This window comes from Chamaesiphon sp., from assembly GCF_041738855.1.
GTDB lineage: Bacteria > Cyanobacteriota > Cyanobacteriia > Cyanobacteriales > Chamaesiphonaceae > Chamaesiphon.
In genome coordinates, this window is record NZ_JBGSPA010000141.1 from 1 (window position 1) to 52596 (window position 52596).

The following is a 52596-nucleotide window of genomic DNA, read 5'->3' on the forward strand; positions in this document are numbered from 1 at the left end:
GACAGCACAGCGATTAAAATCGCCGCTAGTGCTGCAAAGTCCGCCTGTCTTGATGCGCTAAACCCTCGGCAAAGCCGAGGAGCGCGCATCGCTACGCGGACTGAGATCTAGAGTGTCTTAACCGATGTGGCGACTGCTATACTAAGATTTTATTGGTAGCCTTTTGACCGAAATTGGTGCTGACAATTGTGGGTATAATTGATGAATTTTGAGGAGGGTTTCGAGGGCGCAGGCTTTTTCGCCAATCGCGATCGAGGCTGATTGACGAGTCAACAATTCGATGACTAGTTTCGCCGCAGCTTCGCTTTTAATTACTTCGCTATTTAGGAAAGCAAACAGCCGTTGTTTGGCAACGCGGGCGCGGTTGACTTGGGCGAGGACGCGGGTAAAATAGGGCATCAACTCCTGCAAGCGATCGAGATTGCCCGCTGCATAGTCTTCGAGATATTGACTGGCAAATAGCTGCATATCAGTAGTGGGATGTTCGCTAAACTTGAGCAGATATTCCACACCATCACGCTCTTGAAAACAGTTTCCGACTAAATCGCGTCCAAATTTACGCACGTCTTCGCGATTGCTGTCACAAATACTAATTAGCACTAAAGGTGTCAGCTCGGTAGGTATCAGCAGTTCGCCAAATAGTTTGAAACCAAATTGGCGCGAGTCTGCCCATTTAGATGCCATCACGACAGTAGCAGCGACTAAGTCATCGGATTGTTGGCGCAAGCGGGGCAAGATTCGCTCCAACATTTGCCAACCAGCGACGCGAATCGTGAGAACTTCATGATGGGTGAGTTCGCCAATCTGTGCGGTAGTCAATGTATCCGCCCAGCGGTGACTATTTGCTTGCAGGATTATACCTGCAAGATCTTGGCTAGCGGTAGCCGTTGAGATGAGGAGTGTCCGAGTAATTTCGAGACTGGTAAATTCCATCCAATTAGGGACATCATTTTGGAGGAGCTGTGAGACAAAAGCATGCAGTCCCTCATGTGCTTCAGGTGCTAATAAGATCGAGATCGATCGATCGACTAATCTGCTCGTAAACATCGGATATGCACTGGTAAGTCGAGCAACTGTCGATCGAATTGCCGATCGCATTTCTGGCGATTCATGAGTTACTAATATCAGAATTAGTTCGAGGCGATCGATTAAGATCTCATCTGGTAATTGTCCGAATAGTTGTACTCCAATCGTCCGTACCGAGTCTACCGGAGATTCCAAGAGTGCGTCGATTAAACCAGGGGGAAGATCGATGGTTGCGGTTTGATGATTGAGTAAAATTTGCGCGCCACAAGTTTGTAAAGCTGGCAGGAGATGACGCAACAGGTCGAGAACGATTTCTAATCCGATCGATCTCAATGCTACTCCAAAACAGGTAATCAGTGTTTGAGTGGCATTTTCAGCAATGGTGGCGCAAGTGGAGTCAAAACATAATAACTCAGCAATAACACGCCCGACAATCGCTCGGGCGGTATCGATGGGCAAAATAGTCTCACTCACAAGTTGACGAATAAATAACTGAGTATCTACTTCAGGACTGACAACTAAGCCCGCAATTAAACGATCGTCTGCACTAAATCGATCGATCTGAGTGCGAATCCAATTGTGTGCTTCACTTCTAGCTGGCGCATACGCACAATTGGCGATCGCTAAGATCAGATCGGTTTGCGGATTGTCAGGCTGATAACGCGATCGAGCCAATCCAAATCCAAATTGAGCGGTAATTTCATAAGGTGTTGCTAATAGTTGAATTAGCTTATCGATCGAGATTGCTTGACAAAATTCGCTACATGTCTCGATCGCCTTTACTGCAAATTCATGTACGGGTTGACATTGACTTTCTACCAATAATTTCAATAGATACTCAGGCTGCTGTACCCACAAATGCGGAAAAGCTTCTTCTCGTACCGTTGGAGCCGGATCGCCCAAGTTATAGCCAGATTTACATCGCCACGTATCAGTCCCTGATTTCAATTCATATCGAGGGCTATTGGTATACAGCAGATGATTGAATGCTAGATAACTAGCATATTTATCCCAACTCACCCGCCTCCGCTCGGAACGTTGCCAGTTATTGTCGTATTGATAATATACTGATTCCCGCACGGGTACCATGTCAGCATCGCGATATTGCAACAGCACATCTACAGCTATTTTCACATACTCCGATCGAGCTGACTCTCCCAATGTTCTGAGCGATCGCCAGACTCTCCGCCGCAGATAGTCACGAGTCTTGCTACTATAAGCCAATCGGCAATCCGATCGAGCCATTTCTGTCTGAAACTCGCTAGTTTGTGAAGCTGCATAGATACCTGTCTGGCGATTGTACCCCCAGTTTTGGATAGTTAGATATTCCTGAGTATTCGGAATATTAATAATACCAAAATTACCATTGTAAAATGGCGCAGTGCGATCGAATCGATAGGCTAAAATCCCCAATACTTCCCCATCGTATCGGTATTCAGCGATCTTGAAAATATGTCGCAATCGTTGAAAATAATTTGGCGCAAGGGGTGTCGTTCGCACGATCTCCAGAATTACTGGACGAGTATATTCATTATCAATTTGATACAACAAATCTAGTACCTCAAATTGTAGAGGTGTCGCAGTGGCTAGATAAGTTTGCAAAGTCTGAGTTATTAACGCTGTCGCCGCTTCTTGCTCGATCGACTCCCGCAGTTGTCCGGGTAATTTGGTGATAAGTTCGTTACGGAGTGGCTGGGCTGCTGTCACGCTCAGTTTAGCGATCGCTTCAAGCGCAATCCGGCGAATGTGAGCTGGTGTTGCTACTTTGCGCTGGATCGTTTTCAACATCGCGATCGCACAATCATTCCCACAATGTCCCAGTGCCCAAACGATACTATAATTTCGCAGGGGATTGTCGCCCCACAACTGGATCAGCAATGGTGCGGCAGCGGCTAATTGCAGCTCTCCCGCCCGCCAAATCACCCGATCCAATTGCCACTGTTTAGCTGTTACTACCGCATTTCGATGCTGTACTGCCGCTGTCAGTCTGGCTAAAATCGCCTGGTTGCGAACCTCCAAATCTTCACTCCTCACAGGCACTGAAATCGGAGCTGAAACTGGCTCAGTCGCGGCTGTACCTGCTACTTGATAACCTTTGGTCAATTTCGATCGCACCAAGCGATCGAATGCCTTCTGCGCCGCTGCTAGGGGCACTGCTGCGACTGTCTCCGTGCCCTCGCGGAGATTTCCACCCCGTCTACCATAGCGATAATTGACCAGATAGCGATCGAGTGCTATTTGGCACAGATCGACTTCATACACCTTATCCGAATTACCTGCTTGATAAACTAGGGTCTGGCGTTGAATTAGCTGCATAAGCGACAGGGAGCAAAGTCTCGATACTACTGTACTATATAAGCTGTAATTTGTCACCAAAATCTATAGTTGCTGCAATAGCGATCCTAAGCAATTGCGAAACTAGAGATCTAGTCCGCGTAGGCGGACTTCGCATCATGAGCGAAGACTTCAATCGTTGTAACTAATGGCAACCGCAGAGGTGGTTGCCATTAGTTACAACCGAACTCTAGCAGACGGATATTACGTCACTTGAATAATGAGAAGCCCATTAATATTTCGTTACAATAAACGTAATCGAGAAAATAACTAGTCGTAGACTAAGAGTTAGAGGTCGCTGTGATGAATGGTAGTATCCGAGTTGGTTCTTTATTTGGCATCCCGTTTTATATCAATCCCACTTGGTTCCTGGTATTGGGCTTGGTGACATGGAGTTACGGGGAAGGTCTGGCAGTGCAGTTCCCAGATTTGCCAGGTGCTAGTCCCTTCATATTGGGTTTGATTACTGCTTTGCTATTATTTAGTTCGGTACTCGCACATGAGTTGGGACACAGCTTTGTGGCGATTAAACAGGGCATCAAAGTCGATTCGATTACGCTGTTCATCTTCGGCGGATTGGCAAGCCTAGAAAAAGAATCTGACAGCCCCGCATCAGCCTTCTGGGTAGCGATCGCTGGTCCCGCAGTTAGTTTAGTATTGTTTGGTATCATCACGACCCTTGGCTTTGCCGGACATCTGACTGGCCCCGTCGCCGCCATTACCGCAGTCCTCGCCGCCATCAACTTATCGCTGGGCTTGTTTAACCTGATTCCTGGCTTGCCCCTCGATGGTGGTAATATCCTCAAAGCGATCGTCTGGAAGGTAACTGGCAATCAATACAAAGGTGTCAAAATCGCTAGCATCGTCGGTCAAGGTTTTGGCTGGGTGGCGATCGCTTCTGGTCTGATTCCAGTAGTATTGTACGGTAGCTTTGACAATATCTGGAACCTACTCATCGGTTCGTTCTTATTGCAAAATGCTGGTAAATCCGCTCAGTACGCCCGCGTCCAAGAACGCCTCACGGGGATGACTGTCGCCGATGCGGTAACGCCCAATAGTCCGATAATTCAGGACAATATCACCCTCCGCGAATTTGTAGACCAACGCACACTTACTGGTAGCAACTGGCAAAAATTCCTCATTACTAATGAAGCTGGGCATCTAGTCGGCGAACTCGCACTAGACGCACTCAAAGATGTCCGATCCGATCGCTGGGCACATACACTAGTGAGCGAAATCATGCAAGCGATCGAGCCATCGACTATTATCATCAGCGATCGACCACTCTTGCAAGCGATCGAGCAACTAGAATCCAAGAAAGTTACCACCCTCAGCGTCACCAACAGCGATGGTATCCTCCTCGGACTCCTAGAGAAAGCCGCTGTCATCAACCTGATCCACCGTCCACAAGCAAATCCTGCATAGATCTAGTCTCCAAGATTTGCTAGCTAATAGCATCACTTAGAGGGTACCCCGATTGAGTCGGGGTACCCTCTAAAGTAGCTGGGAAATATTTGTGAGCGAGAAACTGCGTACGCCTGAGCTAGTGGTCAGTTCCCACCTTACCCTCTACCCTCTCTACACAATCGACTTCCGACTTTTACACGAGGTTTAAGTCTAGCCATCATGGTAATCTAAATGAATTGCGATCGACTGCAAGTAACATTTAGCTACCTCTAAATTCATCCCATGCGACCAAAGTTTGTCCCGGTAATTCTGGCTGGCGGTAAAGGCGAACGGTTTTGGCCCCTCAGCCGCAAACATCGCCCCAAGCAGTTTCTCTGTCTCGACGGGAGTGGCGAAAGCCTGATCCAAGCTACTGCCAACCGACTGGTGCCGATCGTCGGTGGGTGGGAAGATATTTGGGTAATCACCTCCAAACTGCTCGAATCAGGCGTGAGTGAGCAATTGCCCAGCCTTCCAGCCGCGAATATATTGGCGGAACCTGAGGGGCGAGATACAGCGGCGGCGGTGGCTTGGGCGAGTTTGGAAGTAGCCAAGCGGTATGGTGATGATGTAGTTATTGGTTTTTTCCCCGCCGATGCGTGGATTGGTGATGCGGGAGCGTTTGCGAAGACGATCGGATCGGCGATAGCATTGGCTGACGATCGAGGCGCGATCGTCACACTGGGGATTACGCCTACTTTCCCCTCGATTGGCTACGGTTATATCCAGCAGGGCGCAGCTAGCGGCGAGTATGGGTTTTTAAAAACATATCAGGTCGATCGATTCACCGAGAAACCAGATTTAGCCACGGCCAAGAACTTTATCGCTAGTGGTGATTATACCTGGAATAGTGGGATCTTTATCTTCACTGCCAAAACCGCGATCGATGAGCTGAAGCTGTATGCACCCGAACTGATGCAATTATTGATCGCAAAAGGTGTCGATATTTATCCAACTTTACCAAAGATCAGTATCGATTATGCCTTGATGGAAAAAACTCAATTAACCCATGTCATTCCGGCTGATTTTGGGTGGGATGACTTGGGCGATTGGAACGCGATCGAGCGGCTGCTCAAAGGTGATAACATTAATGTCGAATTAGCCAATCATGTCTGTATCGATACTACCGGATCGGTACTATATGCTAGCAATCCCGATGAAGTAGTAGTGACGATCGGTTTAGAAGATGTGGTCGTCGTCCGCGATGGCGATGTCACGCTAATTGTCTCCAAAGAGCGCACTCAAGAGATCAAACAGGTGCTGGGTAAGATCAAAGCAGATCGAGAACTCGATCGATTACTCTAAGTCGAGCGCGAACATTGAATTGCCAGTAGGTGTAGCTACAAATATTTGGGCGATCGACCTTAATAATCCAGGAAAAGCTGGGTACCTTAATAATGTGGGAAGAAAAATCGGACATCATGCAATCGAGCATGATGTCTTACTTTGTCTATTGAGCAATGTCTGGTACTTAATACCGCCTTACTGAATCGCTGCATCAGAATTAGCTTGAATGGATCGACAGATCGATTGACTCTTGACTAAGGTACTTGTCGATCGCGGTAGTTAAATATCTATTCTAAAGTGACTATCTGCGATCGTACTCTCGCATTCTGAACTATTACAACTAGACAATAATCAAAGCCCAGGATAAAAATCTATCGATCGAGTTAATGTTGTGACGAATCGATCGTCAAAACTGAGTTGAATGTATCCATTCGATCGCCAAATTAGCCAAAGAATTAAAACTGACTTCTTCAGGTAAGACTCAATCACCATCGGGGTTGTTAGCGATAGATCGGCTCTTCTTTAGAATCGATCGCATACATCATCCATAAGGTAGAGATAATCAAACTAATACTATGTTAACACAATCTCGAACCAATGATTTTAGAGATGGGTTGACAGCCATGCTTAGCGATATTGAGCGATATTTTCCACAGATCCACTAAAGCTTGTTGAATAAACATGAAAAATCCGTTAGGTTATGGATGGCACAACAATAAAGAAATCTTATGGGCGACATCAACGCAACTTTTACATCGACAGACCGTGCCTTCCACATTGAGGGATACGAAAAAATTGACTTTAGCCTGCTGTACGTAAATGGTGCATTTCAGATTGAGAATACCGAGATTGCGGATAGTTACCGCCAATTTGGTCGGTGTTTAATGATTGTCGATCGCAATGTATTCGGTCTATATGGCGACCGAATGCAGGATTATTTCAAGCATTACGATCTTGACTTGACAGTATTTCCAGTCTCGATTAAGGAACCTGATAAGACACTAGCGACTTTTGAAAGTATCATTGATGCTTTTGTTGATTTCGGACTCGTACGCAAAGAGCCTGTGTTGGTAGTTGGTGGCGGACTGACCACAGACGTAGCTGGCTTTGCTTGCTCATCCTACCGCCGTAAAACTAACTACATCCGCGTACCTACATCCCTGATTGGGCTGATCGATGCCAGTGTCGCGATCAAAGTTGCGGTCAACCACGGTAAGTTAAAGAACCGTCTTGGTGCCTACCACGCTTCACAGAAGGTAATTCTCGACTTCTCATTCCTGAAAACTCTACCAACCGACCAAGTTCGCAATGGCATGGCTGAGTTGATCAAGATCGCGGTCGTCGGCAATACCGAAATTTTTGAATTGTTGGAAAACTATGGTGAAGCACTCCTACATAGCCATTTTGGTTATTTGGACGGCACCGCCGAGCTGCAAGCAGTAGCACACCGCCTCACCTATAATGCGATTCAGTCGATGTTGAAGCTGGAAGTACCCAACCTGCACGAGCTAGATTTGGATCGGGTGATTGCTTACGGTCACACTTGGAGTCCTACCCTAGAACTGACGCCAGAGATTCCGATGTTCCACGGTCATAGTGTGGCGATCGATATGGCATTCTCAGCGACTATTGCCCAGCAACGCGGCTATATTTCAGTCATCGAGCGCGATCGGATTTTGGGCTTGATGAGTCGGTTGGGACTAGCGATCGATAGCCCCTATCTGACCCCAGAACTGCTGTGGAAAGCGACAACTTCGATCGCCCGTACTCGTGACGGTCTCCAGCGTGCAGCCGCTCCTTGCCCGATTGGTGAGTGCCGTTTCATGAACGACCTGACCCGGACAGAGCTAGATGCTGCTCTCGCAGTACATCGGGAAGTTTGTCAAGCATACCCACGTCAAGGTGAAGGCGTTGATATGTACGTCGTCCTAGACAAAGTTGGCACTCCGTCCGCAGCAGGAGTATAGAGATGAGACCAGTAACTCCAGTCGGCATCTTGGCAGCCAAGCTCGAAAGTCTCGTGCGTCAAGTCGAGCAGCTCAAACAGCTCGATCCAGCCTTTACCGCCGAATTACATCAAGCCTACGCGCTGGCAAATGGTCTCGATCCTTATCTCGACCTGTGTACTACGCCAGAGTCCCCAGCTTTGGCAGCACTAGTTGAGCGTACCAATGCTGAGGATTGGCAACAACGATTTACGGCAGGTGAGACGGTCAAACCGTTGGAACAGGAAATGGTTTCTGGTCATGTCGAAGGTCAGTTTCTCAAGTTTCTGATCCATTTGACGCGAGCGCGCCGCGTGTTGGAGATCGGGATGTTTACTGGTTACTCAGCATTGGCGATGGCTGAAGCACTACCAGCCGATGGGGAAGTGGTGGCTTGTGAGGTTGATGCTTATGCGGCGGAGTTTGCCCAAAAGTGTTTTAATGAATCAACATCCGGTCACAAGATCGTGGTGAAAGTTGCACCTGCGATCGAGACATTGAAGCAGTTGGCGGCGGATGGGGAGGTGTTCGACCTGGTATTTATCGATGCTGATAAGGCTGGATATATCGACTATCTGGATCTACTGCTCACTACTGGGTTATTGGCGACCCATGGGTCGATCTATGCGGATAATACATTGATGCAGGGTCAGCCGTATGTATCGGGGATGACAACACCGAATGGTGAAGCGATCGCTAAATTTAATCAGGCGGTGGCGGATGACCCACGGGTGGAGCAGGTGCTAATACCACTCAGAGACGGGATTACTTTGATTCGGCGGGTTTAATCATCCCAAGCTTGCGCGGGACAGATAATGAGGCTAGATCCCCGACTTCTTGAAGAAGTCGGGGATCTGATACTGCAATATAGCAACCGCCAAGGCAGTTAGGACAGCACAGCGATTAAAATCGCCGCTAGTGCTGCAAAGTCCGCCTGTCTTGATGCGCTAAACCCTCGGGGAACCCTACGTATCGCGCATCGCTACGCGGACTGAGATCTAGAGTGTCTTAACCGATGTGGCGACTGCTATATCTAAAAATTATGACAAAAATAGGTGCAGTTGCAGAGATGAAGGTCGATCGCGAAATTAGTGTCGATAGGAATACATTACTGACGAGAGTGAAAACGATCGCTACTCTGTTGTTACTGTTATTGGTATTCCCGCTGAATTTAACATTAACGGCGATCGCGTTGCTCAGAGCGGCGATCTTTAGACCCATACAGCCAAGATCGATCGCGGCTCATCCCCAGACGATTTTGATTAGTGGGGGGAAGATGACCAAAGCTTTACAATTGGCGCGATCGTTTTATCATGCGGGACATCGGGTAATTTTGGTGGAAACTGAGAAATATTGGTTGACTGGGCATCGTTATTCCTGGGCAGTCGATCGCTTTTATACTGTCCCAAATCCGCAGACACCTGAGTACTCTCAAGCACTTTTAGATATTGTCAAACAAGAAGGTGTTGATGTCTACGTGCCCGTCTGTAGTCCAGTAGCTAGCTATTATGACGCCGCAGTCCAAACGGTACTTTCCCCCTACTGTACAGTCATGCACGTCGATGTAGACATGCTGCAACGATTGGATGATAAGTATGAGTTTGCTACAGATGCCCAAGCGTTGGGATTGCGGGTACCTAAGTCTTACAAAATCACCGATCCTCAGCAAGTGATTGATTTTGATTTCGCTAACGAACGGCGGAAATACATTATCAAAAGTATTCCGTATGACTCGGTACGGCGGTTGGATCTGACACGGTTGCCTTGTGAGACTCCAGCGGCGACGGCGGCATTTGTCAAGTCTTTGCCGATCTCGGAGAGTAAACCGTGGGTGATGCAGGAGTTTATTCCTGGGCAAGAGTTCTGCACTCACAGCACGGTGCGCGATGGACATCTTCAGTTGCACTGCTGCTGCGAATCATCGGCTTTTCAGGTAAATTATCAGCATGTAGATCGATCGGATATCGAAGCGTGGATTCGGACTTTTGCTAGTAGTTTGAAACTTACCGGACAGGTTTCACTGGATTTTATGCAGGCGAATGATGATGGACAAGTATATGCGATCGAGTGCAATCCCCGCACCCATTCTGCCATCACAATGTTCTACAATCATCCTGATGTCGCCCAGGCTTATTTACAACTAGAGGCACTGAGCGAAACAGTTCAACCATTAGCATCTAGCCGCCCGACTTACTGGATTTATCATGAAATTTGGCGATTGGTGACACATTTATATTCGCCACAACTGACTAGGGAACGATTACAAATTATTACTCAAGGTAAGGATGCCATCTTCGACTGGGACGATCCACTACCTTTTTTGATGGTGCATCATTGGCAGATCCCATTATTATTATGGGGAAATTTACGCAATCCGAAAGAATGGATTCGGATCGACTTTAATATTGGCAAACTTGTAGAAATAGGCGGAGATTAAATTAATCGATCGTTGACAGTTGATCCTCATTACTTAGTTAGCATTTTAATTATTGACTTTGCATAGTAAGTAATGAAGAGCTAAAATATTCTTAACCAAGTAGCTAAAGTATCAAGTAATAATTCATGCGGCGTACTGGATTCGCATTGATGTCAACATCGGCAAATTGGTCGAACTCGGCGGTGAATAATGACAGGAAGTCAGGAACGCTCCCTGTCTTGTCGCGCTTTTTAGCGGAGGGAACCTCCGCAGCGCGCGCCGCTAAATCACCCATTTCGGGGAATTTTGAGCAGATTTAATCTTTCTGAAACCTCAAACCTATGACTACAACACCTTTAACGATCGATCCCCTCAACACCGCAGCCAAACGCAAAATCTTTGGGATGATTCAGGCATTTTGGCAAAGTCAATGTCTCTATGTAGCCACACGATTGGGCATCTTTAATTTGCTGCACGACGAAGGCGCACAATCGGCAGACACGCTGGCTGAAAAGACAAAAACGAAGGTCGATCGCCTCTACGTCATTCTCCGCGCGCTGGCTCATTTGGACGTGCTAGCAGAACGCCCCGATCGGATCTTTGCCGCGACCGAAACCTCTGCTTTATTAGTAACAAATCACGGACCCTCGATCGGGCATTTTGCCATGCACATTACCGAGCCTGCCCAGTGGGACGCTTGGAACCAGCTCGAAGCCGCTTTACACACGGGGGACGTTGCCTTTGAACGGGCAAACGGCAAATCGGTCTATGACTTTTGCCAAGACGAGCCTTGGAGCGGTGATGTGTTTATGAATGCGATGAGCTTTTTGACCGACCATGCGATCGATGCACTTCTGGATGTGTATGACTTCGATCGCTTCCCGACGATTATGGATGTCGGCGGCGGACAGGGCGGATCGATCGGCAACATTGTCAAACGCTTCGGCTGCAAAGGGATATTGTTTGATGTGCCCTACGTGACGGCAACGGCTCCGGCTTATCTCGCCAAGTTGGGCGTGAGTGAAGGCTCGATCGAGGTGATTTCCGGCGATGTATTCGAGGCGGTGCCGACTGGGGCAGACGCGATCGTGATGAAATATTTCATCTCCGCTTGGAACGATGATGATGCTCGAATCATTCTCAAAAACTGCCGTGCTGCCCTGCCACCCCACGGCAAAATCATTCTCCTGCAAGCATTTGTGCCCGATCTCGACGATCCTAAAACTGCTCCAGATGGCATCATGCCAGGACTGTTTGCAGTGCAAATCATGGTTTCGGTGCCCGGAGGAGCATGGCGAACTCGTCAACAGTTTAAAACGCTGTTTGAAGAATGCGGCTTTAAGTTAGAAAAAACCGTCGATACTGGCACAAATCTATCCGCTATGGAGTTTGGACTGGCTTAAACAGTTGACAGTTGCGGATGCAATCACGCGGAGGATACCTGGCGCATGTGTTGCACCAGCGGCTCGCGATACGTAGGCTCTGCCGAGGGTTTGCGGATGCAATCACGCGGAGGTTCCTCCGCATGTGTTGCACCAAGCAGCGAGACAAGACAAGCAGACAGTTGACAGCGATTTTGGTCAAGACAGCGAATCTGCGGCGCATCGACATGGAGGTGTATCCTTCACTGGGCGGGTGACAAAGGCGAGACAGGTTGTGTACGTCAAGACAAGAAAGCGAAGTTGTTATTGGAGAGATTTAGACTCCCTAGATAACAAGTATATGCCTACAGGTAGGAGGCTCTAAACCCCTGCTTTTTGGTAATGCCAGGGCAAATTGCAATATCTATTTTCTCTGACGCTAACATCAGATGCAACTACCACCACTTCAACGTCGAATTCTCAGCCAGCTCGAACGTCTGCCCACGGGAGTTTCCGAACTCGTCACCGCCAGCTTGCTCGAACGCAGTCAAATTCGGTTGGGCGATGCCGTGACGGGCGTTTTACGCTCCTTGCGTCCCCGTCGGCCGATGGACTGGGACCCGTGGATCGTCAAAACGGACGACCTTTACCGTCTCTATTACCTACGCGGACTAGAGGGACAAACCCCCTGGTGGACGGTTAGCCAGCTCTGCGGCGCAGTCTCGGACGATCTCAAACACTGGCACGACTTAGGAACGCTGCTCAAGCCCGAACCCGATCGAGCTTGGGAATCCGGTCGGATCTGTGCCGGATGCACCTATGCAGAAGACGGCATCCTCTACCTATTTTACTCAGCAGGCGGTAAGCAAATGCCCGACTTGCGAAATGAAGCGATCGCGCTGGCTACTTCCACTGATGGCATTCATTGGCAGCGTCAACTTCACCATTTTCCACTTATTCCCGATTCGCAAGATCCTTGGTATGGTCACTGCAACTTGACGCAGCATCTTCACTGGCGCGATCCCTATCTTTTCAAAGACCCGCAGGATGGACGATACTACATGTTCATCTGTGCGAGTGCCAAGACTCCAGGCAACTTTCAGGGGTGTGTCGGGTTAGCGGTGAGTGACACGATCGCCGGATGCTATCAAATCTTGCCGCCTGTGGTTGCTCCCACTTCAGCAACTGCCGCTGACTGGCCGTTTTACCACATAGAACGTCCGCAAGTTTTTTACAAAGATGGACGCTATCACCTGTTCTTTTCCTGCTTTCGGATCTACCTCAATCCCAATTGGCTCGATCGAGTCAACAACCGCCGCATCACCAACTCGACGCTCTACTGGTATGTCTCAGACTCAGTGACAGGCCCTTATCGTCCTCGATTTGATGATGAATCGATCGTGCCTGGTAGCGATCGGATTGGCATGTATGGTATGAACTTCCTGCCTATGGACGATCGCCTCGACGAGTTTATCGTCTATGGGTGGTATCACCGTCTGCACACATTAGGCGTGTCACCCGCACTGCGAGCAAGTTGGAAAAACCCCGATCGATTTAGGCTTTATCACTTGGAATCTAACCAATCTTTTGGAGCTTAAAAGAGTTAGGAGCGAAAACAACACCTCAGTATCAGCCCAATCAAGACTTAGGCGGTCGAAAAATCGCGACAGGATCGACAAACAGTCATGTAGGGTGCGCAATGTCCACCAGTAATGTAGTAATGTAAGGTGGGCATTGCCCACCAGCTAGGTTTCAGGCACAATTTACTCGTTCGTGGAGCGTACCGTAGGTAATCGATCGATAACGATCGATTACCTACGGGGTAAGTCTGATTGCAAATCAAAGCCCATCGAACGTTTAAGAGCTAGTTATTTATGCCCAGGTTAAGAGTACTACATTTAGTCGGCTCGGCAGTCAGTGATTTTTATGGCGATCTGTCGCGCCTTTATGCCCAAGATTGTCTGGAGAGTACTGCCAATCCAGCTCTGTATGAGTTTCATATTGCCTATATTACACCCGATCGCCAGTGGCGATTTCCGGTCGATCTGAGTCGGGAGGCGATCGCCGCAGCTACACCACTATCGCTAGCTGAAGCCGTGCAGGTGCTGCTAAATCTTCAGATCGACGTGATGGTACCGCAGATGTTTTGCATCCCAGGGATGACTCAATATCGTAATTTATTCAACTTATTGAATATTCCATATATCGGCAACACCGCCGATCTGATGGCGTTGGTAGCTGACAAAGCCAAGACTAAAGCGATCGTCGCCGCCGCTGGGGTAATTGTCCCGACAGGCGAAGTCCTCCGTGCTGGCGATCGGCTGAGTATTGATTTGCCAGTAGTCATCAAGCCGATGAATGGGGATAATTCGATCGGTGTGACACTGGTGACAGACATCGCGGACTATGATGCGGCAATGCAAGTCGCACTCACTCATTCAGATGAGATCTTAGTCGAAACATTTATCGAGCTAGGGCGTGAAGTCCGCTGCGGAGTCATCGTTCAAGCTGGTAAGTTGGTGTGTTTACCACTTGAAGAATACGCCTTGGATGCCACGACGCGACCGATTCGGAGTTATGCTGACAAGCTGAAGCAAAATGATGATGGTAATCTAGACTTCGCTGCCAAGGATAGTACCAAGTCGTGGGTGATTGACACTAGCGATCCAATTACCGAAAGTGTCTGGGCGATGGCGCGCAAATGTCATGTAGCCTTGGGCTGTCGCCATTACAGTCTATTTGATTTTCGGATCGACCCCTGGGGCAATCCTTACTTTTTAGAGGCTGGATTGTACTGTTCGTTTGCCCAAACTAGCGTCCTGTCGGCGATGACTAAAGCAGCGGGAATGCCACTGGATAAGTTCTTCTACAGCATGTTGCAAATTGCTCTGGAGAGTGACAGCGTAGATCTAAGGATACCCACAAGGGGCACCCCTACAGATTAATTGCGTAGGGGTGCCCCTTGTGTGTACCCTGGGTCTGCACTAAGCAATAGTCTATCTAACGTCAGTTCGGGTGAAGAGGAGCCTGGAGACTAAAGTCTCGGCTCATAATGCAAAGTCCGCCTTCGCGGACTGAATCTTAGTCCGCGAAGGCGGACTTTGCATTATGAGCACCGATTTCAATCGAGTGCGGAGCCAATAGCCTTAACCCGAACTCACGTTATCTAGTATGGGTTTGTCAGACGCGGCGGTTACAAGAGGCGTTTATGCCTCGCATTTGGGACGTGCAAAAATACCTGGATATGGTTCTGCTGAAAATACGTCCGAACGATCGAGCAAATAGCGATCGCACACGCCAAATAGTTCCACCTCAGTCTGCGCTTTCCGCATCTCTCGCAAGAACATCCCCTCGGCATCCACACTTTGACCGATGTAGTTGAGATACATTTTGAGATGGCTAACTCGCGATTTTGCGGCGATCGCTTGCACCTTGGGCATCTGATATAGTCGATCGATATAGTCTCGTACTTGCGCTAAGGTAACGATCGAAATCTCTTGCCCTGATAATGCCTCCCGAATTTGTTTAAAAATCCAGGGATTGCGAATTGCCGAGCGTCCGATCATCACTCCCGCTGCTTGAGTTTGGGATATTACCGCCATTGCCGTCGCAGCCGAGGTGATATTGCCATTGGCGAGTACCGGACATCGCAGGCGGTGGACGGCATGAGCGATGAGATCGTAATGGACGGTGCCGTGATAGCCTTCTTTGACCGTGCGACCGTGTAAGCTCAGCAGATCGATCTGATGCTTGTCAATTAAGCCCAAAATCCGATCGAATTGAGTCGTATCCTCAAATCCAATCCGCATTTTTACCGTCAATCGCCCAGCCACAGCCGAGCGCAACTCGCCCAGGATGCGATCGATCTTATCGGGATCGCGCAATAGTCCACCACCAACATTTTTACGATAAATCTTGGGTGCTGGGCAGCCCATATTGAGATCGAATCCAGCGATGGGGTAGTGGCTCAGTAAGCGCGCCGTCCGCACGAGATCGGTAATACTCTCACCGATAGTTTGCGCGAAGATCGGGCGACCTGTAGCATTCTCCGTAATCGACCGCAAGATCTGTTTTTCCAAGTGCGAACTCTCATGCACCCGAAAATACTCAGTAAAAAAATAGTCGGGACAGCCATAATATGCGATCGCATTCATAAAACACAGATCCGTCACATCCTGCATCGGTGCCAAAGCGGTCAATGCTGCTACTGGGAATTTTGGCGTCGTCTGCGCCGGAATCAGATCTAAGAGTGTCATCGCAGGGCGAGTCGCGCGATCGAGCATGTGAAAATTAGTATTCTCTTCATCATTCTATGTCCTAATCTCAAAGCTTTCGATTTACTTAGCTCCCTAAAACTACCCTCGACCCCTAAAGCCTGAAACCTAAACCTACATCATGCCCCAATATTCAGGCTTGACCGAATCCTCGATCGCCAGCAGCCAAGCCGCCAGATCGAACCCTGCGGCAACCCGCCAAACTTGAACCTGTGCAAACTGTCTCTCTGTGCCGCGACTAATAATCCAGCGATAGCTCCAATAGCCCAATGCTACCCACCGCAGATAGCGACGCTTTAGCCAGCGTAGGGGATTTTGTCGAAAAGACTTCAGTTCTCCGAGCATGAGTGACTCTGGGCGAAATTTTATAAGATATAAATAATTATGACAATCTTTTGACCAACCTGCCGCGATCTTATCCTAAATTGAGCATGACAAATCCTGAACCCAGTTCAATCCTCGCCTCACTCCAAGACTTGATTGATGTTGTTGCCAAATTGCGAGATCCCGATGGGGGTTGCCCGTGGGACTTGGCGCAGACACCAGAGAGTTTGACACCTTATATCGTTGAGGAAGCTTATGAAGCGGTACACGCGATTCGGAGTGGCGATCGCGCGTCGATCGTCTCAGAGTTGGGTGACTTATTATTGCAAGTAGTTTTGCAGTCGCAACTAGCTAGTGAAGCGGGGCATTTTACCCTCGCTGAAGTCGCTCAGAGTATCAGCGAAAAACTAATTCGCCGTCATCCACATGTATTTGGTGATGTGCGAGTTGCGGATGTCGCCGCAGTCAGAGCCAATTGGGAAGAAATCAAAGCGAGTGAGCAAGAACCGACTACCACACCACTGAGCGATAAGTTGAGTAGTTATGTTGAAAAACTCCCACCCCTGACAGCAGCGATGAAGATCTCGAATCGGGCTGCGGCGACGGGATTTGAATGGGAGAGTATCGACGGAGTTTGGGAAAAGTTTGCCGAAGAATTGGGGGAGTTCAAAGAGGCACTGACTACCCCCGATCTAGCTCATCAAGAGGCGGAGTTGGGCGATCTGTTGTTTACTGTCGTCAACCTCGCGCGGTGGCTCAAACTCGATCCCGAGCGGGGATTGAGCAGTACCAATCAGCGGTTTATCGATCGCATCCAACAGATGGAGCGATTTGCAGATAAACCGTTGGCAGAATATTCGATCGCTGAACTAGAAACTTTCTGGCAACAAGCGAAACAACGACTGGCGAGGGGTGATTGAGAGTTGAGCCAATCGTCAAGTCGATCGGTTGCGGAGATCGTTACCCCACCCTAATTCTCCCCTTTCCAAGGGGAGGGGACAAGAGGAGCCGCTTTCTCAAGGGGGTTGGGGGGTAAACCCATCGACAACGAAGTCGATCTGACCTAAAAAACTTGTTCGACACCAGAAATTTCGGGAATCATGTCGCACAATTTGCGCTCGATGCCCATTTTGAGAGTCATTGTCGAACTAGGGCAAGAGCCACAAGCACCTTGAAGACGGAGTTTGACGATCGGACCGTCGATATCGACTAGCTCCACATTACCACCATCCGCCATAAGGTAAGGTCGGAGGGTATCAAGCACGGTTTCGACGTTAGCAGGATTGAGTGTTAAAGCTTCAGACATATTTCCCTAAACCAAATTGATAATTAGCTAATCGAGGCATCGATCGCATCTTCGATCGTAACCGATCCTACCAGTTATTTGCGGATTGTTTGGGGGCGGATTTCCCGATGCTTGAGAGTCGATTGGACTTGACTATGGTACGGGCAATTACTGTCAGTGGTGGTGGCGATCTCCAAAGCGATCTCCACCAATCGCTAAGTTGATTATTTGATGTCGCTTTACTTGCTAAGATACTCTGACAATCGATCGAGATTTTTGGGCGTGGCATTAGCGGTGAGTATGGATAGCAAAAAACTAGAGTTTATCGCAGCTTCAGCTCTTTTTACCTACTGGAGTTCAGACAATTAGCCGATCTCACCCCCAACTCCATCACTTACGATCGAACAAGCCGAACGCAAAGTCAATAGTAATTAACAAGTTTAGAGTGCTAAGATCGACCGTTACCAAGATACCCTGGGAATGCTCATCCGATCGCGATCTCAATAATTACAATTTTTGTGCTAGCGGGGAAACCTTGACTATTTGAGATCGAAAAAAGTCTTATGGTATTGTCAAAAATATTGTCTAGAAGTGAGCTACTTGAGTTGATTGGGGAAACAGTGCCAGTAGGTACTCCCGATCCAACCGATCCGCTGATTTTAGCTAGACTGAGCGCATTAACTGATGAACTGATCGACAAATCTGGTCGTCAAGCTTTAGGAAGCGATCCATTTAGTGATGTTTACGATCGTCAGATCGTTATCGATCGAGTTCAGATCGCATCAATCTTAAAGAATAAAGTAGTATTAATTACGGGCGGATGTGGATTTGTCGGCACTAATCTAATTGCCAAGTTACAACAATTTGGTGTCAAACGAATCGTTGCTGTCGATATTAGTACGGGCAGCTCTCAACCAGTCAAAATCGATCCAATAGCGACTACTAATATCCATATTCCGGTTGCTTACTACTGTAGCGATGTCCGAAACCTGCACTCGTCAGTAGCCGAACACCCACTACCGAGTCGAGTTGCTGACGCGGACTTATCCACAGCATTCTATTCGTCGGTTCAGCCAAGCTCGCCGCCGATGGCATCTCAAAAGTCACTCACACACATCTTTGCGATCGAGCGACCCCAGATCGTCTTTCATCTAGCTGCCGAACGCTTGCCAGGATTGGCTGAACTGCAAATTCATCAGACTGTCAGCACCAATATTTTGGGGTGCGATAATATCATTCACTTATGTGAAAAGTTCGCAGTTGAGTCGTGTATATTTTCATCGACAGGCAAGGCATCGAGATACTTTACCCCCGATATTTATGCTGCTTCCAAGAAGATTAGTGAGTGGTTATTTAGTGACAACTCGCGATCGCGAACCTGTCAATATGGAATTGTCAGGTTTACACATGTAGTTGAGAATAGTCCCGTGAGCGCGGATTTGGATGCACGGGTGGCTGATGGATTGGTGAGCCTTCACGCTCCCGATCGCTATATTTACACCCAAAATATTCGAGAGTCAGTAAATCTGTTGCTCGATGCGTTGACGATAGTCAAACCAGGACGGACAAAACTGATCGCTGTTAGGGATATTGGTTGGCCGATTAATACGTTAGATTTGGCACTACACAAAATCTTAAAATCAGGCAAAAAGATCCCGCTTTACTTCAAAGGACTTCCGGCTGGATACGAAACTCAAGTCTTTCTAGGGCAACTCGATCTGAGCGGCGAGCGCGAGGTGCTACCGATGCTCAATGTCCTCGAAGCAGATGGTAGTGAAATATCTCCAACTGGAGATGTAGTAATCTCTGAAATTATTCCCTTCGATGCAGAGGTCCTACAACAATCGATCGCCAATATTAGAGCAGCGATTGGCTCTAACGATCTGACGCTCAAACAAACAGTAATTGACAGCGAAAAAGCAATTGCGCTATCCTCATTCGGAGGTGCAAATCCGCTGAGATTGCTGGATATCTTGAAATGGGGTGTGAATGTGGAGCAAAAATCGACTGTCGGAGCAGAGTTAAGTGGCGATCCCGAAATTGTGGCACTGCTGCAAAAAGGTGTCGAGATCGCGCGATCGGCGGAAACTGTCAAGCTGGGTAGAGCACTGCTCACCTCAGCCATCATGCCTGCGCCCATCTCACCCAGTGCAGATCGCAATTTGAGCGATCTGTTACCACTGCACAAGCACCGCCGCACCGGAACCAATCAGCGTAAATGTAAAAAAGATCTAGATCCCGTCACTGGCGATTTGGGCTAGCTGCTGGCTGACGATCGCGAGGGCGATCCCCCGATGACTGATACTGCGCTTGGTAGCGACGGACATTTCGGCGAACGCAAGTTGTTTGGTGGGGACATAAAAAATCGGATCGTAGCCAAAGCCATCGACACCGCGTGGAGTGGTGAGAATTTCACCACGACAGATCCCTTCGGCTTGGGCGGCGATCGATCCGTCGGGACGCGCGACAGCCACCGCACAGACAAATTGTGCCTGTCTTTGGCTGGGTGCGGGAAAATTAGCCAATTCTCCGAGCAGGCGATCGATCCGCTCTTTGTCGCTATTGGCATATCGCGCCGAATAAATCCCTGGTGCGCCCGCGAGAGCATCTACCTGTAACCCAGAATCATCCGCGATCGTCCAAGCATTCAACGCGATCGCCACCGTTGAGGCTTTCTGACAAGCATTGGCAGCAAAAGTGTCTCCAGTCTCATCAACATCTATTTCGGCAGGTTTGAGGCTCAATTCCCAGGCACTGTCGCTCAGATATGCTTGCATTTCCCGCAACTTACCAGGATTGCTAGTGGCTACAATTAATTTTGTCATAAGATCCGATTAAACCGCTTCAAGCGCAGGGGAAAGATAGTGAGCATTTTTGGATATTTCTACCGCTACACACTGACGATTAGCTCATTCTTGATTTTAGCCAGTTCTGTGCCAGTTTTAGCGGCTTTTCCACGCCCGACTCGCAGTCAAAAAGCGATGGTAACCTCAGCGCATCCCTTGGCGACTCAGGCGGGAGTGGCGATCCTCCAGCAGGGTGGCAATGCGATCGATGCTGCGGTGGCGACGACTTTGGCGATTTCGGTGGTGGAGCCGTTTGCGGCGGGGATTGGCGGTGGGGGTTTTATGGTGATGAAGATGGGGACGGAAACCAGATCGCTAGATTTTCGCGAACGTGCGCCCCAAAAAGCCTCGCGGGACATGTATCTAGATGCTCAAAAAAAGGTGCGCCCGAATGCCAGTCTAGAGGGACATTTGGCGGCTGGGGTGCCAGGGACGATCGCGGGGCTAGCCGCAGCGCATAGACAATATGGTAAGTTACCCTGGCGGATGGTGGTCGCCCCCGCCATTAGACTAGCGCGGGATGGCTTTACTGTCAGCGAAATTTATACCGAGCAAGCTAAGTCTAGGCAAAAACTGTTAGCCAGCAATCGAGCCGCCCGCGCCATTTTTACCCGCAATGGACGACCACTACAACCAGGCGAACGTCTCGTCCAGCGAGATTTGGCGCGGACATTGAGTTCGATCGCTCGCAATCCCCAGCATTTTTATACCGGATCGATCGCCCGCGCGATCGATCGCGATATGCGCCAAAATCAAGGGTTAATCACTGTTACCGATCTCCAAGCTTATCGCCCTAAGTGGCGCGCGCCCATCTGCGGCAAATTTCGCCAATACGATGTCTGCTCGATGGCTCCACCTTCTTCTGGTGGCTTGCATCTGCTCCAAATCCTGAATACGATCGGGAATACCAATTTAGCCGCGCTGGGCTGGCATAGTCCCGATGCGCTGCACCTGCTAATCGAATCGATGCGGATTGCTTATGCCGATCGATCGGTACATCTGGGCGACCCTGATTTTACCAAAGTACCAGTCGCTGCGCTGACCAATCCAGCCTATGCCGCCCACCGCCGTCAAGAAATCGATCCCAATCGGGCGCGTCCTTCTACTACCGTTCAGCCAGCCACACCCGCACTCTTAAAACAATTCGAGCTGGGCGCAGTTCGATCCGCCGTAGCAGTGCCCATTGCGAGGATTTCTACCCCGACATCATTACCCGAATCACTCGACACCAGCCATCTTAATGTAGTCGATCGCGATCGCAATGTTGTCAGTCTCACTTTTACCATCAATTATCGGTTTGGTGCGGGGATAGTAGTCCCAGGCACGGGGATTTTATTGAATGATGAGATGGATGATTTTGCGATCGCCCCTGGAGTAGCCAATGTCTTTGGCTTAGTTGGTGGCGAACAAAACTCGATCGCCCCTGGCAAAACACCACTATCAAGTATGACACCGACGATCGTCACCGAAAACGGTAAATTTCGGCTGGCCGTCGGCGCACCTGGCGGGAGTACGATTATCACTACCGTCCTCCAAATCTTGCTCAATGTCCTAGAGTACAAAATGGATGTCGGCGCGGCGGTGGCTGCGGGGAGAATTCACCACCAATGGACGCCAGACAAGCTAAATGTCGAGCCGTGGGGATTCGATCCTGCGACTCTTGCCGAGTTGCGCCGTCGGGGACATCAGATCGAGCAACAAGGTGATTGGGGCAATGCCAATGCCATCCAACAGCTACCTGACGGGAGTCTCGAAGGTGCAGCCGATCCGCGCGGGGAAGGTACCGCACGCGGATTTTAGCCCGATCTAAACTTATACTAAGATGGCACTTATCGGCTCAAAGTAGCTCTTCATTCCCTACGCTTATGATGTCTAAATTCTTGCTCGGCACGATCGTCGCTACTCTCATTATCGGTTGTGCTAGTACCGCTTCAGCCCAACTCCCCCCAGCATCACCAGCTTCACCACTCCCAACCACAACTGAGCCACAACCTGCACCCTCAATCTCACCCCAATCACCAGCAACAACCAAGCCAGATCTGACCCTGTTGGGCAAGGTTTTAAGCTTATTTCTGCAAACAAATAAAGCTAAAACCGACTCTCAACTTGTCATGACGGTACAAGATCGAGGTGTAGATGTGAAGGTTTATGCTCAAACTACAACAATAGCCAAAAGTAGTGGTGAGTTTCGTTCCTCACTAGTTTTCGTACAGCCTGGTCAACCGCCGACAGCCAAGTATACGATCGTCTCAGATGGTCGCAAAGTCTGGATCTATCGACCCGATCGCCGCCAATATTCCCAGACTACCATCGCCAAATTTCAATTACAACCCTACTCATATCTCATCGGTCTATCATCGATCTTCTTTCTCACAGTCACCGAACCAACTCGGCGCGATCTCAAGGCAGCTCTAGCTGTCAGTCCTACTGTATTGACCTCTCTTCCTGAAAATCAAATTAAAGACTTGCAAGGAAGTAGACAGCAAGTTGATGGTCGAGAATTGTATGCCTATTCCTACACTAATCAGCTTGAAAACTGGATCTTTAATGGTTTGGTCGATCCGCAAACAGGTATCCTCAAACAAATCGAATTTACTGGCAAACTCGATCCCAAAGATAGTAGCAACAACTTTACACTCACCGAAAAAATTATCGATCGCAATCCTCAACCAGTCATCAACAATGCCAGTTTTAAATTTTCCCCACCCAAGGGCACTACTAAAGTACCATCCCTAGATATCGATCTAACTGGGTTGTAAGTAGCTACGACCCTACCTGCGTCACATTATTATTTTCACTAATCTAAACATGCAGCTATTCATAGATACTAATATTCTCCTATCTTTTTATTCACTCAACCAAGAAGATTTAGCCGAACTGAATAAACTAATCGACGCGATCGATCGACACCAAATTACGCTGGTCCTTACCGATCAAATCCTAGATGAATTCAACCGCAACCGCGACCAACGGATCGATGGTGCCATCAAATCCCTCCGTACCCAAACCTTCAATCCTCAATATCCCCAAATATGTGAAGATTATCCAGAAATCGATATTTTACGCGAATCACTCAAGCTCTATGAACAGGCTCACGTCGCACTAACCGCCAAAATTGCGCTCGATATCAAAGCCAAAAACCTCAAAGCCGATCGGATTATTCAGTCGTTATTCAGATTGGGGAAAAAGCTCACAAATCATCCCACCACTCTCGATCGCGCGAGATTCCGCATGGGTGTTGGCAATCCCCCAGGCAAGAACAATTCTTTAGGTGATGCGATCAATTGGGAGTGTCTACTCGACGAACTGCCAGCAGGGGAAGATCTCTATTTTGTAACGGGGGATAAAGACTATTGTTCGGCATTAAATGATGATGAATTTAATGATTTCTTACTCAATGAATGGTACGATCGGAAGCAGACAAAAATCTACTTTTATAAGCGGTTATCTAGTTTCTGTAAAGAACAGTTCCCAGAAATTGCTCTAGCTAGTGCTCGCGACAAAGAGTTCTTAATTAGAGATTTAGTAACCAGTCAATCGATCGCCAGCACTCAATCGGCGATCGCCAAATTAAGTTACTACTCAGAGTTTAACGCCGCTCAAGTCAATACGATCGTCGCTGCGGCTATCTCTAACCGTCAAGTAGTTTGGTCGATCGAAGACGATCGCGTGAGAAGTTTCTTATCATCAGTAGTTGCCAATAACAAGCAGTATTTAGATACTGCTAGCTTAGTCGCGATCGCCGGATTATTAGGTGAGAATCAATAAGTTTAGATACAAGATCCCCGACTTCTTGAAGAAGTTGGGGATCTTGGGGATCTGTCCTCACCCTTTGGCATCCTCAATCGATAGATTTCGATCTAACCTTGCAGGGCTTCGGCACCGCCGACAACTTCCAAGATTTCTTGAGTAATTGCCGCTTGACGTGCTTTGTTATAGCTGAGTGTCAACGAACCGATCAGTTGCTTGGCGTTGTCGCTGGCATTATTCATCGCTGTCATCCGCGCAGCCAGTTCGCTGGCTGCTGCTTCTTGGAGCGCACGCAGGAGTTGGTTATTGAGGTACAGCGGTAATAGTGCATCGAGGATTTGATTGGGATCTTGTTCAAAGATCGTATCACTCGGTAGCGGTTGCACGGACGTATCCAATTTTTCTCGCTCGACGCTGAAATTGCCACCGCGACTAGTGAGGCGGAAGACTTCATCATCAGGCACTTCCAATCCTTGGGGTGTCAATGGTAGTAAGGTCTGAACGACGGGGCGAGAAGCAATCAACGACACAAACTTGGTATAAACCAGCTCTACTCTGTCTACGCCTTCAGACAGGAACAGCGAAAGCAGTTCATCGGCGATATTACTAGCTTCCGCAGCCGTAGGGATTTGTTCTAACCCCGTATAGTCAGCACTGATGGGTTGATTGCGACGTTGAAAATATTGAGTAGCTTTACGTCCGACAGTGACAAATTTATAATCTAAACCTTGTGCTTTGAGTTCTTTAGCACGGAGTTCGGCTTTTTTGATAATCGAACTATTATAACCGCCACACAATCCGCGATCGCCTGTGACGACCAAGATGCCGACACATTTAGCTTCGCGTTGCTGGAGAAAAGGTGAAGTAGCATCAGCAAATGTCAGCCGACTTTTGAGGCTATATAACACTTGCGCCAATCTGTCAGCAAAAGGACGCGTCGCAACTACTTGTTGCTGTGCGCGCCGGACTTTCGCAGCGGCTACTAAACGCATCGCTTCGGTAATTTTTTTAGTATTTTTAACTGATTGGATCTGATCCCGAATAAGTTTTAAGTTAGCCATATTTTTTAAATATTAATTAGTAATTTTAAATACTGTAGGGGTATCTCTTGTGGATACCTGTAAACGTTAGGGTACCCACAAGGGGCACCCCTACGGTTTCTACTGTGCTGTCATTATCCCTAGTATTCTAGGCTGCGGCTAAGAAGGATTTCTTACATTCAACTAGTGCGGCTTTAAGGAGCGTTTCGGCTTCATCAGTGAGCTGCATTTTGTTGTCTTTGATAGTTTGAGCGTACTCAGGTTTGCTATTTTTGAGGTAGTCCTTGAGTGCTGCTGTATAACCAGTGACTTTATCGACGGCGATATCGTCGAGATAGCCATTCAAGCCTGCATATACAAGCGCGACTTGCTCGGGTACTGATAGTGGTGAGTACTGAGGCTGCTTGAGAATTTCGCGGAGGCGCGCACCACGAGCGAGTTGATTTTGGGTCGCTTGGTCGAGGTCGGATGCAAATTGAGCGAAGGCTTGGAGGTCGTCAAACTGTGCGAGTTCGAGTTTGAGTTTACCTGCGACCTTTTTCATGGCTTTGGTCTGGGCGGCGGAACCGACACGGGATACGGAGATCCCCGCGTTGATGGCGGGACGCAGACCAGAGTTGAAGAGGTCGGAGGAGAGGAAGATTTGACCGTCAGTAATCGAAATTACGTTGGTAGGAATGTAGGCAGATACGTCACTACCTTGAGTTTCGATGATCGGGAGGGCAGTCATACTACCACCGCCGAGTTCGTCGCTGAGTTTGGCAGCGCGCTCTAGTAAGCGGGAGTGAATGTAGAATACGTCGCCAGGATATGCTTCACGTCCTGGTGGGCGACGGAGCAAGAGGGACATTTGGCGATATGCTTGCGCTTGTTTGGACAAGTCATCATAGATGATCAGGGTCGCTTTACCTTGATACATGAAGTACTCAGCGATCGCCGCACCAGTATAGGGTGCGAAGTATTGGAGAGTTGCAGGATCGTTGGCATTAGCAGCGACAACGACCGTGTAGGACATCGCGCCAGCTTCTTCGAGCACGTTGACGATATTGGCAACGGTAGAGGCTTTCTGACCGATCGCGACATATACACAGACTACATTTTCTTCTTTCTGGTTGATGATCGTATCGATCGCGATCGAAGTTTTACCAGTCTGTCTGTCACCGATGATCAGTTCCCGTTGTCCGCGCCCAACTGGAATCATCGCATCGATAGCGGTAATCCCCGTCTGCATGGGTTCATATACCGAGCGTCGCTCGATAATCCCTGGTGCCATGAATTCAATCAGGCGGGTGGTCGTAGTGGCAATATCACCTTTGCCATCGAGCGGACGAGCCAAAGCATCGACTACTCGACCGATAATGGCATCACCGACTGGGATCTGCGCGATCTTACCAGTCGCTTTGACTGCACTACCTTCTTGGATATTCCGACCGTTGCTCATCAATACCACACCGACGTTATCGGCTTCGAGGTTGAGAGCCAAGCCCACACTCGCGTCTTCAAACTCGACGAGTTCCCCAGACATAACTTTATCCAAGCCATAAACACGGGCGATGCCATCGCCGACTTGGAGGACGGTACCGACGTTGGATGATTTGACGTCTTGGGTATATTGTTCGATTTGCTGGCGAATAATACTACTGATTTCGTCAGGTCTGATACTAATCATAATTATTTATTTACTTTTATAGGAATTAGGCTTGAGGCTCTAGGTGTTAGGTATCAGGCTTGAGGTCTTAGGCGTTAGGTGTTAGGTTTTAGGCTTTACTTTACTAAATCCTTACTCCCTACCCTCTACCCTCTAAGCAATGCTCAGACCCAGGCGACGGATTTCGGCGCGGAGGCTGGAATCAATTACTTGAGAACCAACTTTGATGATTACTCCACCGATGATATCTGGATCGATTTTAGTCTCAATCTCGACACTAGCTGCGCTGGTCATGCCTTGGACGCGATCGCGAACTGATTGGGTCTGGGCGTCAGTTAGCGCGACTGCACTAGTGACTTCCGCCAGTACAATTCCTTTTAAGTCTCGCAAGGCGGCTTGATAACGCTTACAAATTCCTGCCAAGTAGCCAATGCGACGACGATCTACTAGGATCATCAAAAAGTTTGCCATGAATGGGTGAATCTTGTCGGTGACAATCTTACCCAAAATTGCTTTTTTGTCGGCAATTTTGACGATCGGATTTGCCAAGATTTGATTCAGTTCTGGCGACTCATCGAGTAGTCCCAACAAGTCAGCACAGTTGCTACCAAATTCATCGACTAGATTTTGAGACTGAGCCAGGGACATCAGGGCGTCCGCATAGGGGTTGAGTACGACACTACCAATGGCACTATCTTTCATTATTTACCTCCTACTAATGCGATGCTGCGATCGACTAGCTCGGACTGAGCGGAGTCGGTGAGCAGATCTTTGATTTGAGCTTCGGCTCGTTCCATTGCCAACTTGGTCACTCGCGCACGGAGTTCGGCGACGGCTTTGTCCTGCTCGTTGCTGGTATCAGCAGCAGCTAGTTCCTGCATCCGCTCGATATCAGCGGCAGCTTTGGCGGCGATTTCTGCTTTGGCATTTTCCGCGCTGGTAACTGCCGTCTTACGGATATTTTCCGCTTCGGTTTTCGCTTGAGCCAGATTTTTCTTGGCTACTTCGAGCGCGGACATGGCTTGTTTTTGCCGAGCTTCGGTATCTTGGATCGCAGTTTCGATCGCCAGACGGCGTTCGGTCAAGATCTCCGTCAAGAGCTTGCGTCCGAAGACAAATACAAAAATCAAGACCAGAACGAGATTAAATAAGTTGGCTTCGATTAAATCTGTGTTTAAGCTGACACCACCTGTTTCGGCTGTGGCTTCGGCTGTGGCTTCGGCTGTGGCGAGGAATAAAAAATTTCCCATCATATATGTATGCTAGAACTGGGCGATTCGATTGGTGTTCAGTTATTGGCGATGAGCGATCGAGTCATAGTTACATTAATTGTCACTGTTAACTGTTCGCTATTAACTGTTTTAATCTGGCTAGCAGGTTATGTTACTTAACTAACTCGGCTCCCAACAATTTGGTCAAGATTTGACGGCTGAGTGCTTCTACTTGTGGCTCTAGAGCCGTAAACGCAGACTGCTTTTGTTGGTCGATTTCTAGTTGGGCTTGTTCGCGTTGAACTTGAGCCGCTTGTTGAGTTTCGGCGAGTTGTCCGGCAGCAATTTTTTGAGCTTCAGCTTTGGCTGTGGCGATGACTGCTTGGGATTCGCGTCTGGTACTGGCTAGTTCTGCCTCATATTTTTTGGCGATCGTTTCAGCTTCTGCTAGTTTGGCTTTAGCATCGCCCAAACCGCCACGAATATACTCATCGCGATCGTCTAGTACTTTACCAAGGGGTTTGTAAAACAGCGTGTTCAATGCAGCGACCAAAATGACAAATTGGATTGCCATCAAGGGCAAGGTGGCATCAAAGTCAAACAGTTTACCTTTCTCGGCTACTTCTGCTACTTCTGCTACTTCTGCTAGCAGTAGTGTCCATTGTGGGATCATCTTTTATGCTTTCCTTGGAAATTTAAGTTCGGAAGGAAATCGGCAGTAAGCCGTAGGTTGTAAGTAGTAAGTCGTAAGTGGTGCTTAGTTAAGAGCTAAAGTTCCTACTTCAAAGAATCCACCGTCAACTGTCTTGATTCGCTGTCTTGATTTGCTAAACCCTCGGGGAACCCGAGGAGCGCAAATCGCTGTCAACTCTCAACTCTCAACTTTCAACTTTCAACTGTCAACTAATACTGTCCGTTCCTACCGATGATTGATTGTGAGATTATGCGAAGGGGTTAGCAAATAACAGAATCAGAGCTACAACTAGACCATAGATCGTCAAAGATTCCATGAATGCCAAGGAGAGTAGCAGAGTGCCGCGAATTTTGCCTTCAGCTTCGGGTTGACGTGCAATCCCTTCTACAGCTTGACCAGCAGCGGTACCTTGACCGAGACCAGGACCGATGGAAGCTAGACCGACAGCAAGAGCAGCAGCGATAACGGAAGCAGCAGCAACAGTAGGATTCATGTGTATTTACCTTAAAAAATGATTGAGAGAATATTAATTGACATTCATTCAGTTAGTAGTGCCAGTTCACAGCTTCTAGTTATTCACCATCTACCATTCACCATTCACCATTCACCAAATTTAGTGTTCTTCTTCGTGTTCGCCGTGACCTTCGATCGCTTCACCGATGTAGACAGCAGCTAGTGTCGCAAATACCAACGCTTGGATGGCACTAGTAAACAACCCTAACAGCATAACTGGAATCGGGACAATAAACGGAACTAGTAGGACTAGTACGCCGACCACTAATTCATCCGCAAGGATGTTCCCGAATAAACGGAAGCTTAGGGACAACGGTTTAGTGAAGTCTTCGAGGATATTTATCGGTAACAGGATTGGTGTCGGTTCGATATATTTAGCGAGATATCCCAAACCACGTTTGCGGAAACCTGCATAAAAATAAGCCAAAGACGTCAGCAATGCCAGTGCTACCGTAGTATTGATGTCGTTGGTTGGCGCGGCTAGTTCGCCGGATGGCAAGTGAATCAGCTTCCAGGGGAGTAATGCACCAGACCAATTTGATAAAAAGATGAATAGAAACAGAGTACCGATAAATGGCACCCAAGGACGATACTCCTTCTCACCAATTTGGTCTTTACTTAAATTGCGAATATACTCCAAGGCATACTCCATCAGGTTTTGAATCCCACGGGGAATGCGTTGGACATTCCGAGTAGCGGCGATTGCCGCGATCAGCAGCAACCCGATTACAAACCAAGAGGTGAGAAATACCTGACCGTGGATTTGGAGATTTCCTAGTCGCCAATACAAGTGATGACCGACATCCAATGCCGCCAAGGGCAGGAGATTTATGATGTTTGAACCATCTAACATGTGCATCTAGGAGCCATTGTCTCGCGATCGTTTACCAAAATTGCAGTTACTGCTATTGCTGGTCGATTCCGCGCTAGTTCGCACCCGATCGGATTTTAATCACCGATCGAGATTGTTCGCACGAGATAGACTATGAGTGCTGCTTTGTAGGTCAAAAACCCCAAAAAGACTGGCAGAATTTGCAGTTGGTGCCATTTAGCAGCTACAAGCATCAAGACTACAACGAGAGCTTGACGATCGAGACTCAGCTTCACGGATTCGTTACCAATGCGATCTACATCTTTTGCTAGCAGTCTCAAGTACACCACTCCTGCGGCTGCACCCAACAGGTAATTGAAGGCAACCTTCAGATCGTAAAAATACGTCACTGCGGCAAATGCCACAGCCGTAATCCCGATCGTAATCAAATACAACTCTTGTTTGAGCTGTTGATACTCACCCATCGAGTCTCCTGATGAGATGACACTAGATTCCTCTGGTGTCGTTTCCTCATCGACTAATTCTGTCAGTTGAGGCGTTTCATCAGTAGTCACAGCAGTTTAGTGTTATTCGATCCCGAATCGACCATGATCGATTGTATCATCGAGCGGCAACAATACTTAAAAAAAATCGGTGATTTTTGGTCTACTGATGACAACCGCACTGGTAGTCATTTGCCCCGCACCAGACCGCGAGTTCGGAAGACATCTGTAATTGTTGGAGCATAACTCGGTAGTCCAAAAGTCGCTGGACTCACTGGGTTGGTCGAGCCAAAGTGACGGTAATCTAGACAAAACCTGTCCCATTCAGCCATTTGAATCTTGAACAGTTTAATAAAAAAGTTGGCGATCGCGATCGACAGCGGGATCTGAAAGGGACTTTTTTTACCAAAGTAAGCACAGATTTCTTTAATCCCTGCATCCGCCGTCACAAGATTATTCCCCAAAACAATCTGACGATCGTATTTATCGGCAATTTCGGGATGCGCGATCAGATGTCTGACGACTTCGGCGATATCTTTGCCATGAATAAAGTGGAAGCTGCCATCAGCCGTAAACCACTGCAATATCCGAGCATATTTAGAGATGTTTGTCAAGTCTGCCGACAGAAAAGAATAAGGTTTGGTATCATCACCACCAAACACTAAAGTTGGAAACACCGTCGTGATTTTGGCTGCAATTTGGTGTGCGCCGTCAGGAGCATTTCTTGCCTGGGTTATTTTGTCCAAACACTGATATTTAGACAAAATATAATCCGTCCCAATCTTACCCGCTTCTGGTAGTAATTGATTTTGGCGATCGAGGACACTTTGAGTCGAGAAATAGATGACTTGCTGACACACTTGGGGGTCGAGCAAGTCGAATAAAACATGTGTTTTTGTATAGTTGATATCAAACGCTTCCTGTCCACCCCAACCAGCGGCAGTGAGAACGGCAACATCGATCGTTTTGAGTAATTCAGCTTGGTGCTCGATTTCCATCATGTCTGCGGTGATGACATGAATCCCCTGACGTACAGTGATATCTACTTGCAATTTGGCAGGGTTGCGGACAAATAAAAATAGCTCGTGGTCGGTATTTTGGATCAGCGTTTCGCTAATATAATGACCGACACAACCACTAGCACCAGTTACCAGAATACGCATTAAGTTAGGAATGAGAAATTAGAGATTATTATACAAGAGCGATAGCAACGCCGTTCGGTCAAACAAATATTGTTTCTAGTTTTAGTCCGCGTTCGCGAAGCGTCTCGAAGAGAAGGCGGACTTTGCACTCCAAGCGGCGGTTTCTAACCGCTGGGGTTTATGGGTAGCAACTTGGGTTAACCGATCTTTTGGATATCGATCGATATCCAAATTTATCTTGGTTTCTAGGCAACTTTATCGAGTAGTATTTCATCCGCGAAACTAGCTGTCTGAGTGAATTCAAATGGCCCTGCGATCGATCCCCAGACGCGCTCGTCGGTGACGAGATCGCGACCGCGATCGAGGCTAATTAGCCGCTGAGTGCTGATTTCAAAGCTATTGTCCAGATATGTATCTTGACCATTGCGAGTGACCCTACAGCCCTTTCCTGGCTCCACATAGCCCTTGAAACTACTTCCCGTCCATTCGGTAATCATCGTGCAACCAGGCATTTTGATTATCTTATCGCGGGTGAGTTGTTGAAATAGTTCGGGTTTGCGGGCGGCTCCATAAAATTCGGCTTCAGGATCGATCGTATAGTGTTCGATTTCGATCCGCTCGTTGACAATAACAAAGTTTAGCACCCGCAATCGATAGGGATTGTGGAGCATAAAGTCATAAGCCTGTTCGAGAAACAAACTTACCCCACCAAACAATTCATAAGGGAGCGGACGCATACACACCCGAATATGTGCAAAAAACGGTGGATTCTCATACGCCTGAGCTTGATTGCTAAAATCGCCAGCCATCCAGCGCGTCAAGGTGGAAATATCGGTAGAATGAGTCATAGTCGATTTTGGATTTTGGATTGACGATTTTGGATTGACCTGTAGATTTTATAAGCACTGCCCGATCCTATTCTTACAATTTATGACTCAATTAGCACCGCTCCGGCTAGTTTCACTATTGCCAAGTGCCACGGAAATTATTGCTTGTTTGGGATTAGTCGATCGATTGGTGGGTATTTCCCATGAATGTGACTATCCGCCAGAAATCAAAGATCGGGCAATCTGCACCTCCGCCAGACTCTCAACTCATCAGTCTAGTGGCAAGATTCATCAGGAAGTAGATAAATTACTCACAGCGGCAATAAGTATCTATGATATCAATCTCGATACACTTACTCAGTTACAACCCACCCACATTATTACCCAAGATCAGTGCGATGTTTGTGCGGTAAGTTTTGGGGAAGTACAGACAGCAGTTGCGAAATTAACCAACTCTCACCCCCAAATTATCTCACTTCAGCCCGACACGATCGCCGATGTCTGGGCAGATATTCAACGAGTTGGGGAAACCTTAAATGTCGATTGGCAACCGCTCGTTTCTGCGCTTCAAGACAGAGTAAAGACTTGTCAAACTCAATGTCAAAACTTACTAACAAATCCGCCTACAGTCGCCTGTATCGAGTGGACAGATCCGCTGATGTTGGCGGGAAATTGGATTCCTGAATTGGTAGAGATGGCAGGTGGTAAAACTATTGGTGGCGTCACGGGACAACATTCGCCCCGCATCAGTTGGGATGAATTAATCGCCGCCGATCCTGACATCATTATCTTCATGCCCTGCGGATTCGATCTCGATCGCACTCGTACTGAAGCACAACCACTAACGCAACATCCGCAGTGGGAGCGGCTAAGTGCAGTTAAGCAGAATCGAGTATACATCACCGATGGTAATGCTTATTTCAATCGTCCTGGCCCCAGATTGGTAGAATCTCTAGAAATCCTCACCGAAATTCTCAATCTTCAAGTCTGTAATTATGGTCATCACGGCAATGGTTGGGTGAAGTTGCATGAATGATATACCGCTTGAATGGATACAAGGTATTGATGAATTTAATGCAGGCGAATATTACGCTTGTCATGACACATTAGAAGCATTGTGGATGGACTCGATCGATCCAGACAAAAAGTTCTATCAAGGTGTCTTGCAAATCGCCGTCGCTTGCTACCATCTCCACAATCGCAACTGGCGCGGTGCGGTGACTTTACTCGGTGAAGGTATTGGTAGATTACCCTATTATCAGCCAGTATATGCGGGAATTGATGTCACCCAACTTATCCAAGACAGTAGTAATTTATTAACAACGTTACAATCGATCGGGATTGAAGGCGTGGGTGATTTTGTCGATAGACTATTGCAAGATTCAACGTCCTTACCCTCGATTGTCAGGATAAAATATAGAAGTTAACCAGATAAGTCTCCGATCTTGGACAGTCATTATTTTATCAACTGTGAATATTAGTATTTGGATATCGATCGAGTGAATATTGAAGATATTATTGTTTACACATTTTGCAGATGTTTAGGTTGGGGTAAAGACCAACCTTCTACTTGATAAAATTCAATTATGGATTCCAATGCTTCTTGACCTTTTTGGGCTGCTTCCCCATAGCTATTACCATCAGAAACGGGTTGCATTGCTCTGGTAAATTCTGGCAAAAACACCACATAACAATTATCTTCTTCAGACCATTCAATCTTCATGCTGTATTTCATCAGATTCATCTGTTAGAGACTCCAGTTCTTTTAGTGCTTCTTCAACCAATTTTTCTAAATATCGCGGTGCATCTTCCCCATCTCGTCTAGCGATTGTGACGATCGTTTCTAGCTGCGGATGTTTCCAGTTGCTATGGCTCCCTTTACCCTCACGCATATAGAATCCAGCCTGAGTAAGCAGCTTTTTGATTTCACGAATTTTTTTAGGCATAATAAATCTACTCTAGCCGATCGCCATTTCATCGCAGATTGAGTCTCATCCCCACTCATTCAACCACGATTAGGCTTTGCTTACGCTACGCGAACTACTATAAACAATCGATCGACTATAAATCCATTAAACCAGATAAATCTTTCACCGAATTGGTTGAATTACTCGTTGCACTGTATACACAACCGATTGGGATTGATGGCGTGGGTAATTTTGTCGATCGACTAGCTCAAGATTCTAGTATTTTACCCAGGGTTCATTTCGCCTAAGCAGATACTATCGGTTAGAGTTATATTCCTTCAAACTCACCCATTGCTCCAAGTCTAATCGTAATTAACTCGACATCAGTTAACGCTTCGTGTGTTCCCTGCTTTGTATCCTTCTGCGTCGTCCAAAAACATCCAGTTTCACAGATTCTGTCTCCAGTTTTCAGGCTGCCAGAAACTACAAATACATACTCATCAACAGGGTGAGTATGTACTGGAATAATCGTACCTTGTTTCATTTTGAGGCGGTGAATCGATCCTTGCGGAACAGGCTCCGCTAGCACAACCCAACTCGTTCCTGGAAATATTGCTATGTCCGTGAATTGCTGAGTTGCTAAATCCTGAAAAGTTTGAGACATTGATTACAACCTCTAGATCCAGCTAACATACCTAAAAAGTTTGCACTTTATTGTAAATTACGATCCAAGCTTAATAAATATTAAGTATTGCTGTCAGATTTATTATTTACAGCTTCAGTCGATTCGATTTGGCTGGGAGACTTGACCGCAGTTTCGATCGCGTCTACTTCTTTTTTGAACTCAGACTGAAAATCGTTCGAGGCTTCCTGAAAACCTTTAATTGCCTTACCCAGACTCTTGCCAATTTCTGGTAACTTCTTGGGGCCAAATACCAATAGTACGACAACAGCGATCGCGATAGTTTCCGGTAAACCGATCCCAAAAAAATTCATAATCTTTTTCCTTACAATTGCACGAACAGTCTGGTTGTCACTACCACTACTGTTATTTTAGTTAACCTTACAAATAGTTGGTGTGTAGTGGCTAGCGATCGGGTATGGGGTAGAGTCAGTCTCCTGATTACAACGCGTGGCAATACCCGATCGGGATCGCCGTTAGTTACCCACCCCAATCTCCAGTCACAATCGATCTATTGTCCGCCACCACTCCAGTCAACAGTGAAACTATCCAGAACCAGAGAGTTATTGTAGATTTGGAGGATGATCAATAAAAAGACTGCAAATAACACCATAAATACGCCCATGACTGGGGTAGTGCCCCAACCAGGAACGACTTTGCCATATTCAGCATTGAGAGGTCTGAGTAGATCCCCTAATTTAGTACGTTGTGCCATGCGTCACCGATGATGTTTGATGTGGATACTCTATCTGCGGGGGTGGAAATGTTCCACACCCTTCAGTGTACCAAAGAAAATTCCCATTTTCGACACCCGATCCGTTCTATTTTTAGCAGGTGACGCTATGGATCAGCCTCACCCTTATGAAACTAGATCGGCTCTCGATGTGTAGCGATCCCTAAACTTTTTGGTAAATTTTTGTAAAATTCACTAATATTGTAAGAGAAGCAACATCATGAGATTAAACTAACTATGGAATCTGCAACAGTTCTTAGCATTACGTTGGGCGCAGCGGTGATCCTCACCACTGCCTATGGTCTATATATGTCGTTTGGTGCTCCAGCTAAACAATTGTCCGATCCTTTCGACGATCATGAAGACTAAATTGCAGTTGACAGTTGACAGTTGACAGCGATGAACAGAGCCGTAGGGTGGGCAGTGCCCACCGCTTGGGTTTCATCAGTTTGAAACATTTTTTGGATGTTCTTCGCTAGACGATTGCCTCAGATCTAGCCAATAGCGGAAAGCCTAACTTCTCGCGCTGCGCCAGATAGAGATGGGCAACTTGTCGAGCTAAACCGCGCACTTTGGCAATGTACCGAGTGCGCTCGGTGACAGAAATTACGCCCCGTGCATCGAGCATATTAAAGGTGTGAGAACATTTGAGCACATAGTCCAAACCAGGCATCACTAAGCCTTTGGCGATGAGTTGCTCGGCTTCTTGTTGATAGAGCTCGAACAAGGTGAACAGTAATTCGGGGTTGGATGCTTCAAAGTTGTAGGTAGATTGCTCGATCTCCGACTGGAGATAGATATCAGCGTAGGTAAGGGTATCATTCCACTGGATATTGGCGATCGCATCCACTCCTTGCAGGTACATACATAGCCGTTCCAAGCCATAGGTAATCTCGATCGATACCGGACGACAATCGATCCCGCCACACTGCTGAAAGTAGGTAAATTGGGTCACTTCCATCCCATCTAACCAAACTTCCCAACCGACACCCCAGGCACCCATCGCCGCGTCTTCCCAGTTGTCTTCGACAAAGCGAATATCGTGGTCTTCAGGTTCGATCCCCACAGCGCGGAGCGAGTCTAGATAGACGTCCTGAATACGATCTGGAGAGGGTTTGATCAGGACTTGATACTGATAGTAGTGTTGATAACGGTTGGGATTTTGACCATAGCGACCATCACCTGGACGCCGACAAGGTTCGATATACGCCACCGACCACGGTTCGGGGCCGATCGATCGCAAGAAGGTATGATGGCTTTTGGTGGCAGCACCTTTTTCAGTATCGTAGGATTGGACGATGGCGCAGCCTTGCGCGCTCCAAAACTGATTGAGAGTAGTAACGACAGATTGAAAGTTCATTTGATTTGGGAGTTGGGATCGATCCTGAGCTATGCTTTTTGTCCCCACGGGCAACCTGAAAAATTAGACTAACCCACGCTCGTCATCCATGTAATCTAAAAGATCGGGTGAATAGTAGTCATAAATTGCTAGAATAGGCTGGCATCAATAATTATGCAACTGAATGTGACTAAAATCATTTAGATTGATGAGATAGCCTACAGAGTAGTTTGAGGACTGGATGTGGGCGCGATCGATCGAGCAAAAGTCTCATTTTTACAGTGCCCAATCTGTGCGGTTAGTTCATTATCCACAATTTTGTCTCGAAAATCCCGATTACTATGAGAGGGAGATCGAAAAATTTGACTCCGTCCGAAGGAATTTTCTATGAGTTCTGCACAATTCCCCAATCAGCCGCCAGCACATCCAGAAGCTGCCACTCGTCCTGCCAAGCCTATTAAACGACCGAAAAGACCAGAACCAGCAGACTACCCCCCTTTGCCACCGATGCTGCAACTGACGGGAAATACCCCGATACCGCCAGCTAGCGAACCACTTCAGTATCGGGCGATCGGTTTGATTTTGGGTAAATATGTCCCGTCGATCGAGGAATTCAATCAAGGAATGATGCTGGCTGACGATGGTGCCCAGATCGATGCGGTCATTCTCGGTCGGATCATGAGTCTTATCAAAAATCACCTCGACTTGGCACAATCTCACCTGTGGGTGGTATATCCCCGCATTCGGAAGGAAGACAACAAACTTCATGCCCAGATCATGGGCGTGTGGGACCCGCAATTGGTCATCAAGCCACTCGCTGAGTCGGAAGCTGATGCACAAGATGAGTCACCGCCAGATCTTCAGCCAATTCCAACGATCGAGAATTTGGAGATTCCCAATACTTATTTCTCCATTCGCGGTGAGGTAATTTATCAATCGCGCGAAACCAAAGAGATTTTTGTCAAAATTCGCCAAGCACCCAAGAAAAAAACTGAAGAAGAACGATACTTTAAAATCCGCTTGATTGGCGATCTCCCTCAAAAGCTGGTAGGCAATTTTTGGGACTTTGATGTGGTGAGAGTCGATAACAATTTAGAAATCCTGAGTGCCAATTTCGTCGCTCCGCTGCGGGCTAAATTACCCCGCAAGGGCGGGAGTAGACCTCCAGGTGATGGTGGCGAGAAAAGACCCGCCCGCAACCCGTCAGAAGATCGGGATGAGAGAAGTCCTCTCCCTCGGAGCGAATCAGCTAGGCCAAAAGCTGCGCCGATTAAGCGATCGCTCCCGCCTAAGTTGGAATTGCCCGATCGCCCTTAACCGCAGCTAGTAGGGACAATTCATAAATTGCCCCTACTAGTAGTGTCCAGCATCGGCGCACATTTGGATCTTCTTTAATCCTCGTTTCTTACTCGCGTGGGCGCAATCGTTCTGGCGTACCGTCGCTCAAGCGCAAGCGGACTGATTCGCCGTGGGAAAATAACCCTTCAGCTTTAGTAAGTGCGTCGATCGCATTACCGACTTTGCTCAGAGCTGTCTGCGAGTATTGGATCAGGCTAGAGTGCTTCATAAATGTCTCTACTCCCAGTGCCGAAGCATAGCGCGCTGCACCAGAAGTCGGGAGCGTATGGTTGGGACCAGCGAGATAGTCTCCAACAGCCTCCGGCGTGGCATCGCCGATAAAAATTGCTCCAGCGTGGCGGATGCGGTTTACTAGTGCCCAGGGATCGATAGTATTTAGTTCCAAGTGTTCGGGTGCGAAGCGATCTGACAACTCGGTAGCGGCTTCAAGACTATCGACAACGATAATCAGTCCATAATGAGCGATCGATTTTTCGGTGAGCGTCCGGCGGGGGTGGTTTTGAAGTTGACTTTCGACGGCAGTTTGGACGGCGGTAGCTAGCTGCATGTCTGGCGTAATCAAAATCGCTGCTGCCATCGGATCGTGTTCGGCTTGCGCCAAGAGATCCGCCGCAATATGGCTCGGATTGGCATGGCGATCGGCGATAATCAATACTTCCGATGGCCCAGCGAGGGAGTCGATGCCGACTGTCCCATATACGAGCTTTTTGGCAAGGGTAACGTAGATATTGCCAGGGCCAGTAATCACGTCTACTTTGGCAATGGTATCAGTCCCGTAGGCTAGCGCGGCGATCGATTGGGCACCACCAACGCGGTAGATTTCCTCCACTCCAGCTACTTGCGCGGCGACGAGGACAGCAGGATTGAGATTCTTATCGGCTCCTGGGGGCGTCACCATCGCCACTTGGGGCACGCCTGCGACTTTTGCCGGAATTGCATTCATCAGTACCGTGCTGGGGTAACAAGCACGCCCTCCTGGCACATAAATACCCGCCCGATCGACCGGACGATACCTCTTGCCGAGCACGATATCATCTTCGCCAAATGTCACCCAAGATTTGGGTACCCGCTGACGGTGAAAAGCCTCGATATTGGCGGCGGCAAGTTCGATCGCCTTGAGCAATTCTTTGGATACCTGTTGATAGGCGGCATCTAGTTCGGCACCACTGACCCGCAACCGATCGACCGTCAGGTTTTGACTGTCAAACTCAGCCGTGTAGTGAATCAAAGCCTTGTCACCCTGTCGTCGGACTGTTTGGACGATCTCGTTGACAGTGGCTTCTTTGTGGACGATCGCATCGTCATGGGTACGGGCACTGATGCGCTGCAACTCTTGTTGCGCTTCAGTCTGCTGAGTGATGATTCGCAGCATGGGTGAAAAATGCCAATTATCAAAAGGTGGAACGATCGGGGGTCTGTAGGGACAGTCTATCCTTGGCGACCTTATATGTTCTAGCTTAGCGCGATTTTTGGCGGCTGGCGCAACACCGATCGCGCTTTGCTGGTAGTTTGGTGGCAGTTTTTCCTGGCAGGTAGACCATACTGAGGATCGGCTTAGTGACTGTCCCAACATAGTTTTTAGTTGTCTCTATCGATCTAATCGATCTCACTTACTTAAACTGTTGTTGGTGATACTTTCTGCGATGAAGTTGCTGGCGATCGATCGGATTTGTTGCAGCTCGATGGTTGGTGCAATTTGGCATGAGTGCAGTGACGATCGCTCACTCTTGAGCTGGGTTCAATTTTTTTTACCAAACTTACGTTGCAAATCTGCTAGTGTTGCTGGCAGATCGGCTCCTGGGGATGGCTGGGCTTTGGGTACTAATTTTGATGGCTTCACTGCAGATGATTGGGGCTTGCTAGTGCGATCGGTTGGTTTCTGTGCTGGACGATCGCGATTTGGCTCGACACCAGTCTTCATGGTCAAACTCACTCGTTTGAGTTGAGCGTTGACTTCTAGTACCTTGACTTTGACGACTTGACCGACTTTGACAACTTGATTGGGATCGCTGACAAAATTATCTGATAATTGGGAGATATGCACTAGTCCATCTTGATGCACCCCAATGTCTACAAACGCTCCAAAGTTGGCTACATTGGTCACTGTGCCCTCTAATTCCATGCCGACTTCTAAATCGGCGATCTCTTGAATTCCTGGCTTGAAGGTGGCATATTTGAACTCGGCGCGGGGATCGCGTCCAGGTTTTTCGAGTTCGTTGATGATATCACGGAGGGTGGGTTCGCCGATTGTCTCTGTAATATACTTCTTCAGGTCTACTTGCTTGAGCTGTGAACCTAATTTAGTCGGCTCATTCAGGGGAATATTGACATCTTTGGCGATCGCCGCCAGGATCGGATAGCTTTCAGGATGGACGGCGGTATTATCTAGCGGATTTTCACCGTCGCGGATGCGAAGGAAGCCAGCCGCTTGTTCGTAGGCTTTCGGGCCGAGTTTGGCAACTTTGAGTAGTTGCTTGCGGTTTTTAAAAGCTCCATGCTCGTTCCGATAGGCGATGATATTGTTAGCAACTGCGGGCGATAAACCAGAGACAAATGTAAGTAATTCTTTGGATGCGGTATTGAGATCGACACCGACAAAGTTCACGCAACTTTCGACAGTATCATCAAGTTTTTTCCGCAGTAGTTTTTGGTCTACATCATGCTGATACTGTCCGACACCGATCGATTTGGGATCGATTTTCACTAATTCTGCTAGGGGATCTTGTAAGCGTCGTCCGATACTAATCGCGCCACGCACGGTAATATCCAGATCGGGAAATTCAGAGATCGCCACATCGCTAGCTGAATAAATCGATGCGCCCGATTCATTGACCATCACTTTAATCGGTTTCGGCTCGATATCGGCGAGCGTTTCGATGACAAATTGGTCGGTTTCACGTCCGGCAGTACCATTACCGATCGCGACTAATTGGATATTATATTTTTTGATAAACTGCCTAACTGTATTCGCCGCTTGTTGGCGTTGATTTGCTGATTGATGGGGAAAGACGGCTTCATAAGCCAGATATTTACCTGTTTCTGATAATACTGCAACTTTGCAACCACTCCGAAATCCTGGATCGATCGCGAGCGTTGGTTTCATCCCGGCTGGTGCCGATAATAATAGTTCGCGCAGATTGGTTTCAAAGTTAGAAATCGAGCCGATATCTGCTTGCAATTTACACTCAGCTCTGACTTCATTTACTAGTGATGTCTTCATCAACCGATTGAAGGCGTCCTTGAGCATCGATCGATAAAATTCTTGAATTGTGGGTATTTTAGTCTCGATCTCTTGAGTTGCTAAATATTCATAGATGTCATCTTCACTAAACTCTAGTTCTAGATTCAAAACTTTCTCTGTTTCGCCGCGAAATAAAGCGAGTAAATTGTGTGGTGCAACTTTACTGACAGGTGCCATATATTTCCGATACATCTCAAATTTAGTCGAGCCTTCCGCCACATCATCTTTAATCTTCGATGTAAACTGCCCTTTCGATTGAATATATTCGCGAATATAAGCTCGTAAATTGGCTTTGTCAGCAGTTGATTCCGCAATAATATCTGAGGCTCCAGCTAGAGCTTCGACGGCTGTTTTAACACCTTTGGTTTCATCAATGTATTTAGCTGCTTCTGGCTCTAATTCTACAGGCTTGGCACTGGCATTATTCAAAGAGCGAATCAACTCCGCCAGCGGTTCTAAGCCTTTTTCTCTAGCAATTGTCGCTCTGGTACGTCGCTTGGGCTTGTATGGTAGATATAGATCTTCTAATTCTGTTTTTAGTAGACAGCTCTCAATTTTAGTGCGTAATTCTGGAGTTAGCTTGTCTTGAGACTCGATCGAACTTAGAATACTCTCTTTCCGCGCTGATAGTTCTGTCAGATAAGTGAATCGTTCTTCCAACTCCCGCAAGACGATTTCATTCATCTCATCCGTCCGCTCTTTCCGATATCTGGCAATGAATGGAATGGTTGCGCCTTCAGTAAATAAATCGAGAACATTTTGGACGATGTTGGGATCTAAGTCTAGTTCGGAAGCGATTTGAGCGCGGATGTTTAACATAGACAATTACTAGTTAACTTAATTATTGAAAAATTATGAGCTTAAATCTAACTGAGAGGATATCTGAGGACTACTGATTTACTTAATAGGCTTTAATAGCGAACTTATATCGCCAAGGTGCGGCACTGCTATTATATATTACCTCAAACCAACGAGCGTCGGGAAGATAAATATTATTTCTGCTACCAAATTAGAATTTATAACTAATTTTATCCTTGGTTTCAGTGACTTTCCCATTCACAAACCAATTGTCGAGCAATTGTTTGATTTCTGGATCGCTTGGATGGTATTTAGTTAAAACTGATTTTAAGTATGTGTACAGAGTTGCGCGCTTTTTTGGTCTACTTTTGGGGATAGCTGCGGATAATTTGGCGATCGCGATATCAGAAAGAAAATCTTGGGAGTAAGTCAAATCTGTACTATTGCCAGATAACACCTCTAAACTATCAATCCGGCGACAGGAAATACCACGTTTAGCCAGATGCTGAATTAACGGATCGAAACCGCGATCGCGTGAGAGAATTACGTAATTGGAATTGGGTGATTGGAGGCTAATTTGACCAAGATAAAATACAATATGAAAGTCTAAAGCATTTGCACCGCTGCCTTCGACACCAATCCACTCCACAGCTTCGCCTAGTAGGTGAGCTTCTCTGACTAGCTCAAACGGAATTTTGACTTGAGCGCAGCCGACAAAAATAAAGATTTTGAGATTGGGACGTTGGAGATCTGCTAGTCTAACCTGAGTGACATTTTCATAGTCAATGAATAAGGTTGTTGCTGGCTCATGTTTCTCAACTAGGGCTGGATTCATACTAAGTTCTCAGTCCGCCTTTGCGGACTTGGGATGTCGTTCGCGGAACGTCTGCCTGTGCAGAGGCGCGATTAGAAATCGCTTAATTCTATTTAACCCAAATTTAGGGAGTTAACTGGTACTTCATCCCACGATGTGACTGTCCGCAGTCTGGCAATCCAGCCAAGTTGCTTTTGCTCGGTGGTGAGATTTTGCTCGAAAGATTCATGACAGTCTTTGGCTAATTCTTCATTCCGACAAGCAATGCAGGCATACATCAAACCACCCGGATCTAATTGTTCGTTTACCCAGATTGTGAGCATTGATTTTGATTCCTGCTGTATCGTACTCATCAAATTTTAGTCAATTTAGGCTTTAGTCGCAATCTCCGCTAGGGTTGCGGCTGTCATCCGGCAAGTTTTCCAGTCTGGTAATACTGTCGCACCGAGACTTTGATAAAACTCGATCGCGTTTTGATTCCATTCCAATACAGACCACTCTAGCCGCCCACAACCGCGATCGTGTGCGATTTTGGCAATCGCAGTCATCAACGCTTTGCCCACACCTTGACGGCGATATTCGGGCTGTACGAAGACATCTTCGAGGTGGATACCTGGTTGGGTGAGGAAGGTAGAATAGGTCGGAAAAAATAAGGCAAACCCGATCGTCAGATCGCCTACTTCGGCTACAATTGCTTCAACCATAGGTCGATCGCCAAATAAATGCGATCGCAACAACTCACTATTTCCAGTCACTCGATCGCTAAGCTGTTCATAAGCTGCTAAACCCAAAATCAACTCAAAAATCTCATTAACATCCCTTTCCTCCGCAGCTCGAATTATCAGCATTTAATTATGAATTATCAATTATCAATTATTCCCCCATCCTTGCTTTTCGATTAACTCGATCGAGAGATCGTTAATATCAGACAAGTTGGGATGACGGGGTAGACTAGAATCATCATAAGCGCGATCTAGTTCGGCGACCAGATTGTCGGCAATGGCGGTGACTTGTTCGTAAGTGAAGTCACCATGTAAAATTGCTTTGAGTTCGTCAGCATCGCCTACCTTCTGTCGATCGACGAATACTTCACCGAATTTTAAAATCTCTAAGCCGCTGCGTAGTAGTCGGATGCAGTGCATCGCATGTTTGAGATCGAAACCCGATTGTTTTTCCATCCCCGCGCGGGTGGGATTGCGGTTTGTTTGCCATGATTGGTAAGCATTCCACTCCCGCAAGGAGTTTTGATACTGTTGGCTCTTTTGGAGCAGTTTGATAAAGTCACCGCGACTATTGGTGAGATTTTGGGTGTACTCTAAAGTGTCATCAGGAAGGTTGTGCTGTTTTAACAAACCCTTGTAGTCGATATCTCCAGTTAATAATTTATAGAGTTCTTGGGCTTCGGCTAGATATTCGATCTTACCCCGTACTAGACTATATAAATATTCCAAAAAAGCATGTAGTTCTTCTTTATTTAATGGCTGTTCTGCTGTAAAACCAAACTTTTCAGGTATTGGCTTTTCCTGTGGTGGATTGAGCAACCATTTTCGATGAGATTCAATTTTTTTGATTTGGGCGAACGCGTAACCAGAATAAGTATGCTTGACGCGCTTGCTGAGGAACATTTTGCGATGTTCGATCAGACATTCACCAACTGCGGTTTTGATGGGATATTGCTTGAGCCAGAGTAACTCTAAAATATTGGGGTTGGCTCCAGCCAATAGCTGCACGAACTTTTTTAGTTCGTAAATCACTGTATCCTTTTCGCCAGTGAGAAAATCAAAGATCCCTGGCTCGGTAGCCCAGCCACTATCCTTTTGCTCGACTTTATCCAAACCCAAATAATACTTCTTGCCAGCAATAAACACCCCGCGATAATCCAGATCGGATTCGGGGCGGCTCAAGCCATAGCCATGACTACCAGCCAAGCCAATCAGGATCGTGCGTTGTTCGACTTCTAGACGTTGCATGTTGAATTAGGCTTGAGGGCTTTAATAGCGAGAATTAGTTATTGCTTGCCTGATGTAGAATTAACCGATTACCATCAGGGTCGTAAGCGTAGATTTCGCGACCGTGGGAGGCTGTGGTGATTTTACCTGATGGGGGATAGCCGAGTTGAGCTAGTTTATCGATCGCGTCTTCCAAATTAGCTACCTCCAGACATAGGCTCATCCCACTCTGACGAGGATGCCCAAATTCATCGCGATTGGTGGACTTAGGGCAAAAAATCCCTAACTGTATCCCAGGGATCGGAAACTCGGCATAGACATTGGGAAGATATGATTTGGGCGGAGTGCCCAAAAATTGGGTGTAGAAGTCTACTACCACATCGAAATTAACACTCGCGATCGTCACTAGAGATGCCGTAATCATAGCCAAAATACCAAAAACTCTCTCAAGGTCATCAAATTGCTGCTGAGATGATAATCTCCACTAGCTAGCCCTAATCTTGATTCTCTAATTTTAGATGTCGATCGCTTCGCAAATGGGTTTATAATTGCTACGCTTGGGGAACTATATTATATACACAAAGACAACTCGCGCACATACAGTGTCAAGACATTGAGCGAGATGGCTGGGGAGCATTGACAAGTTATGGAATTGGCACAGCGTATCACCGGAATTAAACCATCTGTCACCCTCGCCATTTCTGCTTTGGCTAAGGCAATGCAGCAGGATGGCAAAGACATCTGTAGCTTCAGCGCGGGAGAGCCTGATTTTGCTACTCCGCAGCACATTACAGCGGCAGCCAAACAAGCACTAGATCGTGGCAAAACCAAGTACGGTGCGGCGGCTGGCGAACCGCAATTGCGCGAAGCGATCGCCAATAAGCTCCAACGCGATAATGGTTTGGACTATCGTGCAGCCAATATTCTCGTGACCAATGGCGGTAAGCATTCCCTCTACAATCTGATGGTAACGCTGATCGATCCAGGTGATGAGGTAATAATTCCCGCGCCGTTCTGGTTGAGCTATCCCGAAATGGTAAAATTGGTCGATGGTATCCCCGTTATAGTCAATACCGACAGCAGTACTGACTATAAAATTACGCCAGAAGCTCTGAACGCAGCGATTACCCCCAAAACTAAGTTATTTATTCTGAATTCGCCGTCCAACCCTTCTGGGGTGGTGTATACCCGTGCTGAGCTAGCAGCATTGGCAAAGGTAATTGTCGATCGAGATATCATGGTCGTCTCTGATGAGATTTACGAGAAAATCATTTACGATGGGGTCGAACAAGTTAGTATTGGCGCGCTGGGTGCAGATATTTTTGAACGGACGATTGTCAGTAATGGATTTGCCAAAGCATACTCGATGACTGGGTGGCGGGTTGGTTATCTAGCTGCGCCACTGGCAGTGATTCAAGCCGCTAGTGCCCTGCAAGGGCATAGTACGTCGAACGTCTGCACTTTTGCTCAATACGGTGCGATCGCGGCTCTAGAAGGCTCCCAGGAGTGTGTGGAAACTATGCGCCAAGCATTCGCCCAGCGACGACAGGTAGTATTGGATCGGCTGTGTGATGTGCCTGGATTGAGTTGTGCCAAACCTGATGGAGCTTTTTATGTCTTTGTTAATATTAGTAGTACCAATATTAACTCTTTAGATTTCTGTCAGCAGTTGCTCGAACAGCAGCTAGTCGCAACCATTCCCGGTCAACCGTTTGGTGCAGACGACCATATTCGGATCTCTTATGCGACCGATCTGGTCACGATCGAGAAAGGACTCGACAGGTTAGTAGCATTTGTGAGGGCGCACATTTAAACTCAGCTCTGGTGGTGAGGTCAGCGTAAAAATCAGCATCACTAGAGTCGATCTGCTGACTCTAAACTCTTTATTAAGAATCTAGCGTCACAGGGAAATGAATTAGGACTAAGGGTTTAGGATAGGTTCACCATCGGAAATGTCAGATCGAGTGATTACTACGGATCGCTTAATTAATGTCAGATCGATCGATCGCTAGATATAATGTGATAAATATCACCAGGCTCGTTTTCAACTAATCTACCACCACCGATCGGCTTACATATACTGCAAGTTACCATTGCCTATTGCATCTACATCCGATGCCAAATGGTCGATTACCAATTAGAAAGAGGACGATAGCGCAACCAGTAGCGATGAAAATTTTAGTTCTCATTTGGGAATTCCCGCCACGCCTCGTCGGCGGTATTGCTCGTCACGGTGCGGAGTTGTACCCAGAGCTGGTTAGATTGGGTCATGAGATCCACCTGATTACGGTCGAGTTCAGTCAGGCACCAGCCAAAGAAATTATCGAAGGCATCTACGTCCATCGCGTCCCTGTCGCTGGATTCAGCCAAGATATCTTCAACTGGATCGAGAATATGAATGACAGTATGAGCAAATACAGTGCGAAGTTGATTGGGCGAACCAATGACTTTGACCTGATCCACGCCCATGACTGGATGGTGGCGGATACAGCAATTGGCTTGAATAAAAAATTTGGTATTCCGATCGTTGCAACGATCCATGCTACAGAATTCGGGCGACACAACGGGATTCACAATCCCAGTAGCGAACACGTTCACTCTCAAGAAATCCGCCTAGTCGAAGCTGCCACCCAAACGATCGTCTGTAGTCAGTATATGCGCCAAGAAGTCGGGCAAATCCTCCACTGTCCTGGCGAAAGAATTAGCATCATCTACAATGGGATTCGTCCAGAGAAAAAACAACGCCCTAAAGATTTTGACTTCTGGGCTTTTAGACGGCGATTTGCTGCCGATCGCGAACAAATCATTTACTATGTAGGGCGGATGACCTACGAGAAGGGGATATTTGTGCTACTCAATGCCGCGCCCAAAGTCCTGTGGGAACTAGGCGGTAATGCCAAGCTGGTCTTTATCGGTGGTGGAAATACCGATGGTTTGAAACAACAGGCGTGGGATCTGGGGATTTGGGAAAAATGCTTTTTTACAGGCTTTATGTCTGATGAAGATCTAGATCGATTCCAAACTGTAGCTGATTGTGCGGTGTTTCCCAGCTTGTACGAACCCTTTGGAATTGTCGCACTAGAAAGCTTTGCAGCGCGAGTACCAGTGGTAGTCTCAGATGCTGGGGGACTAGCAGAAGTAGTGCGACATACCAAAACTGGGATCGTGACGTGGCGGTGGGATTGTAACTCCCTCGCTTGGGGGATTTTGGAAGTGCTGCGGAATCCTGGCTATGCTAAGTGGTTGACTGACAATGCTTACGACGAGCTAGGCAAACGCTTTAATTGGGCGAAGCTGGCGGTGCAGACGGAAACTGTTTACAACAAGGCACTGATTAAGACCAAGCAGTCGGTTAGGCTTTAGGTTTTAGGTTGCTGCTAGATCCCCGACTTCTTGGAGAAGTCAGGGATCTGTCGTCACTTGCCCAACATTTTTACAACTCCAATTCCGCCGAAGTAGAGAGCTAGAACCGCACCTGCAAGTAAACTTTGAGTGAGGGGATCTGTAGATGGAGTTACAATCGCACCGACTACCATCGCACCAACTACCACACTTTTCCAACCAGACAACATCAACTCAGAAGAGAGAATACCTAGTAAAGATAGCAAAATCTGCACCACAGGTAATTCAAACAGTAGCCCAGTAGCAAACAGCAGCACCAAGATAAATTCAAAATAGCGATCGATCGACCAAGCCTGTTCGACGACATCGGCACCATAACCGATCAGAAAATTGAGTGCCGCCGGAATCAGTAAATAATAAGCAAAAGCGATCCCCGCGACAAATAGCACCGATGAACCGAGCACCACAGGCAATACCAACTGACGCTCGCGCCGCGTCAAGCCAGGGATCACAAATTGGATAATTTGGTAGAGAATCACCGGACTAGCGACCAATAAGCCACAATAACCAGCCACCTTCACCGAGACAAAAAAGTATTCACCTGGAGCGAGTTGGAGAAATTTAATGCCCGTCGCAGGTATTTCCAAAATTTGGACGATTTGTTTGGCATACACAAAACAGCCCATAGCACCAACTGCGACTGCGATGATTCCATAAAAAATCCGCTGACGCAGTTCTTCGAGATGATCGAAAAAAGACATCTCCAGCTCGGCGGGGAGTTCGTTATCATCACCAGCCAGATCTGGATCTGGTGCCCAGAGTGCAGTACTCAGTTCACGATCGGGCTGAAGATCGGTTTTTACTTCTGAAGTCATCACATTGGTATCTGAACTTTCTTTCTAAATTATAGAGGATCGGGTCGGGGAGTGCGATCGACTCATATCACCGAACAGATCCCCAACAGCTTTGAGCTGTCAGGGATCTTAAAATTCAGACTTGAGAATGTCTAAAAAAATTATGCTTCCACTAAGACTTTGACAGTCTTATTTTGCTCATCTTCGGCTTTCGGTAGTGTTAGTTTCAAGATCCCATGTGCATATTTGGCTTGAACGCGATCCCGTTGGACTTTTTCAGGTAGCGCGATCGTGCGATGAAACTTCCCATACCGGAATTCCGATCGCTTGATACCTTGTTCCTCAACGTGTTTTTCTTCTTTGCGTTCGCCATCGACGATTACTGAGTCAGCAGTAACTTGTACTTCGATCTCTTCAGGTGTTAAACCAGGCACCTCTAATTGGAGATAGACATTTTCGCGATCGATATGTAGCTCGGCTGCGGGGGCAAAAGCAGTTGGATATAAAGGCTCATCGCGATCGGTTAAGCTCTCAAATAAGCGATCCATTTCGCGTTGTAAAGTATCGATTTTTCGGAATGGTTGTAAACGAACTAATGCCATGATAGTAAGCCTCAAATTCAAGTATAGTTGACGACCGAGCGAGATTCAAATGACACGATCGATCGATGATGCCAGATGATAAACCTTGCTACCATAGTTGAAGGTAGCGATTGCGATCGATTGCTAACGAGTGGTTTACTGTCAGCCAATTGCTGATTTCAACTTGTTTCTAATTTACCAAACCTCAACCGATCGCCAAGTTCGGTTCTCGTCATCATCTAGGTGTATTTTCCCGAACCTCACTGTGATACCTGAAGCTAGCGATTAGACTCCAGACTCTTGCAGATTAGCAATCATTTTGAGTGCGCGGTTGGCTCGATCGAGATTACCTGTAGCTTTGAATAATGCAGCCGCTCGATCGAGATCGGCAACTGCTCGATCGCGATTCCCAGCACGTCCGTAAGCGATGCCCCGATTGAGATACGCCAGTGCATAATTGGCTCTAGATTGAATTGCCCGATCGTAATCGGCGATCGCGCCATTAGTATCGCCGAGATCGTCTCGCTCATTGCCCCGATTCAGATAGGCGGGAGCATATTGACCATCGAGAGCGATCGCGATATTGTAGTCAGCGATCGCTGCTTGATGCTGACCGCTTTTACCCGCCACCACCCCCCGATTGTAATAAGCAGGTACAGACTGAGGATCGATCGAGATCGCGGTCGTAAAATCAGCAATCGCTCCCGCAAAATCCTCGACAGCATCCTTGAGACTGCCGCGTTCGAGATAAGCTAGCAAATATTGGGGATTGAGTGCGATCGCCCGATCGAAATTAATCATCGCTTGATTCAAATTACCATCAGCCACAGCAGCCAACCCCTGCCGATACTGGCGCATAGCATCGAGCGGCTGGAGAGCCGCAGGTGGAGCGATCCCACCGATGGCGATCGCCTCTGAGGGCGTGTAGCAGCCAACTAGCGAGGCGAACGTTATTGTGCCGATCCATAACCATCCTGCCACAGCGAGTTTTGTCGTCATCTCAGCCTTGCCTCCTAAAAGCGATCGTGGTCTGCTCTACCAAGATGCCTTATCCATTGCCGACAGGTATCCGCACAAAGACCCAAAGATCCCGCTGATATTAATTTTAGGTCAGTATGAATTGCTGATGACCGTCAGTAGGTAACGGTTTCACAGGATAGCCACAGTGACGCGGGGATCGCACCCTTTGCTTATTGGGTAGGCGATCGACGATAATTAAGGATCGTTAACCAAATCTCCTGTATAGCCCGGTGAATAACCAGAGTACTGTCTCCGATACCAAACGCAATTTCTACTCTCAACATACCCGTCCGATCAATTCGATCTATCGGCGGGTGGTAGAAGAATTAGTGGTAGAAATGCACTTGCTTTCTACCAATGTTGACTTTGACTACGATCCAATCTACGCATTGGGTGTAGTAAATAGTTTCGACAGGTTTATGGCAAGTTATCGTCCAGAAGGAGATAAACAATCGATCTTTGTTGCGCTATGTCAATCGATGGGTGGTGACCCCCAAAAGTATCGTACTGATGCTGCTGAAGTCCAAGAATTTGCCACCAGTCAACAAGGGCAAGACATCGTAAGTTGGATCGCTCATCCGAATACCGATGGGGCGGGAGCAAAATTAGCGAGTACAATCGGATCGATCGCCACTAATCCCAAATTTAAATACAGTCGATTATTCGGCATCGGCTTATTTACGCTCCTCGAACAAGCAGCTCCAGAGCTACTCAAGGATGAAAAAAAACGTCAAGATGCCATTTTGCAGATTGCTGAAGCAATGCACCTACCAACTGATAAAGTTCAAAAAGATCTAGATACCTATCGGAGCAACCTCGATAAACTCGTCCAAATGGAAGCAGTCATGGCAGATCTAGCCGACGCCGAGCGCAAAAAACGCGAAAAACGCGCACAGGAGAAAGTAGCAGCCACCGCTGCTAGTTCTACCCCAGCGGAGTAGGCAAGAGATTGGGAGACTGGGGGACTGGGGGACTGTCTAAACTTGATTCACTATCCACTGTCTCGTTGGCGTAGCCTCTCCCTCAGGAGAATCGCGCTAAACCCTCGGGGAACCCTACGTATCGCGAATCGCCATTCACCATTCACCATTCACCAGACTTCCTGCGAAAGTCAGGTTTTAGGCTTTAGGCTTTAGGGGAAGATATGGACGAAAACAGCGGTGCGCTCCCTTGGAGGTTTCCTCCGCATGAAGGCGCAACAAGACAACACTAGCAAAGATTTTGTTTCTACTTTCGCAGGAGGTCTACCCTTTA

The 52596-nt window shown here is 47.5% G+C and carries 52 protein-coding genes; 20 read left to right on the forward strand and 32 right to left on the reverse strand.

The annotated features are described in order from the left end of the window. Positions 1 to 141: 141 nt before the first annotated feature. Positions 142 to 3342, reverse strand: a complete 3201-nt coding sequence (locus ACEW9I_RS14375) for a WGR domain-containing protein (protein WP_373541018.1) — start codon at positions 3340 to 3342, stop codon at positions 142 to 144. Between the two features lie 321 nt (positions 3343 to 3663). Here ACEW9I_RS14375 and ACEW9I_RS14380 point away from each other — a divergent pair, with 321 nt between their 5' ends. The 5 genes from ACEW9I_RS14380 to ACEW9I_RS14400 all read left to right on the forward strand — a co-directional run bounded on the left by ACEW9I_RS14380 (position 3664) and on the right by ACEW9I_RS14400 (position 10515). Continuing rightward, positions 3664 to 4785 (forward strand): site-2 protease family protein, encoded by a 1122-nt coding sequence (locus tag ACEW9I_RS14380; protein WP_373541019.1) that lies wholly within the window; start codon positions 3664 to 3666, stop codon positions 4783 to 4785. 264 nt (positions 4786 to 5049) lie between these two features. After that, positions 5050 to 6111, forward strand: a complete 1062-nt coding sequence (locus ACEW9I_RS14385) for a mannose-1-phosphate guanylyltransferase (protein WP_373541020.1) — start codon at positions 5050 to 5052, stop codon at positions 6109 to 6111. A gap of 710 nt (positions 6112 to 6821) precedes the next feature. After that, entirely contained in the window at positions 6822 to 8060 is a 1239-nt protein-coding gene (locus ACEW9I_RS14390; RefSeq protein WP_373541021.1) for a sedoheptulose 7-phosphate cyclase, read from the forward strand. A gap of 2 nt (positions 8061 to 8062) precedes the next feature. Next, a complete protein-coding gene (locus ACEW9I_RS14395) occupies positions 8063 to 8866 on the forward strand; it encodes an O-methyltransferase (protein ID WP_373541022.1) in 804 nt (267 codons plus the stop codon). Positions 8867 to 9147: 281 nt separating this feature from the next. Then, complete coding sequence (locus ACEW9I_RS14400) at positions 9148 to 10515, forward strand: ATP-grasp enzyme (RefSeq protein ID WP_373541065.1); 1368 nt, start codon at positions 9148 to 9150, stop codon at positions 10513 to 10515. A 103-nt stretch (positions 10516 to 10618) separates the two neighbouring features. Here the strand turns inward: ACEW9I_RS14400 and ACEW9I_RS14405 are convergent, their stop codons facing one another. Next, positions 10619 to 10789: a hypothetical protein gene (locus ACEW9I_RS14405; protein WP_373541023.1), complete on the reverse strand. Its 171-nt coding sequence runs from the start codon at positions 10787 to 10789 to the stop codon at positions 10619 to 10621. Between the two features lie 46 nt (positions 10790 to 10835). Here ACEW9I_RS14405 and ACEW9I_RS14410 point away from each other — a divergent pair, with 46 nt between their 5' ends. The 3 genes from ACEW9I_RS14410 (at position 10836) to ACEW9I_RS14420 (ending at position 14800) form a co-directional block, all read left to right on the forward strand. After that, entirely contained in the window at positions 10836 to 11897 is a 1062-nt protein-coding gene (locus ACEW9I_RS14410; protein ID WP_373541024.1) for a methyltransferase, read from the forward strand. Positions 11898 to 12304: 407 nt separating this feature from the next. After that, entirely contained in the window at positions 12305 to 13453 is a 1149-nt protein-coding gene (locus ACEW9I_RS14415; RefSeq protein WP_373541025.1) for a family 43 glycosylhydrolase, read from the forward strand. A gap of 276 nt (positions 13454 to 13729) precedes the next feature. Then, the gene (locus ACEW9I_RS14420; RefSeq protein WP_373541026.1) at positions 13730 to 14800 is read left to right on the forward strand and encodes a D-alanine--D-alanine ligase; all 1071 of its coding nucleotides are present in this window, start codon (positions 13730 to 13732) and stop codon (positions 14798 to 14800) included. 261 nt (positions 14801 to 15061) lie between these two features. On the opposite strand, the gene ACEW9I_RS14425 is transcribed toward ACEW9I_RS14420, so the two are convergent. Together ACEW9I_RS14425 and ACEW9I_RS14430 are read right to left on the reverse strand one after the other, a co-directional pair. After that, entirely contained in the window at positions 15062 to 16111 is a 1050-nt protein-coding gene (locus tag ACEW9I_RS14425; protein ID WP_373541066.1) for a tRNA dihydrouridine synthase, read from the reverse strand. 132 nt (positions 16112 to 16243) lie between these two features. Further along, entirely contained in the window at positions 16244 to 16474 is a 231-nt protein-coding gene (locus ACEW9I_RS14430; RefSeq protein WP_373541027.1) for a hypothetical protein, read from the reverse strand. Positions 16475 to 16560: 86 nt separating this feature from the next. On the opposite strand from ACEW9I_RS14430, the gene mazG reads away from it, so the two are divergent. Further along, positions 16561 to 17373 (forward strand): nucleoside triphosphate pyrophosphohydrolase, encoded by an 813-nt coding sequence (gene mazG / locus ACEW9I_RS14435; protein WP_373541028.1) that lies wholly within the window; start codon positions 16561 to 16563, stop codon positions 17371 to 17373. Between the two features lie 143 nt (positions 17374 to 17516). Here mazG and ACEW9I_RS14440 read toward each other — a convergent pair whose 3' ends face one another. Further along, positions 17517 to 17759: a NifU family protein gene (locus ACEW9I_RS14440; RefSeq protein WP_309737990.1), complete on the reverse strand. Its 243-nt coding sequence runs from the start codon at positions 17757 to 17759 to the stop codon at positions 17517 to 17519. A 542-nt stretch (positions 17760 to 18301) separates the two neighbouring features. On the opposite strand from ACEW9I_RS14440, the gene ACEW9I_RS14445 reads away from it, so the two are divergent. Then, a complete protein-coding gene (locus ACEW9I_RS14445) occupies positions 18302 to 19999 on the forward strand; it encodes a polysaccharide biosynthesis protein (protein ID WP_373541029.1) in 1698 nt (565 codons plus the stop codon). On the opposite strand, the gene rdgB is transcribed toward ACEW9I_RS14445, so the two are convergent. Continuing rightward, positions 19970 to 20563, reverse strand: coding sequence for an RdgB/HAM1 family non-canonical purine NTP pyrophosphatase (gene rdgB / locus ACEW9I_RS14450; protein ID WP_373541030.1), 594 nt, complete (start codon positions 20561 to 20563; stop codon positions 19970 to 19972). The genes ACEW9I_RS14445 and rdgB overlap by 30 nt on opposite strands. A gap of 39 nt (positions 20564 to 20602) precedes the next feature. Here rdgB and ggt point away from each other — a divergent pair, with 39 nt between their 5' ends. The 3 genes from ggt (at position 20603) to ACEW9I_RS14465 (ending at position 24352) form a co-directional block, all read left to right on the forward strand. Beyond that, positions 20603 to 22384: a gamma-glutamyltransferase gene (ggt, locus tag ACEW9I_RS14455; protein WP_373541031.1), complete on the forward strand. Its 1782-nt coding sequence runs from the start codon at positions 20603 to 20605 to the stop codon at positions 22382 to 22384. Between the two features lie 65 nt (positions 22385 to 22449). Beyond that, positions 22450 to 23343 carry a hypothetical protein gene (locus tag ACEW9I_RS14460; RefSeq protein ID WP_373541032.1) on the forward strand — a complete coding sequence of 298 codons (894 nt, stop codon included), beginning with the start codon at positions 22450 to 22452 and terminating at the stop codon, positions 23341 to 23343. Positions 23344 to 23392: 49 nt separating this feature from the next. After that, positions 23393 to 24352: a PIN domain-containing protein gene (locus ACEW9I_RS14465; protein WP_373541033.1), complete on the forward strand. Its 960-nt coding sequence runs from the start codon at positions 23393 to 23395 to the stop codon at positions 24350 to 24352. 92 nt (positions 24353 to 24444) lie between these two features. Here the strand turns inward: ACEW9I_RS14465 and ACEW9I_RS14470 are convergent, their stop codons facing one another. From ACEW9I_RS14470 to ACEW9I_RS14515, 10 genes are all read right to left on the reverse strand, one after another. Beyond that, positions 24445 to 25395, reverse strand: coding sequence for a F0F1 ATP synthase subunit gamma (locus ACEW9I_RS14470; RefSeq protein WP_373541034.1), 951 nt, complete (start codon positions 25393 to 25395; stop codon positions 24445 to 24447). A 127-nt stretch (positions 25396 to 25522) separates the two neighbouring features. Then, positions 25523 to 27043, reverse strand: a complete 1521-nt coding sequence (atpA, locus tag ACEW9I_RS14475; RefSeq protein ID WP_373541035.1) for a F0F1 ATP synthase subunit alpha — start codon at positions 27041 to 27043, stop codon at positions 25523 to 25525. A gap of 132 nt (positions 27044 to 27175) precedes the next feature. Beyond that, positions 27176 to 27724, reverse strand: coding sequence for an ATP synthase F1 subunit delta (gene atpH / locus ACEW9I_RS14480; protein ID WP_373541036.1), 549 nt, complete (start codon positions 27722 to 27724; stop codon positions 27176 to 27178). Next, entirely contained in the window at positions 27724 to 28275 is a 552-nt protein-coding gene (locus ACEW9I_RS14485) for a F0F1 ATP synthase subunit B (RefSeq protein ID WP_373541037.1), read from the reverse strand. The genes atpH and ACEW9I_RS14485 overlap by 1 nt, the downstream gene beginning before the upstream one ends. Positions 28276 to 28405: 130 nt before the next feature. After that, positions 28406 to 28906 carry a F0F1 ATP synthase subunit B' gene (locus ACEW9I_RS14490; RefSeq protein ID WP_373541038.1) on the reverse strand — a complete coding sequence of 167 codons (501 nt, stop codon included), beginning with the start codon at positions 28904 to 28906 and terminating at the stop codon, positions 28406 to 28408. 268 nt (positions 28907 to 29174) lie between these two features. Beyond that, positions 29175 to 29420 carry an ATP synthase F0 subunit C gene (atpE, locus tag ACEW9I_RS14495; protein ID WP_373541039.1) on the reverse strand — a complete coding sequence of 82 codons (246 nt, stop codon included), beginning with the start codon at positions 29418 to 29420 and terminating at the stop codon, positions 29175 to 29177. Positions 29421 to 29540: 120 nt separating this feature from the next. After that, positions 29541 to 30299 carry a F0F1 ATP synthase subunit A gene (gene atpB, locus ACEW9I_RS14500; RefSeq protein WP_373541040.1) on the reverse strand — a complete coding sequence of 253 codons (759 nt, stop codon included), beginning with the start codon at positions 30297 to 30299 and terminating at the stop codon, positions 29541 to 29543. A gap of 89 nt (positions 30300 to 30388) precedes the next feature. Next, positions 30389 to 30826 carry an ATP synthase subunit I gene (locus ACEW9I_RS14505; protein ID WP_373541041.1) on the reverse strand — a complete coding sequence of 146 codons (438 nt, stop codon included), beginning with the start codon at positions 30824 to 30826 and terminating at the stop codon, positions 30389 to 30391. A gap of 116 nt (positions 30827 to 30942) precedes the next feature. Further along, positions 30943 to 31917, reverse strand: coding sequence for an NAD-dependent epimerase/dehydratase family protein (locus ACEW9I_RS14510; RefSeq protein WP_373541042.1), 975 nt, complete (start codon positions 31915 to 31917; stop codon positions 30943 to 30945). A gap of 224 nt (positions 31918 to 32141) precedes the next feature. Continuing rightward, positions 32142 to 32744 (reverse strand): chromophore lyase CpcT/CpeT, encoded by a 603-nt coding sequence (locus tag ACEW9I_RS14515; protein ID WP_373541043.1) that lies wholly within the window; start codon positions 32742 to 32744, stop codon positions 32142 to 32144. 82 nt (positions 32745 to 32826) lie between these two features. Here ACEW9I_RS14515 and ACEW9I_RS14520 point away from each other — a divergent pair, with 82 nt between their 5' ends. Further along, entirely contained in the window at positions 32827 to 33759 is a 933-nt protein-coding gene (locus ACEW9I_RS14520) for a cobalamin-binding protein (protein WP_373541044.1), read from the forward strand. Beyond that, positions 33752 to 34150, forward strand: coding sequence for a DUF309 domain-containing protein (locus ACEW9I_RS14525; protein WP_373541045.1), 399 nt, complete (start codon positions 33752 to 33754; stop codon positions 34148 to 34150). Before ACEW9I_RS14520 ends, ACEW9I_RS14525 begins: the two co-directional genes overlap by 8 nt. A gap of 95 nt (positions 34151 to 34245) precedes the next feature. Here the strand turns inward: ACEW9I_RS14525 and ACEW9I_RS14530 are convergent, their stop codons facing one another. The 5 genes from ACEW9I_RS14530 to psbH all read right to left on the reverse strand — a co-directional run bounded on the left by ACEW9I_RS14530 (position 34246) and on the right by psbH (position 36027). Continuing rightward, positions 34246 to 34446, reverse strand: a complete 201-nt coding sequence (locus tag ACEW9I_RS14530; protein WP_373541046.1) for a type II toxin-antitoxin system HicB family antitoxin — start codon at positions 34444 to 34446, stop codon at positions 34246 to 34248. Continuing rightward, entirely contained in the window at positions 34436 to 34669 is a 234-nt protein-coding gene (locus ACEW9I_RS14535) for a type II toxin-antitoxin system HicA family toxin (RefSeq protein ID WP_373541047.1), read from the reverse strand. The genes ACEW9I_RS14530 and ACEW9I_RS14535 overlap by 11 nt, the downstream gene beginning before the upstream one ends. Positions 34670 to 34958: 289 nt before the next feature. Continuing rightward, the gene (locus tag ACEW9I_RS14540) at positions 34959 to 35294 is read right to left on the reverse strand and encodes a cupin domain-containing protein (protein ID WP_373541048.1); all 336 of its coding nucleotides are present in this window, start codon (positions 35292 to 35294) and stop codon (positions 34959 to 34961) included. Between the two features lie 80 nt (positions 35295 to 35374). After that, the gene (locus ACEW9I_RS14545; protein WP_373541049.1) at positions 35375 to 35626 is read right to left on the reverse strand and encodes a TatA/E family twin arginine-targeting protein translocase; all 252 of its coding nucleotides are present in this window, start codon (positions 35624 to 35626) and stop codon (positions 35375 to 35377) included. Between the two features lie 197 nt (positions 35627 to 35823). Beyond that, positions 35824 to 36027 (reverse strand): photosystem II reaction center phosphoprotein PsbH, encoded by a 204-nt coding sequence (psbH, locus tag ACEW9I_RS14550; RefSeq protein WP_373541050.1) that lies wholly within the window; start codon positions 36025 to 36027, stop codon positions 35824 to 35826. Positions 36028 to 36282: 255 nt separating this feature from the next. Here psbH and psbN point away from each other — a divergent pair, with 255 nt between their 5' ends. After that, positions 36283 to 36414: a photosystem II reaction center protein PsbN gene (gene psbN / locus ACEW9I_RS14555; RefSeq protein WP_309731289.1), complete on the forward strand. Its 132-nt coding sequence runs from the start codon at positions 36283 to 36285 to the stop codon at positions 36412 to 36414. A 106-nt stretch (positions 36415 to 36520) separates the two neighbouring features. Here psbN and glyQ read toward each other — a convergent pair whose 3' ends face one another. Next, entirely contained in the window at positions 36521 to 37405 is an 885-nt protein-coding gene (gene glyQ, locus ACEW9I_RS14560; RefSeq protein ID WP_373541051.1) for a glycine--tRNA ligase subunit alpha, read from the reverse strand. A gap of 366 nt (positions 37406 to 37771) precedes the next feature. Between glyQ and ACEW9I_RS14565 the strand changes: the two genes are divergently transcribed. Further along, entirely contained in the window at positions 37772 to 38701 is a 930-nt protein-coding gene (locus ACEW9I_RS14565; protein WP_373541052.1) for a hypothetical protein, read from the forward strand. A gap of 88 nt (positions 38702 to 38789) precedes the next feature. Here the strand turns inward: ACEW9I_RS14565 and hisD are convergent, their stop codons facing one another. The 7 genes from hisD to ACEW9I_RS14600 form a co-directional block, all read right to left on the reverse strand. Then, complete coding sequence (gene hisD / locus ACEW9I_RS14570; RefSeq protein WP_373541053.1) at positions 38790 to 40115, reverse strand: histidinol dehydrogenase; 1326 nt, start codon at positions 40113 to 40115, stop codon at positions 38790 to 38792. 366 nt (positions 40116 to 40481) lie between these two features. Then, positions 40482 to 42803, reverse strand: coding sequence for a Tex family protein (locus ACEW9I_RS14575; RefSeq protein ID WP_373541054.1), 2322 nt, complete (start codon positions 42801 to 42803; stop codon positions 40482 to 40484). 190 nt (positions 42804 to 42993) lie between these two features. Continuing rightward, the gene (locus ACEW9I_RS14580) at positions 42994 to 43617 is read right to left on the reverse strand and encodes a PIN domain-containing protein (protein WP_373541055.1); all 624 of its coding nucleotides are present in this window, start codon (positions 43615 to 43617) and stop codon (positions 42994 to 42996) included. A gap of 92 nt (positions 43618 to 43709) precedes the next feature. Continuing rightward, entirely contained in the window at positions 43710 to 43919 is a 210-nt protein-coding gene (locus ACEW9I_RS14585; RefSeq protein ID WP_373541067.1) for a glycogen debranching protein, read from the reverse strand. Positions 43920 to 43964: 45 nt separating this feature from the next. After that, on the reverse strand, positions 43965 to 44444 hold the full coding sequence (locus tag ACEW9I_RS14590; RefSeq protein ID WP_373541056.1) for an N-acetyltransferase family protein: 480 nt from the start codon (positions 44442 to 44444) through the stop codon (positions 43965 to 43967). Between the two features lie 21 nt (positions 44445 to 44465). Beyond that, positions 44466 to 45566 (reverse strand): DNA polymerase beta superfamily protein, encoded by a 1101-nt coding sequence (locus tag ACEW9I_RS14595; RefSeq protein ID WP_373541057.1) that lies wholly within the window; start codon positions 45564 to 45566, stop codon positions 44466 to 44468. A 34-nt stretch (positions 45567 to 45600) separates the two neighbouring features. Further along, entirely contained in the window at positions 45601 to 45969 is a 369-nt protein-coding gene (locus ACEW9I_RS14600) for a VOC family protein (protein WP_373541058.1), read from the reverse strand. Positions 45970 to 46191: 222 nt separating this feature from the next. On the opposite strand from ACEW9I_RS14600, the gene ACEW9I_RS14605 reads away from it, so the two are divergent. Beyond that, a complete protein-coding gene (locus tag ACEW9I_RS14605) occupies positions 46192 to 47358 on the forward strand; it encodes a pyridoxal phosphate-dependent aminotransferase (RefSeq protein WP_373541059.1) in 1167 nt (388 codons plus the stop codon). Positions 47359 to 47714: 356 nt separating this feature from the next. Further along, positions 47715 to 48908 carry a glycosyltransferase family 4 protein gene (locus ACEW9I_RS14610; RefSeq protein WP_373541060.1) on the forward strand — a complete coding sequence of 398 codons (1194 nt, stop codon included), beginning with the start codon at positions 47715 to 47717 and terminating at the stop codon, positions 48906 to 48908. Between the two features lie 53 nt (positions 48909 to 48961). Here the strand turns inward: ACEW9I_RS14610 and tatC are convergent, their stop codons facing one another. From tatC to ACEW9I_RS14625, 3 genes are all read right to left on the reverse strand, one after another. After that, positions 48962 to 49762 (reverse strand): twin-arginine translocase subunit TatC, encoded by an 801-nt coding sequence (gene tatC / locus ACEW9I_RS14615; protein WP_373541061.1) that lies wholly within the window; start codon positions 49760 to 49762, stop codon positions 48962 to 48964. A gap of 140 nt (positions 49763 to 49902) precedes the next feature. Then, positions 49903 to 50343: an Hsp20/alpha crystallin family protein gene (locus ACEW9I_RS14620; RefSeq protein WP_373541062.1), complete on the reverse strand. Its 441-nt coding sequence runs from the start codon at positions 50341 to 50343 to the stop codon at positions 49903 to 49905. 264 nt (positions 50344 to 50607) lie between these two features. After that, complete coding sequence (locus ACEW9I_RS14625; RefSeq protein ID WP_373541063.1) at positions 50608 to 51321, reverse strand: tetratricopeptide repeat protein; 714 nt, start codon at positions 51319 to 51321, stop codon at positions 50608 to 50610. Positions 51322 to 51572: 251 nt separating this feature from the next. Between ACEW9I_RS14625 and psb29 the strand changes: the two genes are divergently transcribed. Beyond that, a complete protein-coding gene (psb29, locus tag ACEW9I_RS14630) occupies positions 51573 to 52283 on the forward strand; it encodes a photosystem II biogenesis protein Psp29 (RefSeq protein WP_373541064.1) in 711 nt (236 codons plus the stop codon). The last annotated feature ends 313 nt before the right edge of the window (positions 52284 to 52596 follow it).

What these genes read in the sequence shown, in the direction of transcription:
- ACEW9I_RS14490 (WP_373541038.1), bottom strand. Translation starts at nt 28,906, where the DNA reads ATGATCCCACAATGGACACTACTGCTAGCAGAAGTAGCAGAAGTAGCA.
- psbN (WP_309731289.1), top strand. Translation starts at nt 36,283, where the DNA reads ATGGAATCTGCAACAGTTCTTAGCATTACGTTGGGCGCAGCGGTGATC.
- ACEW9I_RS14575 (WP_373541054.1), bottom strand. Translation starts at nt 42,803, where the DNA reads ATGTTAAACATCCGCGCTCAAATCGCTTCCGAACTAGACTTAGATCCC.
- hisD (WP_373541053.1), bottom strand. Translation starts at nt 40,115, where the DNA reads ATGCTGCGAATCATCACTCAGCAGACTGAAGCGCAACAAGAGTTGCAG.
- psbH (WP_373541050.1), bottom strand. Translation starts at nt 36,027, where the DNA reads ATGGCACAACGTACTAAATTAGGGGATCTACTCAGACCTCTCAATGCT.
- ACEW9I_RS14470 (WP_373541034.1), bottom strand. Translation starts at nt 25,395, where the DNA reads ATGGCTAACTTAAAACTTATTCGGGATCAGATCCAATCAGTTAAAAAT.
- ACEW9I_RS14385 (WP_373541020.1), top strand. Translation starts at nt 5,050, where the DNA reads ATGCGACCAAAGTTTGTCCCGGTAATTCTGGCTGGCGGTAAAGGCGAA.
- ACEW9I_RS14520 (WP_373541044.1), top strand. Translation starts at nt 32,827, where the DNA reads ATGACTCAATTAGCACCGCTCCGGCTAGTTTCACTATTGCCAAGTGCC.
- ACEW9I_RS14390 (WP_373541021.1), top strand. Translation starts at nt 6,822, where the DNA reads ATGGGCGACATCAACGCAACTTTTACATCGACAGACCGTGCCTTCCAC.
- ACEW9I_RS14620 (WP_373541062.1), bottom strand. Translation starts at nt 50,343, where the DNA reads ATGGCATTAGTTCGTTTACAACCATTCCGAAAAATCGATACTTTACAA.
- ACEW9I_RS14535 (WP_373541047.1), bottom strand. Translation starts at nt 34,669, where the DNA reads ATGCCTAAAAAAATTCGTGAAATCAAAAAGCTGCTTACTCAGGCTGGA.
- ACEW9I_RS14425 (WP_373541066.1), bottom strand. Translation starts at nt 16,111, where the DNA reads ATGACACTCTTAGATCTGATTCCGGCGCAGACGACGCCAAAATTCCCA.
- ACEW9I_RS14580 (WP_373541055.1), bottom strand. Translation starts at nt 43,617, where the DNA reads ATGAATCCAGCCCTAGTTGAGAAACATGAGCCAGCAACAACCTTATTC.
- ACEW9I_RS14430 (WP_373541027.1), bottom strand. Translation starts at nt 16,474, where the DNA reads ATGCTCGGAGAACTGAAGTCTTTTCGACAAAATCCCCTACGCTGGCTA.
- ACEW9I_RS14395 (WP_373541022.1), top strand. Translation starts at nt 8,063, where the DNA reads ATGAGACCAGTAACTCCAGTCGGCATCTTGGCAGCCAAGCTCGAAAGT.
- ACEW9I_RS14605 (WP_373541059.1), top strand. Translation starts at nt 46,192, where the DNA reads ATGGAATTGGCACAGCGTATCACCGGAATTAAACCATCTGTCACCCTC.
- ACEW9I_RS14595 (WP_373541057.1), bottom strand. Translation starts at nt 45,566, where the DNA reads ATGCAACGTCTAGAAGTCGAACAACGCACGATCCTGATTGGCTTGGCT.
- ACEW9I_RS14530 (WP_373541046.1), bottom strand. Translation starts at nt 34,446, where the DNA reads ATGAAGATTGAATGGTCTGAAGAAGATAATTGTTATGTGGTGTTTTTG.
- glyQ (WP_373541051.1), bottom strand. Translation starts at nt 37,405, where the DNA reads ATGAACTTTCAATCTGTCGTTACTACTCTCAATCAGTTTTGGAGCGCG.
- ACEW9I_RS14545 (WP_373541049.1), bottom strand. Translation starts at nt 35,626, where the DNA reads ATGAATTTTTTTGGGATCGGTTTACCGGAAACTATCGCGATCGCTGTT.
- ACEW9I_RS14410 (WP_373541024.1), top strand. Translation starts at nt 10,836, where the DNA reads ATGACTACAACACCTTTAACGATCGATCCCCTCAACACCGCAGCCAAA.
- atpA (WP_373541035.1), bottom strand. Translation starts at nt 27,043, where the DNA reads ATGATTAGTATCAGACCTGACGAAATCAGTAGTATTATTCGCCAGCAA.
- ACEW9I_RS14375 (WP_373541018.1), bottom strand. Translation starts at nt 3,342, where the DNA reads ATGCAGCTAATTCAACGCCAGACCCTAGTTTATCAAGCAGGTAATTCG.
- tatC (WP_373541061.1), bottom strand. Translation starts at nt 49,762, where the DNA reads ATGACTTCAGAAGTAAAAACCGATCTTCAGCCCGATCGTGAACTGAGT.
- ACEW9I_RS14625 (WP_373541063.1), bottom strand. Translation starts at nt 51,321, where the DNA reads ATGACGACAAAACTCGCTGTGGCAGGATGGTTATGGATCGGCACAATA.
- atpB (WP_373541040.1), bottom strand. Translation starts at nt 30,299, where the DNA reads ATGCACATGTTAGATGGTTCAAACATCATAAATCTCCTGCCCTTGGCG.
- ACEW9I_RS14600 (WP_373541058.1), bottom strand. Translation starts at nt 45,969, where the DNA reads ATGATTACGGCATCTCTAGTGACGATCGCGAGTGTTAATTTCGATGTG.
- ACEW9I_RS14440 (WP_309737990.1), bottom strand. Translation starts at nt 17,759, where the DNA reads ATGTCTGAAGCTTTAACACTCAATCCTGCTAACGTCGAAACCGTGCTT.
- ACEW9I_RS14415 (WP_373541025.1), top strand. Translation starts at nt 12,305, where the DNA reads ATGCAACTACCACCACTTCAACGTCGAATTCTCAGCCAGCTCGAACGT.
- mazG (WP_373541028.1), top strand. Translation starts at nt 16,561, where the DNA reads ATGACAAATCCTGAACCCAGTTCAATCCTCGCCTCACTCCAAGACTTG.
- ACEW9I_RS14400 (WP_373541065.1), top strand. Translation starts at nt 9,148, where the DNA reads ATGAAGGTCGATCGCGAAATTAGTGTCGATAGGAATACATTACTGACG.
- ACEW9I_RS14525 (WP_373541045.1), top strand. Translation starts at nt 33,752, where the DNA reads ATGAATGATATACCGCTTGAATGGATACAAGGTATTGATGAATTTAAT.
- ACEW9I_RS14590 (WP_373541056.1), bottom strand. Translation starts at nt 44,444, where the DNA reads ATGCTGATAATTCGAGCTGCGGAGGAAAGGGATGTTAATGAGATTTTT.
- ACEW9I_RS14405 (WP_373541023.1), bottom strand. Translation starts at nt 10,789, where the DNA reads ATGGGTGATTTAGCGGCGCGCGCTGCGGAGGTTCCCTCCGCTAAAAAG.
- ACEW9I_RS14565 (WP_373541052.1), top strand. Translation starts at nt 37,772, where the DNA reads ATGAGTTCTGCACAATTCCCCAATCAGCCGCCAGCACATCCAGAAGCT.
- ACEW9I_RS14515 (WP_373541043.1), bottom strand. Translation starts at nt 32,744, where the DNA reads ATGACTCATTCTACCGATATTTCCACCTTGACGCGCTGGATGGCTGGC.
- ACEW9I_RS14445 (WP_373541029.1), top strand. Translation starts at nt 18,302, where the DNA reads ATGGTATTGTCAAAAATATTGTCTAGAAGTGAGCTACTTGAGTTGATT.
- ACEW9I_RS14420 (WP_373541026.1), top strand. Translation starts at nt 13,730, where the DNA reads ATGCCCAGGTTAAGAGTACTACATTTAGTCGGCTCGGCAGTCAGTGAT.
- atpH (WP_373541036.1), bottom strand. Translation starts at nt 27,724, where the DNA reads ATGAAAGATAGTGCCATTGGTAGTGTCGTACTCAACCCCTATGCGGAC.
- ACEW9I_RS14610 (WP_373541060.1), top strand. Translation starts at nt 47,715, where the DNA reads ATGAAAATTTTAGTTCTCATTTGGGAATTCCCGCCACGCCTCGTCGGC.
- ACEW9I_RS14585 (WP_373541067.1), bottom strand. Translation starts at nt 43,919, where the DNA reads ATGCTCACAATCTGGGTAAACGAACAATTAGATCCGGGTGGTTTGATG.
- ACEW9I_RS14465 (WP_373541033.1), top strand. Translation starts at nt 23,393, where the DNA reads ATGCAGCTATTCATAGATACTAATATTCTCCTATCTTTTTATTCACTC.
- atpE (WP_373541039.1), bottom strand. Translation starts at nt 29,420, where the DNA reads ATGAATCCTACTGTTGCTGCTGCTTCCGTTATCGCTGCTGCTCTTGCT.
- ACEW9I_RS14380 (WP_373541019.1), top strand. Translation starts at nt 3,664, where the DNA reads ATGAATGGTAGTATCCGAGTTGGTTCTTTATTTGGCATCCCGTTTTAT.
- ACEW9I_RS14460 (WP_373541032.1), top strand. Translation starts at nt 22,450, where the DNA reads ATGATGTCTAAATTCTTGCTCGGCACGATCGTCGCTACTCTCATTATC.
- ACEW9I_RS14540 (WP_373541048.1), bottom strand. Translation starts at nt 35,294, where the DNA reads ATGTCTCAAACTTTTCAGGATTTAGCAACTCAGCAATTCACGGACATA.
- rdgB (WP_373541030.1), bottom strand. Translation starts at nt 20,563, where the DNA reads ATGACAAAATTAATTGTAGCCACTAGCAATCCTGGTAAGTTGCGGGAA.
- ACEW9I_RS14485 (WP_373541037.1), bottom strand. Translation starts at nt 28,275, where the DNA reads ATGATGGGAAATTTTTTATTCCTCGCCACAGCCGAAGCCACAGCCGAA.
- ACEW9I_RS14510 (WP_373541042.1), bottom strand. Translation starts at nt 31,917, where the DNA reads ATGCGTATTCTGGTAACTGGTGCTAGTGGTTGTGTCGGTCATTATATT.